General features: G+C 45.8%; 51 protein-coding genes (2 of these 51 running past the window's edge). 21 read left to right on the forward strand and 30 right to left on the reverse strand.

Annotated elements, in window-relative coordinates:
* The 3 genes from pncB to ATG66_RS01200 all read left to right on the forward strand — a co-directional run.
* Positions 1–1,101 carry the 3' portion of a nicotinate phosphoribosyltransferase gene (pncB, locus tag ATG66_RS01190; RefSeq protein WP_098413590.1) on the forward strand. 210 nt of this gene lie to the left of the window's left edge, so 1,101 of the gene's 1,311 nt are visible here — the last part of the coding sequence; its start codon lies off the left edge, out of view; it ends in the stop codon at positions 1,099–1,101.
* A gap of 167 nt (positions 1,102–1,268) precedes the next feature.
* Positions 1,269–1,628 (forward strand): acyl-CoA synthetase, encoded by a 360-nt coding sequence (locus ATG66_RS01195; protein ID WP_098413591.1) that lies wholly within the window; start codon positions 1,269–1,271, stop codon positions 1,626–1,628.
* Between the two features lie 292 nt (positions 1,629–1,920).
* On the forward strand, positions 1,921–2,439 hold the full coding sequence (locus tag ATG66_RS01200) for a glycine zipper 2TM domain-containing protein (protein ID WP_098413592.1): 519 nt from the start codon (positions 1,921–1,923) through the stop codon (positions 2,437–2,439).
* Between the two features lie 63 nt (positions 2,440–2,502).
* Here the strand turns inward: ATG66_RS01200 and ATG66_RS01205 are convergent, their stop codons facing one another.
* Positions 2,503–3,399 (reverse strand): DMT family transporter, encoded by an 897-nt coding sequence (locus ATG66_RS01205; protein WP_098413593.1) that lies wholly within the window; start codon positions 3,397–3,399, stop codon positions 2,503–2,505.
* A gap of 94 nt (positions 3,400–3,493) precedes the next feature.
* Here ATG66_RS01205 and ATG66_RS01210 point away from each other — a divergent pair, with 94 nt between their 5' ends.
* Complete coding sequence (locus ATG66_RS01210; protein ID WP_098413594.1) at positions 3,494–4,378, forward strand: LysR family transcriptional regulator; 885 nt, start codon at positions 3,494–3,496, stop codon at positions 4,376–4,378.
* Between the two features lie 203 nt (positions 4,379–4,581).
* On the opposite strand, the gene ATG66_RS01215 is transcribed toward ATG66_RS01210, so the two are convergent.
* The 4 genes from ATG66_RS01215 to ATG66_RS01230 form a co-directional block, all read right to left on the reverse strand.
* Complete coding sequence (locus tag ATG66_RS01215) at positions 4,582–5,082, reverse strand: copper resistance protein NlpE (protein WP_098413595.1); 501 nt, start codon at positions 5,080–5,082, stop codon at positions 4,582–4,584.
* A 248-nt stretch (positions 5,083–5,330) separates the two neighbouring features.
* Positions 5,331–6,554 (reverse strand): quaternary amine ABC transporter ATP-binding protein, encoded by a 1,224-nt coding sequence (locus ATG66_RS01220; protein ID WP_098413596.1) that lies wholly within the window; start codon positions 6,552–6,554, stop codon positions 5,331–5,333.
* Positions 6,547–7,446: an ABC transporter permease gene (locus ATG66_RS01225; protein WP_098413597.1), complete on the reverse strand. Its 900-nt coding sequence runs from the start codon at positions 7,444–7,446 to the stop codon at positions 6,547–6,549. The genes ATG66_RS01220 and ATG66_RS01225 overlap by 8 nt, the downstream gene beginning before the upstream one ends.
* A gap of 131 nt (positions 7,447–7,577) precedes the next feature.
* The gene (locus ATG66_RS01230; RefSeq protein WP_098413598.1) at positions 7,578–8,567 is read right to left on the reverse strand and encodes an ABC transporter substrate-binding protein; all 990 of its coding nucleotides are present in this window, start codon (positions 8,565–8,567) and stop codon (positions 7,578–7,580) included.
* A 358-nt stretch (positions 8,568–8,925) separates the two neighbouring features.
* On the opposite strand from ATG66_RS01230, the gene ATG66_RS01235 reads away from it, so the two are divergent.
* The 4 genes from ATG66_RS01235 to ATG66_RS01250 all read left to right on the forward strand — a co-directional run bounded on the left by ATG66_RS01235 (position 8,926) and on the right by ATG66_RS01250 (position 10,500).
* The gene (locus tag ATG66_RS01235; protein WP_098413599.1) at positions 8,926–9,216 is read left to right on the forward strand and encodes a DUF134 domain-containing protein; all 291 of its coding nucleotides are present in this window, start codon (positions 8,926–8,928) and stop codon (positions 9,214–9,216) included.
* Positions 9,213–9,713: a NifB/NifX family molybdenum-iron cluster-binding protein gene (locus ATG66_RS01240; protein WP_098413600.1), complete on the forward strand. Its 501-nt coding sequence runs from the start codon at positions 9,213–9,215 to the stop codon at positions 9,711–9,713. Before ATG66_RS01235 ends, ATG66_RS01240 begins: the two co-directional genes overlap by 4 nt.
* A 1-nt stretch (position 9,714) precedes the next feature.
* The gene (gene nqrM, locus ATG66_RS01245; protein ID WP_098413601.1) at positions 9,715–9,924 is read left to right on the forward strand and encodes a (Na+)-NQR maturation NqrM; all 210 of its coding nucleotides are present in this window, start codon (positions 9,715–9,717) and stop codon (positions 9,922–9,924) included.
* Between the two features lie 381 nt (positions 9,925–10,305).
* Positions 10,306–10,500, forward strand: coding sequence for a hypothetical protein (locus ATG66_RS01250; protein WP_098413602.1), 195 nt, complete (start codon positions 10,306–10,308; stop codon positions 10,498–10,500).
* Between the two features lie 79 nt (positions 10,501–10,579).
* Here ATG66_RS01250 and fusA read toward each other — a convergent pair whose 3' ends face one another.
* The 10 genes from fusA to ATG66_RS01310 form a co-directional block, all read right to left on the reverse strand.
* Positions 10,580–12,604 (reverse strand): elongation factor G, encoded by a 2,025-nt coding sequence (gene fusA, locus ATG66_RS01255; RefSeq protein ID WP_098413603.1) that lies wholly within the window; start codon positions 12,602–12,604, stop codon positions 10,580–10,582.
* 332 nt (positions 12,605–12,936) lie between these two features.
* Positions 12,937–13,929, reverse strand: a complete 993-nt coding sequence (gene dgcA, locus ATG66_RS01265; RefSeq protein WP_098413604.1) for an N-acetyl-D-Glu racemase DgcA — start codon at positions 13,927–13,929, stop codon at positions 12,937–12,939.
* Positions 13,930–13,943: 14 nt separating this feature from the next.
* Positions 13,944–14,948: an N-acetyltransferase DgcN gene (gene dgcN / locus ATG66_RS01270; RefSeq protein ID WP_098413605.1), complete on the reverse strand. Its 1,005-nt coding sequence runs from the start codon at positions 14,946–14,948 to the stop codon at positions 13,944–13,946.
* 88 nt (positions 14,949–15,036) lie between these two features.
* On the reverse strand, positions 15,037–15,930 hold the full coding sequence (locus ATG66_RS01275) for a LysR family transcriptional regulator (protein WP_098413606.1): 894 nt from the start codon (positions 15,928–15,930) through the stop codon (positions 15,037–15,039).
* A 104-nt stretch (positions 15,931–16,034) separates the two neighbouring features.
* Positions 16,035–16,430 (reverse strand): DUF2391 family protein, encoded by a 396-nt coding sequence (locus ATG66_RS01280; protein WP_098413607.1) that lies wholly within the window; start codon positions 16,428–16,430, stop codon positions 16,035–16,037.
* Between the two features lie 13 nt (positions 16,431–16,443).
* Positions 16,444–17,289 (reverse strand): tetratricopeptide repeat protein, encoded by an 846-nt coding sequence (locus ATG66_RS01285; protein ID WP_179885560.1) that lies wholly within the window; start codon positions 17,287–17,289, stop codon positions 16,444–16,446.
* Between the two features lie 817 nt (positions 17,290–18,106).
* A complete protein-coding gene (locus ATG66_RS01295; protein WP_098413608.1) occupies positions 18,107–21,208 on the reverse strand; it encodes an efflux RND transporter permease subunit in 3,102 nt (1,033 codons plus the stop codon).
* Positions 21,205–22,530, reverse strand: coding sequence for an efflux RND transporter periplasmic adaptor subunit (locus tag ATG66_RS01300; RefSeq protein ID WP_098413609.1), 1,326 nt, complete (start codon positions 22,528–22,530; stop codon positions 21,205–21,207). Before ATG66_RS01300 ends, ATG66_RS01295 begins: the two co-directional genes overlap by 4 nt.
* Entirely contained in the window at positions 22,520–23,170 is a 651-nt protein-coding gene (locus ATG66_RS01305) for a TetR/AcrR family transcriptional regulator (protein ID WP_098413610.1), read from the reverse strand. Before ATG66_RS01305 ends, ATG66_RS01300 begins: the two co-directional genes overlap by 11 nt.
* A gap of 214 nt (positions 23,171–23,384) precedes the next feature.
* The gene (locus ATG66_RS01310; protein WP_179885561.1) at positions 23,385–24,968 is read right to left on the reverse strand and encodes a BCCT family transporter; all 1,584 of its coding nucleotides are present in this window, start codon (positions 24,966–24,968) and stop codon (positions 23,385–23,387) included.
* A 303-nt stretch (positions 24,969–25,271) separates the two neighbouring features.
* Here ATG66_RS01310 and ATG66_RS01315 point away from each other — a divergent pair, with 303 nt between their 5' ends.
* On the forward strand, positions 25,272–27,686 hold the full coding sequence (locus ATG66_RS01315) for a beta-mannosidase (RefSeq protein ID WP_098413612.1): 2,415 nt from the start codon (positions 25,272–25,274) through the stop codon (positions 27,684–27,686).
* A 60-nt stretch (positions 27,687–27,746) separates the two neighbouring features.
* Here ATG66_RS01315 and ATG66_RS01320 read toward each other — a convergent pair whose 3' ends face one another.
* The gene (locus tag ATG66_RS01320) at positions 27,747–28,001 is read right to left on the reverse strand and encodes a hypothetical protein (RefSeq protein ID WP_098413613.1); all 255 of its coding nucleotides are present in this window, start codon (positions 27,999–28,001) and stop codon (positions 27,747–27,749) included.
* 150 nt (positions 28,002–28,151) lie between these two features.
* Between ATG66_RS01320 and ATG66_RS01325 the strand changes: the two genes are divergently transcribed.
* Positions 28,152–28,511, forward strand: a complete 360-nt coding sequence (locus ATG66_RS01325) for a DUF6559 family protein (RefSeq protein WP_098413614.1) — start codon at positions 28,152–28,154, stop codon at positions 28,509–28,511.
* Positions 28,512–28,580: 69 nt separating this feature from the next.
* On the opposite strand, the gene tyrS is transcribed toward ATG66_RS01325, so the two are convergent.
* The 4 genes from tyrS to ppsA form a co-directional block, all read right to left on the reverse strand.
* On the reverse strand, positions 28,581–29,834 hold the full coding sequence (gene tyrS, locus ATG66_RS01330) for a tyrosine--tRNA ligase (RefSeq protein WP_098413615.1): 1,254 nt from the start codon (positions 29,832–29,834) through the stop codon (positions 28,581–28,583).
* Positions 29,835–29,915: 81 nt separating this feature from the next.
* Positions 29,916–30,722, reverse strand: coding sequence for a helix-turn-helix domain-containing protein (locus ATG66_RS01335; protein ID WP_098413616.1), 807 nt, complete (start codon positions 30,720–30,722; stop codon positions 29,916–29,918).
* Positions 30,723–30,851: 129 nt separating this feature from the next.
* Positions 30,852–31,631, reverse strand: a complete 780-nt coding sequence (locus ATG66_RS01340) for a hypothetical protein (RefSeq protein ID WP_098413617.1) — start codon at positions 31,629–31,631, stop codon at positions 30,852–30,854.
* Positions 31,632–31,798: 167 nt separating this feature from the next.
* Positions 31,799–34,171 carry a phosphoenolpyruvate synthase gene (gene ppsA, locus ATG66_RS01345; protein ID WP_179885604.1) on the reverse strand — a complete coding sequence of 791 codons (2,373 nt, stop codon included), beginning with the start codon at positions 34,169–34,171 and terminating at the stop codon, positions 31,799–31,801.
* A 250-nt stretch (positions 34,172–34,421) separates the two neighbouring features.
* Here ppsA and ppsR point away from each other — a divergent pair, with 250 nt between their 5' ends.
* Positions 34,422–35,255, forward strand: coding sequence for a posphoenolpyruvate synthetase regulatory kinase/phosphorylase PpsR (gene ppsR, locus ATG66_RS01350; RefSeq protein WP_098413618.1), 834 nt, complete (start codon positions 34,422–34,424; stop codon positions 35,253–35,255).
* A 115-nt stretch (positions 35,256–35,370) separates the two neighbouring features.
* Here ppsR and ATG66_RS01355 read toward each other — a convergent pair whose 3' ends face one another.
* Positions 35,371–36,627: an adenylosuccinate synthase gene (locus ATG66_RS01355; RefSeq protein ID WP_098413619.1), complete on the reverse strand. Its 1,257-nt coding sequence runs from the start codon at positions 36,625–36,627 to the stop codon at positions 35,371–35,373.
* A 105-nt stretch (positions 36,628–36,732) separates the two neighbouring features.
* On the opposite strand from ATG66_RS01355, the gene ATG66_RS01360 reads away from it, so the two are divergent.
* From ATG66_RS01360 to ATG66_RS01370, 3 genes are all read left to right on the forward strand, one after another.
* Entirely contained in the window at positions 36,733–37,602 is an 870-nt protein-coding gene (locus tag ATG66_RS01360; protein WP_098413620.1) for a LysR family transcriptional regulator, read from the forward strand.
* 3 nt (positions 37,603–37,605) lie between these two features.
* Positions 37,606–37,998, forward strand: coding sequence for a ribosome recycling factor family protein (locus ATG66_RS01365; RefSeq protein WP_098413621.1), 393 nt, complete (start codon positions 37,606–37,608; stop codon positions 37,996–37,998).
* 82 nt (positions 37,999–38,080) lie between these two features.
* The gene (locus ATG66_RS01370) at positions 38,081–38,695 is read left to right on the forward strand and encodes a LysE family translocator (RefSeq protein ID WP_098413622.1); all 615 of its coding nucleotides are present in this window, start codon (positions 38,081–38,083) and stop codon (positions 38,693–38,695) included.
* Positions 38,696–38,779: 84 nt separating this feature from the next.
* Here the strand turns inward: ATG66_RS01370 and ATG66_RS01375 are convergent, their stop codons facing one another.
* From ATG66_RS01375 to ATG66_RS01410, 7 genes are all read right to left on the reverse strand, one after another.
* On the reverse strand, positions 38,780–39,301 hold the full coding sequence (locus ATG66_RS01375; RefSeq protein ID WP_098413623.1) for a DUF2058 domain-containing protein: 522 nt from the start codon (positions 39,299–39,301) through the stop codon (positions 38,780–38,782).
* A 354-nt stretch (positions 39,302–39,655) separates the two neighbouring features.
* Positions 39,656–41,062 carry an aspartate aminotransferase family protein gene (locus ATG66_RS01380; RefSeq protein ID WP_098413624.1) on the reverse strand — a complete coding sequence of 469 codons (1,407 nt, stop codon included), beginning with the start codon at positions 41,060–41,062 and terminating at the stop codon, positions 39,656–39,658.
* Between the two features lie 41 nt (positions 41,063–41,103).
* A complete protein-coding gene (locus ATG66_RS01385; protein WP_098413625.1) occupies positions 41,104–42,624 on the reverse strand; it encodes an NAD-dependent succinate-semialdehyde dehydrogenase in 1,521 nt (506 codons plus the stop codon).
* 155 nt (positions 42,625–42,779) lie between these two features.
* Positions 42,780–43,259, reverse strand: coding sequence for an Lrp/AsnC family transcriptional regulator (locus ATG66_RS01390; protein ID WP_098413626.1), 480 nt, complete (start codon positions 43,257–43,259; stop codon positions 42,780–42,782).
* A gap of 35 nt (positions 43,260–43,294) precedes the next feature.
* On the reverse strand, positions 43,295–44,311 hold the full coding sequence (gene doeB, locus ATG66_RS01395; protein WP_098413627.1) for a N(2)-acetyl-L-2,4-diaminobutanoate deacetylase DoeB: 1,017 nt from the start codon (positions 44,309–44,311) through the stop codon (positions 43,295–43,297).
* 23 nt (positions 44,312–44,334) lie between these two features.
* A complete protein-coding gene (gene doeA / locus ATG66_RS01400; RefSeq protein ID WP_098413628.1) occupies positions 44,335–45,522 on the reverse strand; it encodes an ectoine hydrolase DoeA in 1,188 nt (395 codons plus the stop codon).
* A 734-nt stretch (positions 45,523–46,256) separates the two neighbouring features.
* A complete protein-coding gene (locus ATG66_RS01410; RefSeq protein ID WP_098413629.1) occupies positions 46,257–47,765 on the reverse strand; it encodes a DEAD/DEAH box helicase in 1,509 nt (502 codons plus the stop codon).
* A 300-nt stretch (positions 47,766–48,065) separates the two neighbouring features.
* Here ATG66_RS01410 and ATG66_RS01415 point away from each other — a divergent pair, with 300 nt between their 5' ends.
* The 3 genes from ATG66_RS01415 to ATG66_RS01425 are packed head-to-tail and all read left to right on the forward strand — an operon-like array spanning position 48,066 to position 51,763.
* Complete coding sequence (locus tag ATG66_RS01415) at positions 48,066–49,421, forward strand: diguanylate cyclase domain-containing protein (RefSeq protein WP_179885562.1); 1,356 nt, start codon at positions 48,066–48,068, stop codon at positions 49,419–49,421.
* Entirely contained in the window at positions 49,408–50,724 is a 1,317-nt protein-coding gene (locus ATG66_RS01420) for a glycosyltransferase family 2 protein (protein ID WP_179885563.1), read from the forward strand. Before ATG66_RS01415 ends, ATG66_RS01420 begins: the two co-directional genes overlap by 14 nt.
* A 1-nt stretch (position 50,725) precedes the next feature.
* Entirely contained in the window at positions 50,726–51,763 is a 1,038-nt protein-coding gene (locus ATG66_RS01425) for an HlyD family secretion protein (protein ID WP_098413632.1), read from the forward strand.
* A gap of 58 nt (positions 51,764–51,821) precedes the next feature.
* On the opposite strand, the gene ATG66_RS01430 is transcribed toward ATG66_RS01425, so the two are convergent.
* The gene (locus tag ATG66_RS01430; RefSeq protein WP_098413633.1) at positions 51,822–52,532 is read right to left on the reverse strand and encodes a lipoate--protein ligase family protein; all 711 of its coding nucleotides are present in this window, start codon (positions 52,530–52,532) and stop codon (positions 51,822–51,824) included.
* A 340-nt stretch (positions 52,533–52,872) separates the two neighbouring features.
* Here ATG66_RS01430 and ATG66_RS01435 point away from each other — a divergent pair, with 340 nt between their 5' ends.
* From ATG66_RS01435 to pstB, 4 genes are all read left to right on the forward strand, one after another.
* Entirely contained in the window at positions 52,873–53,694 is an 822-nt protein-coding gene (locus tag ATG66_RS01435; protein WP_098413634.1) for a phosphate ABC transporter substrate-binding protein, read from the forward strand.
* A 100-nt stretch (positions 53,695–53,794) separates the two neighbouring features.
* Complete coding sequence (gene pstC, locus ATG66_RS01440; protein ID WP_098413635.1) at positions 53,795–54,721, forward strand: phosphate ABC transporter permease subunit PstC; 927 nt, start codon at positions 53,795–53,797, stop codon at positions 54,719–54,721.
* 22 nt (positions 54,722–54,743) lie between these two features.
* Complete coding sequence (gene pstA, locus ATG66_RS01445; protein WP_098413636.1) at positions 54,744–55,607, forward strand: phosphate ABC transporter permease PstA; 864 nt, start codon at positions 54,744–54,746, stop codon at positions 55,605–55,607.
* Between the two features lie 60 nt (positions 55,608–55,667).
* Positions 55,668–56,417, forward strand: a complete 750-nt coding sequence (pstB, locus tag ATG66_RS01450) for a phosphate ABC transporter ATP-binding protein PstB (RefSeq protein ID WP_098413637.1) — start codon at positions 55,668–55,670, stop codon at positions 56,415–56,417.
* A gap of 124 nt (positions 56,418–56,541) precedes the next feature.
* On the opposite strand, the gene ATG66_RS01455 is transcribed toward pstB, so the two are convergent.
* A protein-coding gene (locus tag ATG66_RS01455; protein ID WP_179885564.1) for a BatD family protein crosses the window boundary here: on the reverse strand, positions 56,542–57,671 show its 3' portion. Its footprint extends 517 nt past the window's final position; only the last 1,130 of its 1,647 coding nucleotides appear in the window; the start codon falls outside the window, past its right edge; it ends in the stop codon at positions 56,542–56,544.

Consider the following 57,671-nt stretch of genomic DNA (forward strand, 5'->3'; position numbering starts at 1 on the left):
GAAGAGATTGAGTACATCAAGCGTGTCGCGCCTTATCTCAATCCAAGTTTTGTCGACGCCTTACGCCATTTCCGTTTTAATCCTCAAAGTGATGTTTCTTTCCATAATAAAATCATGCCCGATGGCACCAGCCAATTGCGTATCACCATTCATGGTTTGTGGAGAGAGACAATTTTGTACGAAACCATCATCATGAGCATTGTGTCTGAAGTTCGCAGCCGTCAACGTTGGTCTGCGATCCCGTTCGAGCAATTTCAAACCGTGCTGGAAGACAAAGTTCGTTACCTGAAATCAGAGCTTAAACGGCGTAATATTACCAACTTTCGGTTTTCTGATATGTCGACACGGCGTCGTTTCTCTTTTCTAGCTCAGCGAACGATGTTGGAGTATTTATGCAAAGAAGTGCCGGAATGCTTAACGGGAACGAGTAACTATCACTTAGCACGCAAGTTGGATCTGACCCCAATCGGTACCGTGGCGCATGAATGGTTTATGGGACATCAAGCCCTCGTCAATGTGCGAGATTCGCAAAAAGTGGCATTGCAACGCTGGCAACAAATGTTTAATGGCGCGCTGGGTATTGCGCTTACCGACACGATTGGTATTGATGCGTTTCTCAAAGATTTTGATGAAGAGCTCAGTAACGCTTATCTTGGCGTGCGTCATGATAGCGGATGCCCTTACCGCTGGGGCGAGAAAATGATCGCACATTACCAGTCACTCAATATCGAACCATTGACGAAAACACTCGTATTTACTGACGGACTCAACTTTGAAGAAGCGTTAGATATTTGTGAGTATTTTCAAGGACGTATTCAAGTCAGCTTTGGTATTGGTACTTTTCTTGCCAACGACATGGGAGATTATGTCAACGACAAGGGGGAAGCTTATCAGCCGCTCTCTATTGTGATCAAAATGGTGACGTGCAATGGTTCACCGGTCGCTAAAATCAGTGATGAGCCTGAGAAAGCAATGTGTGAAGATATCTTCTTTTTGATGAATTTAAAGCGCCGTTTTGAACAACCACTTGATTTAAATGAGTGCCGCAAACTGATTGATCGCCTAGAAACGGAAGGCCAAGACTACCTCATCGACGCATGAGCGTACATTCCCACGCCTTGATAACCACCCTCTATCGTTACGATAAATTTATATAGCTAAACGTAGAGGGTGATTTGGTTATAGTAACACTAGGGTCTGTTTATCTATGTCTATCTGTTTTTTTATGACTTTGGGCTTCGCGTAGCAGTTTGAATCAGGAGTCAGAAATGAATTTAGTTGTGCATTTGCAAAAGCAAACGGTCAGAAAATACGGATATGAGATGGCGACGCGCCAAGCATGGAAATGCGGGATTAAGGCAAACCTTGTCAAACGAGTGGTGGGGTTGTTTAAAGGGCAAATCGTCTGTGTTGTCGAAGGTTGTCGAGCGGAGCTGTCTTCGCCGTTGAATAACCCACTTCATGACGATGAAAAGCAAGGACGATATGTGTTTGTCGGTGGCGTATGCTGGGAACCAAACCACATCATTGCCCCTGGCTTTCCAGACTTTATGTTTATGCATTTGCGTAACGTAACCCATCGGCATAAGTATTTAACAGATGATGAGTTATTTTTGAGCTTGGCTTAATAAACTCGACGTTAGAGTGATCCATGTATGGCTCACATGCACTAACTCGCTTTATTGGAGTGATGATCAAAGTGAGTTAGGCGCCATACTTTGATATATCGACTTTCAATAATAAACCCCAATGATGTGATTGTGGTTCAGTTGACATTCAACTGGGTTTCTTTTGACGGACTTCTTATAAAACACCGTTTCTTTACTCGCTAATGACAGAGGGTTGGTTTTCACCTGATGTGAATTTTGGTTCGCGATTTACTATAGCGCCAACGAAAGAGAATCATACTGGAACGTAAACATGAAGATAAAATCTATTGCTATTGCAGCGGCCGTTGTTGCGGTACTTGCTGGTTGTAAAGACAAGACACCGCCGCCGCCAACACATGCGAATATAACGTTGGTTGAAGCGGTAACAGAAACCGTCCAACAACCTCATCAAGTATGTAAAGATGTGGTTGTAACCCAACAAGCTGCGCCTAAGGATGACAACAAAATTATTGGTACTGTAGGTGGCGCAGCGGCAGGTGCAGCATTGGGTAATCAAATTGGTGGTGGTTCGGGTAAAGTGATTGCGACGGCTGCAGGCACAATTGCAGGTGCGCTAACGGGGCGGACGATCCAAGAAAACGTTCAAAAAGGTAATGTTGTTACCACGACGAAGAAACAGTGCCATACAGAATACACAGCATCGGACAAAGTCGTTGGTTACGATGTCACGTATGAGGTGGCTGGCGCGCCGACAACGGTTCGTTTAACGAGCAAACCAGCGACAAAAACATTCCCAATTCAAGAGGGTGAGGTCGTTTTACCACAATAATGGGATACTGAGTTGAGCAAAACCCTTTTATCCTTTGGATAAAAGGGTTTTTGTGTGCCAATATTAGGTCGCGTGCGCCTTCTGCTGTTCGCTTGCTTGTTGAGCTTGCAACTTTTTCTTGCGGCGTTCGCGTTTCGATAACCAAACCAATGGCACAACAATCATTATGGTACCGATCGCCATGAAAATATCGGGTACTTCTCCAAACCAAATTAACCCGACAAATACCGCCCCAATTAGGCCACTGTATTCTGCACTGGCGATTTTATTGCTGTCGATAGAGCGATAAGCCATTACACACGTTGCGGCATAAATCATGATGAACAAACTTGAACCAGCTGCGACAGGGAAGGCGCTCCAGTCCCATGGCTTGGCTTCGATCATGACAAGCAAAAAAGCCACCGGAATGCCGGTCAGGTTGGTCATGAGCAGTGTTTGTACCACTGACTGGTTTCTTGGCAGCTTACGGATCAATAAATTATTGATTGCCAAAGTAACTGCCACTACCAAAGCATAAATCGCAGCCCAATCGATTTGATCTGGGCGAATAATGACTAAGACACCCGCGAAGCCCATGATTGCAGCAGCAATGGATTGCTTTGACAGTTTCTCCCCGAGAAAAATAGCGGCTAAAGGGAGCATAATCAGTGGCGCAGCATAAAAAATGGCGTTCGCGGTTGCGAGCGGCAAAGATGAGATCGCTAAGACCATAAATATTGCGCCAAGCAACCATACGTGAGCACGGACGGCATGCCATTTAAACCCTTCAAGAAAGTTGGCTTGCTTGGTAAGCAAATACACAGGAAGTAAGAAAAGCACCGCTGAGACTTGTCGGAAAAAGACAAATTGAAAAATAGGCACTTCGTTACCGACACTTTTGATCAAAGAGTCTGACAGTACCGCAATGAGATTCCCAACAATTAATAGCAGCATAGCTGCGCCAACAGATGTCACTTTCACGTATTTTCTCTCCTCTCTCTTTGCCAAAGAATAGGTGATGTCATAGGATGAAGTGAAGTGATATTTATTAGTTTAGGTATGAGATTTTTAGATAATGAAATTACCACCACTAAGAGCAGTCCACTGCTTTGAATCTGTTGCTCGAAATGCAAGCTTTTCACTTGCGGCGGAAGAACTCAATGTGACGCAAAGTGCGGTCAGTCATCAAATACGATTATTGGAAGATTACTTAGGTGAGTCGCTATTTATTCGTCAAGGAAGAAAATTGTCATTGTCGGATACCGGCGCGCGTTATTTAGAAGATATTAGCCCCGCAATTAGCTCAATTGCGATAGCAAGCCAAAAGGTGCGAGAGGGAGATAAAGGCAGTATACGCTTAGCTATTTATAGCTCATTAGCCGTGAAATGGCTGATCCCACGTTTATCAGATTTTAAGCGTTTACATCCAGAAATCGACCTCACATTAAATATGGTTGTGGGGGATCCTGAGCAGACGGATAGTGTTGGAGACTGCTTTATTACGGTGCAAAAGCCCAAGCGCAACTATATGGCAGTGGATTTGTATGCCGAAACGCTGTACCCAGTATGTAGCCATAAGGTTTGGAAAGAGTTACAAGATCAGCCTATTCCTGAGGCGTTTTGGCGATATCCAATCTTGTCGACCGACTCTGTTTACCGTGACAGAGGGAAAGATTGGGCAGAGTGGTGCAAAGCAGGAGGGTACACTTTACCTAAGGATGTCGATGTCCAGCATTTCAGCCATATGTTATTAGCGATTGAGGCTGCACGCTACGATCAGGGGATCGCGTTTGCGAATGATTTTATGCTCAATGAGCGCGATAAGGCGCACGATTTAGTCTATATCCCTTCCCATGGGTTAGAAACTGGCGACAGTTTTTACTTTATTCATAAGAAAAGTCGAGCCAAACAAACGGAGATTATAAAACTCACTAACTGGTTGAAACAGCAGTGTTTGTGAAATAATTAAATTATCATGGCTAAGAAAGTGGCAAGATTATGTCTAAACATTTCATGTTTTATTGAGTTTTGATTCATTAAAATCAACGTGGTTTGGAAACCGAGTGAAATGGACTGCATGACGTGCTTAAGGATGGGCAAATAAAAAATCCGAGCTGGGGTGGCTCGGATTTAGATTATTTATCAGGTCTCGATACTAACTTATTATTGTTTCGTTAAGTTGTATAACGGTGCTAGGTCACCCGTTACTTTTTCACCGTTCATGTCTAATTTCATCAGTACGTTTTCACCAACGAAGTACTGATTTGGTACTTCTTCGTTTGCTAATGTAACGATGCTACCGTTTGCGTCCCAAGTAAACTGACCTTCAGATTTTGACTGACCATCTTCTTTGTCTTGGTAACTTTCTTCTAGCATATAAGTGCCGTCTTGATTGAGTATGAGTGTCGTATCAATACCTGAGCAATCTGCACATGGAAGCGTACCTTTATAAGTGCCATTCCAGTCCAATGCATTTTGAGCGTTATGTTCAGAGTCCATAAACGTTTCAGCAGTAATGACTTGCTCTTCTTCTACTGGCAACGCCTCTGTGGTGACTTCTGTTTCTGGGGGTACTTCAACAGCGCTTGTGTCGGTCGGTTTCTCATCTTGACAGCCTGTAAGAATGATGACTGCGCCTGTTAATGCCAATAATACTTTTTTCATTGTTATCCCTCTTTAAATAAAGATTTTGTATGAGAGTAATAATAGATATTTGTCGGAGAGTTACGTCATAAAAAAGCAATAGAATGATCTATCGATGTCAATAAAATCAAGGTTAAGTATAAAATTGTCAGGAAAATCAGAATAATGTAAACGTGAAGGAATTATAAAGAGTGAACTTAGCTGCGGCACTTTTTAGTCTGTCAAAAGTAAAACGGCCCACGTTAAAGTGGGCCGTTTGATTGAAAAGGCTAAGAGGCTTTGTCGATCTTTGAACGGACAGCACCTCGCTCGGTATCATCGGCAAATATACCAGCCACGGCATTGCGCTCCAATTCACCTTGTAAATGCCCATATTCATCAACAACCGGCAGCGAGTAGTTACAAGACATGGTTTCTGGTAATACTTTCTCAATCGCGGAGTTGGGAGAAATGATGGGCACCTCTTCATAGATGTCGTTATCCCACGTAGACGTTCGGTGTAGCTTGGTCGCGTCTAACAGACCTTGCTGAGTAATGACGCCTTGGTAGCCTTCCTCGGTGACGTGGTAAGCGTAATCACGTTTAACACGTTTCATTTCCGCTAGTGCTTCTTCAATCGTGGTGGCTGCAATTCGGTAAGACGGCGGCTGCATGACGGTCTCGACGGTCAGTGCTCGTGCTCGGTTTACGTCTTTTACAAACGCTTCCACGTACTCATCGGCAGGATGAAGTAAAATCTCGTCTGGCGAGCCTTGTTGTACCAGTTCACCATCTTTAAGAATCGCAATACGATCGCCAAGGCGTAGCGCCTCGTCTAAATCGTGAGTAATAAAGATGATCGTTTTGTGCAACTTTTCTTGGAGCTCAATTAATTGATCTTGCATTTCACTACGAATGAGTGGATCGAGCGCAGAGAATGCTTCATCCATAAGAAGAATTTCCGCATCGGTTGCTAGTGCTCGCGCCAAACCAACACGTTGTTGTTGGCCGCCAGAAAGCTGAGATGGGTATTGGTTCTCATATCCCGTCAAGCCAACAGCCTCTAGCCATTCATGGGCTTTTACTAAGCGAGTCTCTTTACTGATCCCTTGTACTTCTAAGCCATAAGCGACGTTATCTATGACAGTGCGATGAGGCAGCAAACCGAAACGTTGAAAGACCATCGACATTTTATGGCGGCGAAACTGCTCGAGTTCCTTGGTAGACAATTGCATGACATCCACACCTTCCACCAAAATCTGTCCCATGGTCGGGTCAATTAGGCGGTTGAAATGGCGGATCATAGTCGACTTACCAGAGCCGGACAGGCCCATAATGACAAATATTTCGCCTTCATTAATTTGAAGATTAATGTTTTTCAGGCCGACAGTATGGCCAGTTTCAGCCAGTACTTGATCTTTGCTTTGGCCTGATTTTACGCGTTCAATAACACTTTGGGGTTTAGGACCGAAGATTTTGTACAGACCGCTGATCTCAATAAGTGGGCTAGTCATGCTTTAAGTCTCCTAAATGGGCCTGAGTACGTTTTGCATAAGCTTGTGACGCACGGTCGAAGAGAATCGCCAAGGCAACAATGGCTAAACCATTCAACAGCCCGAGAGTGAAGTATTGATTCGTAATGGACTTTAAAACGGGTTGCCCTAAGCCTTTCACACCAATCATCGACGCGATCACCACCATCGAAAGTGCCATCATGATGGTTTGGTTAATCCCTGCCATGATGGTTGGCATCGCGAGCGGTAACTGGACACCAAAGAGGCGCTGATTGCTGCTTGCACCAAACGCGGTTGCGGCTTCCAGTACTTCTTTATCGACGAGTCGAATACCTAAATTGGTCAGACGAATCACAGGAGGAATCGCATAAATAACCACGGCAATCAGGCCCGGAATTTTTCCTATCCCCAATAGCATCACAACTGGGATAAGGTAAACAAACGCAGGCATGGTTTGCATCACGTCTAACAATGGCGTCACAACGGACTGAATACGATTAGAGCGTGCCATTACTATGCCGATAGGAATGCCGAGTGCTATTGCGAGCATAGTACAGACCGTAATGATGCTCAGTGTGCGCATGGTGTCTTCCCACATCCCGAAGTACCCAATCAAAATGAGCGAACCGAAACAAGCCACGGCGAGTTTCCAAGAGCGACTCGCGGCGTAAACCAGAACGGTACTCACACCCAGTATGATGAACCAAGGCGTGGAAATGAGAAGGTTTTCAAACCAAACAAGAAACGAAAGGAGAGGATCAAATAAGGATTCAATCAGTTCGCCATATTCTCGAGAAAAGTCTCGGTAGGCGCCATCTAAAGTTTTTCGAATCATCCTGAGATCTGAGCGATCCATTTCTGGGAATTCGCTCAGCCAGTTCGAGTCAGACATAGTTACTTCCTTTTTCTTGCCGAAGCGAGAGGTTACCTCGGCATACAACATTTGCTTATACCCAAAATGACGATTTCGTAGTCTGTGTGTTTGACTAGCATTGGGTCTGTTTGGGTATTAATGTCCAAAGCTTATAGCGCGCGCTGAACTTTGTCGGCGACATCTTGTGATACCCAGTGGGTCCAAATTTGCGGGTAGTTTTCTAAAAAGTAGAACATGGTCTCTTCACCGTCCGCTTGGTTATCTTCCATCCACGCCAACAGCTGGTTCATATCTGCATTAGTAAATCCGCGCTTAGTAAAGTATTGATAAGCTTGCGGTGCACGGTTTGCAAAAGCTTCGGTTGTAATGGTATGAACAGGTGATACAGGGTACATCGTTGGTTTTGGATCATCACAATAGGCGTGAGTGGTGCAGTTTACGAATTCGTCAAGGTTGACTCCGCTCCCAAAGTCGACTTTCACCATATCGTACTTTCCGAGTACTGCCGTCGGTGCCCAGTAATAACCAAACCAAGCTTCTTCACGCTCGTATGCTTTGGCAATCGAGCCTGATAGACCCGCGCTTGAACCAGGATCGATAATATCGAACCCTGCCTCATTCAGTTTCATTGCTCTATAGAGGTTGCCAGTACTGATTTGGCAGTTCCAGCCAGCAGGGCAGCTATAAAAGGCCGATTTGGAATCATCTTCTGGGTGAGAAAATAATTTCGCGTGTTTTTTCACGCCTTCAATGGTTTTGAGTTCTGGGTATTGTTTTACTAAGTAAGCAGGAACCCAAAAGCCTTCCTCGCCGCCGTCGGTTAATGATTTACCAGCAAAGCGTAGACGTTTTTCGGCAACGCCTTTTTCTAACGCATCTTTTAAGCTATTACTCCAAAGCTCAGGGGCGACATCTGGTTGCCCTTTTTCGATCATTGAGGTGCCGGTTGGCATGGTATCGCCTGGTATGAGCTCTGCATCGCAGCCGTATCCATGTTCAAGAATAAAGCGGTCGACATTCGCCATGAGTGTTGCTGAGTTCCAGTTCATATCGGCAATAGTGACGCGGCCACACTCGTCGGCATGTGCGTGGGTCGCTAGTGCGCTCATTATGATGAATAAAGAGGCTTTGTACTTCATATTGAGTTCCTTTCTCTAATGGCACTTTTTAATAAAATAATCATTCGTGTTCAAATTAATGAATTGTCTGGATTATAAGTTTCCTTATCCAAGCAAATGAATACATTAGCGCGTATTTGTATGAAAAGTCTGCGCAAATTAACACTTTTGTTATTTAAATGAGCAAAAATGTTTTTCTATTGGTTCGTTGACAAGACTGCTAAATCATTAGGTGTCTAATGAAATTCCCTTAGTCGCAGTTCGTAACAACGTGTATGACACGATTTTTGCAAACTTAGATTGTTAGCATATGCCAACAATATTATTGGCATATGCCATATTTGAGCGTAAGTTGACGTGATGTTTTAGAGGAATAATGATGGCAAGACCAAAGATAGAAAGACGAATATGCGGACGCGCTGCACACGATTGTTTCAAACCTAATGGGGTGCCATTCTACCAACTGGAACAAGTTGTCATATTACCAGAAGAGCTGGAAGCTTTGCGCTTGGCAGATTTAGAAGAACTTAGTCAACAACAAGCGGCAGATCAGATGGGGGTATCGAGACAAACTTTTGGTAATACAGTAAAAAGTGCGCGATTAAAAGTCGCAAAAAGCTTAGTTGAAGGTCATGCGTTAGTTTTTCCGAATGAGGAGTCAAACTTATGATTTATGCGGTTCCTAATGATGGTGAGCGAGTGGCAAACCATTTTGTTAAAGCGCCATACATTGCAATTTGTTCTGATACTGACGGAATATTAAAAAACTTAGTGAACATCGCTTCGATGCCACAATCTGGCTGCCACGCGAAGTCTCAGCTGATTCAGTCATTACAAGAGTACAATGTGGATGCCGTTTTAGTGCGTAATATTGGTGAACGAGCGCTGGAAAAACTGCTTCGTGATGGCACACAAGTATTCAGGCTGTTAACCCGTAGCTCGTTAGAAGATGTTCTCGGAGTATCAAGAGAGCGATTGACTGATCGATCTCAGGGCCGTCCTTCTACAAACCATAAGAAAAAGGGTGGATGTGATTCATGCCGCTGTGGTGGCAAAGCAACGAAGCCTTCACTGCTAGCTCGGCCAAAACAACTCGATACCGCGTTCACCATGAAATCTAGCCCAGCTATACTTAGTTTACGGGCTTCTGTTCATAAGGCAGATTAATATGGTGTGGTTATTTACTTTTATTGGTTTTCTCGCGATTATTTTGTTGATGTCACTTGGGGTGATCTTTCACAACAAACGTATTCAAGGCAGTTGTGGTGGCTTGAATCATGTAGGCGTTGATAAGGTGTGTAATTGCGAAACCTCTTGTGCAGAGTCAGAGCGTCGTTTATATCAAATTTCTGAGCCTAACTCGTCGCCTGAGCGTTAAACTTTTTCGCCCATTAAGATCATGCTTATATCAACGAAATATACCTACTGATTTGTGGGCTTTCTCCCGAGACCAGTAGGTTAACCACGTTTCTCCCAATCCATTTTGCTAAAGCGACTGTAGTCACAAACGTTTTCAGGTGGCTTTATCTTGCCTATTTCGTGGGGCTGCGCATTGCTAGGGGATTGCCTATCTTTAGTCATTCTTCAGTTGGCGTAGTGACGCGTGACAAGAATAAGAAGAATGAAGAGAACACCGAAACCCAAAAATGCAATCACAGGGTTAAAAATTGCCGTAAGGGTCTAAATTTTACACTGGTACTTTGGCCCATTATCAGTTCCGTTCTACGCTTAATATTCGATTTAAAAAAGGAGAATCAAGATGGCTGTCATTAAGCAGGATATTCCCAATCGTGTAACGGTTTACCATGACAATGTCGAGCAAGAACAAGAGCTGAAAAATGCGATGCTGCCGGAAAAACCGCGTTACTTTAACGGTGCTCCAACTTACAGAGCGAGCAGTGTCGAAGAATTTGAAAGTAAAATCAGTCAGATCGGCTTGTCTCTAGACAAGTAAATTTCCTTGGATACTTAAAGCGCCCTCATCTCATGAGGGCGCTTTTGTTTTACCTGCCAAGGATTGAGACTGAGGAAAGTCAGCTTTGCTGAGCACGACTTTGGCACACTTGTTGTTGAATGGCGGGTGGGGCTGGTTCGTAGTGACTCAAGGTCATACTAAAACTGCCTTCACCACCTGTGATGGAACGCAATCGTCGCGCGTAATCTTGCAGTTCGTTCACTGGGGATTTGGCTTTTAGGACGGTAAAGTGACTGTCAACCGGCTCTGTGCCCTCTATCAAACCACGATTACCAGACAAGTCACCGGTCACATCCCCAACATTGGCTGTAGGGATATGCAATTCCATCTGCACGATCGGTTCAAGTACGATTGGATCTGCATTGCTAATCGCCTCTAAGAAGGCTTTTTTACCTGCTATCACAAATGCAATTTCTTTTGAATCGACAGAGTGGTATTTGCCGTCGTAAACGGTGACTTCAATATCTTTGATGGGGTTACCAGAAATTGCACCTTCTTCTACTGCTTGCATGATGCCTTTTTCAACCGCAGGAATAAGCGCGGTCGGAATTGCACCACCGACAACTTTATTGATGAACTTAAAACCTGAACCACGCTCCAGTGGGCGCACTTTTAATTGAACTTCACCAAACTGACCCGCTCCGCCACTTTGTTTTTTGTGTCGATAACGACCTTCAGCTGGTTTGGTGATGGCTTCGAAATACTCGACGCTAGGCTGACAAGTTTCAACATCAAGCTTATAGATGTTGGCCATCTTTTCTAATGCCACTTTGAGGTGGAACTCTCCTTGACCGCTAATGATGGTTTCGTTGGTTCTGGCGCGATGCTCAATGCGCAAAGAGGGGTCTTCACTGGCAATCTTATTCAGCACATCACTCAGCTTTTGCTCATCGCCACGTTTAACGGGTTTTAAGCGCAGAGCGTACATGGAGTCTGGGAAGTTTAATGTTTTCAGTTCTACGCCGTCTTCTGCATGGGAGTCATGGACAATGGCATCAAATTCAAGATCATCGATTTTGGCTAACACACAGAAGTCGCCGGGCAGTGCGCGAGAAATTTCCATCCTGTCTTTGCCTTGGAGCTGGTATAGGTGCCCAACTTTAAATGCTTTGTTGTTCTCACCAAGGTAGAGTTGACTACCTGCGTTAATTTCGCCTTGATACACACGCAAGTAAGCAAGTTTCCCCATGTACGGATCAACACTGATTTTATATACGTGCGCAACGGTATGTTCTAACGTTTCACAGTTTACTTTGATTCTTTGACCGTTCTTCTCCAGCATTGGCGGGTTGCCTTCGTTTGGCATCGGCATGATTTCTGCTAACGTTCGCAGGAGTAAATCGACGCCTGCCCCGGTTTGTGCAGAGACAAAACAAATAGGGATAACGTGGCCAGTTCTCAGGGCTTCTTCAAATGGGTCATGCAGTTGCTCGGCAGTCAGTTCTGAGCCTTGTTCCAAATACAGGTCCATTAATTCTTCATCAACTTCAATGACTTGGTCAATTAAGGTTTCATGGGCTTCGTCGACTCCAGCCAATAAGGTGTCTTGCTCTAATTCAGGTTCAAAATAGCAATCGACAACCGACTGACCATCGGTAGACGGTAAGTTAATTGGTAGGCAGCTATCCCCAAAATGCTCAACAATACTTTCCATCAATTTTTCTAATTGATTACCGTGATTGTCGAGCTTATTGATGATGATCATCTGACACTTTTTTTGCTCGTTGGCAAAGGCGAATAACCGGTCGGAAGTTTGGTTGAGGGGCGTTTGTGGGTCGATGACAAGAGCCGAAGTTTCTACAGCAGGAAAAATACTGATCGTGCGGCCGAGTAATTCGTTTTGCCCCGGCGTATCGATAATATTAAGCCGATGTTTGTTCCAGCGAAGTGCGACTGGGGTGGCCTCGATACTGTGTTGATATTGAATGGATTGTGGGTCGAAATCAGTAACGGTATCGCCTTTTTCAACACTACCTAAATGACGTGTTGCATCGCAGGTATAAAGCAGTTTTTCTATCAGAGTGGTTTTACCGGTTCCCGTTTGACCGACAAAAGCGATATTGCGAATGTTATTAATAGGCATAGAGCCTCCTTGCAAGATGACGTGAAAAAAACCATGGGTTCTTAGACAAACGTTTATATCCGTCCTACCTGTCACTCCAAGTAGTTTGGGTATATCAGCTCACGAACTGCATTGGAGTCGGGCGGGATTACCGCCTGTTCGTCTTCCATGTCATTTTCCGGATGACTCTATACATATAACCACCTCAATGGAGAATTATAATATTAGCATGCCGTAATCACCGTATAATTTATGTGACTTATTTCATTATGCGGTGGATTGTTTCTTAATCGAGATCATAAACTTAGAGGTTCTGTCTAGTAGGTACAAGGTTCACTGAGTTTTTAGGTAGGTTAGTTGGAGAGAACGATTTCGCCCTCACGATAAACTAAGCTCGGTTCAACATCTTGACCCAGTAACACTGGACCATCGAGGTCGACCACACTGGCTTGTGCCGCGATCGGCAGTGCCGCGCGCATGGCAAGTGAGGTTCCGAGCATACAGCCTGACATGAGGTGAAAGCCGAGCTTTTGCGCCTCTTCAGCCAGTAGTAATGCTTCGGTTAGTCCCCCAGTTTTATCCAACTTGATGTTGACCATCTCATACTTGCCGACAAGTTCGTTTAATTGCTCTTTGGTGTGACAACTTTCATCGGCACACAGCGGAATGGGATGAGAAATGTTGGTTAACACATCATCACTGTCTTTCGGCAAAGGCTGCTCAATCATGGTGATATTTAATGGTGTGAGCTGAGTGAAAATGGCGGGTAAATCGAGGTGTTGCCAGGCTTCGTTTGCATCTAAAACGATGGTTGTTTGGGGAGACACGTTACGAACGGCGGTGACGCGTTCGATAATCTGCTCGCCATCGAGCTTCACTTTCAGCAGTTTAGCGCCTTTGAGCAAATAGGCTTGCGCCTGCCTTGCCATGGCTTGAGGTGTGTCGATGGAAACCGTCATGGCGGTCACAATAGACGTGGGTAGCTCAAATAAGTCATTAAGCTGTTGTCGGTGATTCAATTTGGCGAGTAGATGCCACAGCGCGCAATCCAACGCGTTTCTTGCTGCGCCGGCGGGTAATATTGATTGAAGTGTTGTTTTGATGGATGCTACATCGGCTTCTCCCTTAGGGGATAAAGCTTGTAGCTCGTGCGCAGCTTGAGAAATCGCTTTAATAACTGACTCAACCGACTCGCCATAACGAGAGTATGGCGTACATTCGCCTTGGGCGGTCACGCCTCTGTGCTCAATGGTTACACGGACGACGTGACATTCTGCCCGACTGCCGCGAGCGATGCGAAAGGGGGTCGTCAACGCAATCGTCACGGGCTCTACATGAATATTCATTTCACTGCTGTTCCTTAAATCGTAAGAATGTTGTCTGCCACAGTATCGACACCAAAACGAACTGGGTCGGTAACGGGGATACGATATTGTCCGCTCCAGTCTTGGCATAGCTGCCGCGCATCCTGTTCATCGATCGCCGACGTGTTTAAGCAAATCCCAACCAGCTGCGCTTGTGGGTTGGTGAGTCGTGCCGCTTGGAGGTTCGCTGCTATGGCCTGCTCGATGGTCGGCAGATTCGCATGTGGTAAGTTGCGAATGTGCGCACGACCAATCTCATGACACAGTACCAGTGCATCGGCTTGCGCACCGTGAAGTAAACCTAAACTTACGCCAGCAAAAGACGGGTTGAATAGTGACCCTTGCCCTTCAATAATGTCCCAATCGTGATTACTAAACGTCGGGCTAATCGCTTCTACCGCACCGGAAATGAAATCGGCGACCACAGCGTCGATGGAAATGCCGCTACCCGCGATGAGGATTCCGGTTTGACCCGTGGCTTGGAACTCGGCGCGGCAGTTTTTGCGGCGGAGTGCACTTTCTAATGCTAAAGCGGAGTACATTTTTCCTACGGAGCAATCTGTTCCTACCGTCAGTACTCGTTTGCCTAATCGTGCTTTACCATTACCGACTTTAAGCGGCGCATCATAGTGGCGCACATCATGCAGTTTGGTGAAACCGCGCTGTTCGAGTTGAGAAAGAGGCGCAAACTCAGTTAGACGTTGGTGCATCCCAGATGCGATTTCAAATCCCATTTCAGCCGCTTCGGTTAATGTGGCCTGCCAAGTTTTGGGGATCACGCCGCCAGGGTTTGTCGTACCAATGACAAGCGTTTTTGCACCTTGTTGCTGCGCTTGTTGCAACGTCATGTCTGTGAGACCAAGCGATACGGTTTCTGACGTTAAGCGGAGTTGGCCTAGGCAAATATCAGGACGCCATTGATGGATGCCACGTGCCGTTTTTGCTGCGAGAGGGTCGGTGACATCACCAAGAAAAAGTAAATAAGGTTGAGCAATTTGCATGAGAGTTCCTTTTATCATCTGCATTGCTCATTAAGCTAGCGGAGCTAACCAAAGAAACCGAATGCTTATTTGTTGCTTGGGTATAATGCTAAGTTATAGGCTGCTCAATGCGTTGTTTTAGCGAGGAGATAAATGCTTTGGTCGCGATTGATTGTGGTGTGTGTTCGGCAAACAATATCGAAACAGAGAACGAGATAGTCGGAGAGAGCGTGTACACCGAAATCGCATCATCAGCGCGATATTGCCGAGCGGTCCAAGGGTCAACGATGGCGAATCCTGCCTGATGCTTCACCAGTTCTGCCGCGGCTGAATAGCTGCGTACGGTAATGTCATGTTGAGGGTGTTCTTGACGGGCCGATAAGGTTTGATGCAAGAGCAATCCAAGTGGATCACGACTATCTAAGCCGATAATGGGCATATTGTGCGCGATGATAGTCTCTAAACTCATTGATGCAGGCGTCGTTTTCAGTACGCCTTGCGGTGCTAATAAAACTAACTGTGTTTTGAAGAGCGTATCACTCAAAATCGCTGGTGGTGTTTCTTCTCCAAAAGCGATGGCCACGTCCAGTTCGTGCTGGAGTAACCCCGCGCATAGCTCGTCTTGATTCGCAGTTAATAGATCAAATGAGATGCCTTGTTCTTTAGATAATAAGGCGATCGTTGGCGCAAGCAAGTGTGTGGCTAAGACGGGCGGTGCTCCGACTCTTAAGTGTTGTTTCCCCTGCTTAACTTTATTGGTGAGAGAGCGAAATTGTCCCAGTTGCTGGTAGACCTTTTCTGCTTCTGGCAATAATGTTTTAGCTTCATGGGTTGGTACTAATCGCCCTTTGACTCGTTCAAAAAGAGTCAGTTTGAGCTGCTGCTCAGTGTGAGCCAAGATGCGGGTAACATTAGGCTGAGAGACATGTAACAAGCGGGCTGCAGCGGAGACTGTCCCAGTTTGCATAATGGCGTAAAAGACTTCTAGTTGCCTCAAGTTCACGACGAGCTTCCTTCCCTTAATTTGAACTAAGTTAGGATACCCAAGCGATTACTTAAGTGGTAGTCGTAAAGTGTGTGATCAGCTTAGATAACGAAGCCAGCACTCTATTCTTTGTCGAAACTGTCTACCACAATCGCACCCATAGAAGCGGGCATTGTGATCACGATGATCCGTTTTATGGCGACCACAGGGTCAGTCATAAGCGGTAGTTTATCAAGGCAAAATAATACTAAAGCGACCACTACAGCGGTGATCAAGTAAGCGATGACGACGCGGAAAACAAAAATCCACACCCGGTTTTTGATATGGCTTTGAAAGACGCTTTGGTAAGCGAAAAAGCTAAGGAAAATGACAGAAAGGCTTAACAGCATGAGAAGGTTCACCATCGGTAAGCTTTCTCCTAGTCGCCACGCTTCTTCGGAAAAAGAAATCGGGACGGCAAGGGCGAAAGCACCAACCAAGACTTGGCTGGCGTCCTCTAGGTTAAAGTGGCTACTCATGCTGTTAATTCCATTATTCGTGACTTAGGTTTAACAGCTTCTCAAATCGCTCATTACCATGCAGTAACTCAAGGTCTCGCTCATCGGCGAGTAAGTCACGAATGGATGGGCTGTATTCAATCGCGCGTTCTAAATCTTCAATGGATTGCTCTTCGATACCGAGGCGAGAATAAGCACACGCACGTTGATAAAGCGCAGGGCCGTTGGTGTAATCCACTTCAAGTACGCGGTTACAGATACTCAGTGCCCAATGGTATTCGTTGATTTCCATCGCCGCATCAGCTTTATAGGTCAACGCTTCTAGGTCACCTGGGCGGATCAACAAGATTTCATCATAGATCTCGATACGTTGCTCCGGTGTTTGAGAGCTTTGCGCACGCAGCCACAAGTTATGTATCTCATTGATTTTTTCTATTTCTCTGTTGTTTTCACTAATAATACGAGTTTTGCGTTTCAAGTCTCGTTCAAGAGCGAGGAACTTTTTCTCGTATTCTTGGGCGATTTTTTCTAATCGCTTATCTGCCATCTCTTTCGTGTTGTGTTTAAACTCACGTAATGACTGCCAACCGACGAAGGCGATCAGAGAGGCAACCCCTGCAATGATGTAGAAGAAGTAGGTCACCGTCACATTGGCGTAGTTCAATGACTTATCCGCCACCGTGAGTTCGCGATCGGTGATCTCCGTGATCATTCGTTTTTCTAAGCTCTGATAGTCCTGACGCAGAGATTTAAGCTCATCTAAAATATAGCGTTCCACTAATGGTCTATCTAATAACTCCGACTCTGAATACTTTTCTTCCGATGCCATGGTAGGCAAAGCAAGTATCAGTGAGAAAAAAATACCAATAAATAAGCGCATAAAACGTCCTTTTGCGGGAAGAGTACAGATAGACCATGCAACAATAGCAAATAGCACAAACGTTTAGCAAAGTTATTACAAAAGAAATATTTATTACCAAATATCTTGTGGTTACTTAAGGATAGTGTTTGAAAAACAGACGCTATTTTCATTCTTGTCAGATTGTGATTTGAGAGGCTAGTGTTTATTCTTTTTGCAAATTCTACGGATTAAGAGTGAGCATGGACGCGAAAGTGAAAAAATCACTTAAACCAATACTTAGCGTTATTATCGCCGGATCAGAGGGCGGCAATACCATCGGTAAGTGTTGATGATTATGGTGCGGATGAGTATAACGTGAATGCATGTGCCGATTTTCCCTAATTAATATTCTTTTTTATCGTTAAGAAAAAAAAGCCCACAAAGCAATGTCTTTGCGGGCTAAAAAGGGCACCACAATGGGTGTGTATTCATTTTTGGAGATGGTCAAATGTCCATATTGAAACCGATACTAGGCTAGGTGAGGGGCTTAGCATCAGTGCGACCAACGAAGCTAAAGTTAGCATTGTTGTTTTGGTTGTTAAAATGTTAATTTTTCAATCAAAGGTTTCGTTATTGTTGCCTTTGGTTAATAAGTGTGTTGTTTGGGTGTGTTTAAACACGTTAGATTCTACATTAGAGCGTTCAATAAGTTTTGCATGAAGTATTGCATGCACCGTTAACGACTTTGATTTAGAACGGCTAGATCTTAAAATCGTTATCGCGTCTGCGAATCAAGTCCTGTTTGCGGAACCACGTATCTTAAGGTTACTTGGGTATCAGTCAGTTTATCGTGTAGCTAAATCTCTTCGTGCTTACGAACCAACCCGAAATCTGCCAAAATCGCATAAGCCGCTGGTATCATAAATAGCACCAATAAGGTAGAGGCAAAAATACCAAACACAATTGAGATAACCAGAGGTTGGATAACCTGCGCTTGCAAGCTGGTTTCTGTGAGCAGCGGCAGTAAGCCTGCTGCGGTTGTTATTGAAGTGAGGAATACGGCTCTAAAGCGCTCTCGACTGGCTTTCACCACTGAGTCATGTACGTCATCACCTTCATCAATGTGATGACGTATGTATTGCACCAGAAGAATCGAGTCATTGACTACGATGCCGGCTAATGAAACAAACCCCATCATACTTGGCATACTTAAAGAGTGATTCAGTAGAATATGTCCCCAAACCACGCCAATGAAAGCAAGTGGAATCGCTAACATCACAACCAGTGGCTCTAAATAGCTGCGAAATTGGTAACTGAGAATCGCAAATACGCCAAATAAACCAAGCATAAATCCTTTTGCCATAGACGATCCGGTTTCTGCCGTATCTTTCGCCTCTCCTTCAAAGTCGAAACGAAGCCCAGGGTACTTTTTCAGTAATTTAGGCGCTTCGTTTTGCTGGAATTGGCGAACGATTGCGGTGGAGTTGGCTTTGGTATTGTCGATGTCACCAAACACACTAATCGTGCGCATGCCATCAATACGTTGGATGCGTACATAATTACGTTGGAAGTCGAGTGTCGCGATGGTCGCGAGTGGGATCTGGCTGCCATTCGCTAAGATGATCGGAAAGTTAGCCAATTGCTGTAAATCGCCCGCTTGTTGCTTATCAAGTCGTACTTCTATCGAAATGTTTTCAACACCGACTTGAATTTCATCTGCGGTTTGACCAAAAAACGCGGCCCTAAGCTGATTTGCGATTAATTGCCCATTCACGCCGTATGTTTCAGCCCCTGGCCGAAGTTTTATTAATACCTCTTCTTTGCCCTTGCGCATATCATCAAGTACGCCGTGAACGCCAGAAAACTCATTAAGGTACTGTTGAATATCGATAGAAGCCGCTTTAAGTGCATCAAGGTCATTATGTTGAGCTCGGATTTCAATGGCACGGCCGCCCGGACCCATGGTCGGCTGCTTGAACACGAGTGAAATAGGATCGGCTAACTCACCGACATCTTCACGCCATGCTGCGATAAAATCATCGATCAGTGTGTTACGAGTTTCAGCCCCAAGTAAGTCCAGTCTAACCGTTGCAATATGAGGTCCAGACTCGTTGGCATCGGCATTGGCATTAAACTGGCTCGTGATATGTAATATCAGTGGATTGCCATTTTCAACTTGTTCTGTCCATGCTTTATCGAGTTTTTTCGCCGAAGCGATGATGTTCTCAACCACTACTTCCGTTTGAGTAAGTGACGCGCCCGGTGGGAGAATAATACGCGCTTCGACAACATCGCCGTCGAGCTCAGGGAAAGGTTGAAATTTCAGTAACCCGACGACTATCGTTGCTGCTGAGATAAGCAGTAGAGTAATCACACTGCCCATGAAAGCATAGCGATATTCAATCACTTTATTGACCGCGTTGACGAGCGTGGTATTGCGAAACTTCTCAAAGGATTTGAGCAATTTCTGTTTAAATTTAGGCGTAGATTTCTCTTCTTTTTGTTTATGCAGCGAGTGAGAAAGGTGATTAGGCAAAATTAAAAATGCCTCGATCAAACTTAAGCTCAGCACCAAGATGAGCACTTGCGGCACCGCTTTAAGCACCGCCCCCATTTGGCCTTGCAAAAAGAGTAGACTGCCAAAGATACACACTGTGGTAAGGAAAGATGAGACAACACCGGGCAGGACTTTCTTCACCCCCTTGATCACCGCATTATCTATTGTTTCTCCTCGATCAAGGTGTGCAGCAATAGATTCTGCTATCACGATCGCATCATCCATCATGATCCCAATTGCCATCAACAAGCCGACAAGAGACATGATATTAATGGACAGTCCAAGTTGCGCCATCAAAAACAAACCACCTAAGAAGGCGACAGGTAGACCAGCGGCAACCCAGAATGAATAACGAAAGCTAAAGAATAACCACATGGTGGCGAAGACTAAAGTGATGCCCTGCCAACCGTTTCTGACCATCATGGTAAGGCGATCCCATAATACCGATGAGAGGTCGTTGGTCATTTGCAGTGTCACGCCATCGGGCGCAATCGCTTGTTGATCTTTGACAAATTGAGCCACACGCTCTTTAATTCGCAACGCGTCGTCTTCTTTATTTTTGCTGATTTTCAACAGTGCAGAAGGATGGCCATCAAACAGAATTTTTTGTTCGTCCAGTTCAAAGCGATCAGTAATCGTGGCGATACTACCCAGACGAATGACGGACCCGTTAGGGGAAGCACCGATAACAATGGTGGCTAATTCTTCGGGTGTAATACGGCGTTCATCAAAACGAATGAGAAAGTTTTTATCGTCAGTTTCAATATTACCGCTAGGCAGTTTTACGTTTTGACGAGCAATTTGATTGGCAATATCACCCACGCTCAGCCCCAACTGACGAATCGCGAGCGTATCAAGTTCTACTCGGTATTGATGATCTGAAAAGCCAGTGATTTCAACTAAAGAGACATCGTAGTCAAGCTTTAAGGTGCGTTTGAGCTCTTCTGCATACGATTTTAACTCCGGCCAAGTGGTATCGGCAGTCAGGGCAACATCGACTACGGGCTCATTCCAATCAAGTTCTTGAACCATTGGTGATTCTATCTCTTGTGGGAAGTCGTTAATGGCGTTAATTTGGGTTTGAACATCCACTAACATACGGCCGATGTCAGCTTCTTCATTCAGCTTCAAAACGAGACGCGCAGAGCCTTCAATGGCCTCACACCGCGTCTCTTCGATATTTGCCAACCCATCTACCGCATCTTCCATGCGCACACAGAGGCTTTCTTCTACTTCTTGTGGTGAAGCACCGGGGTATATAACTCCGGCCAAAATATAAGGAGGAGCGAACTCAGGGAAGGTTTCGCGTTTAATGCTGGAAAGTGATGAGATACCTAAAATCAACAGGGTAAGCATCAGTAAGTTTGCAGCGGTCGGGTGTTTGGCGAAGAACCGGATCATGAATCAGGCTCCTCTGTGCTAACTGTTTCTTCCGATGCTTCCCGCAATAACATGCCGGGGATAGCCGGTAACAGATCATTAATGATCAGCTTTTGGCCTTGTGTGAGTTCTCCATCGATCACCACTTGGTTATCGCGACGGAAAAGAACGTCGACGGGAACGATTTTCAGGCGCTTATCGTCACCGAATAGATAGATTCTATCACCATGTAACGCCCGCTCCGGTATCACCCAGCTTGGGTTTTCTTGACCAGTTACCCGTGCACGGACAAACATACCGTTCACCAAAGATGGGTTAGTACTTGAGTTTAGCGCACGATAGTCCTGTGGAATTTCTAGAATGATGCCGGTGGTTGCTTGGTTAGGATCAACGCTTTCACTAATGCGCACCACTTTAGCTGGCCAACGCGCAAAAAGGTTACCGCTACTCAGTTCTATTGAAGCATGAATTGTATTCATATCCGGTTGTGGGATGCCAAAATCATCATGCACAAATTGACGGAAACTGGCGGCTAATGTTTGCATGTCATGAATCGACAGCTGGGCTTCAACTTCCATAACATCAATACCATGAGCGGTGATCATCGTTTGTTGAGGACTCACCACTTGGTTTTGTTCGATGTTGACGTTGGCAATGCGTAAATCGAAGGGCAAAGTGATGATGGTTTTATCCAGTGAGCGCTGTGCCTCATCAGCTTTTGATGCGTTAATTTTTATTTGGGCTTCGGCCATTTTCTTTTCATCTGGCATTAAGCCGATTTGGTTTTCGATCTCTTGGACTAATTTACGCTGAGCCAGAACACTTTGTTCTTGTTGCTCCACTTCTGATTGGGAGGTTAAGCCCTTTTGACGTAAGTTTTGCTTACGGGCGAGTTCTTTCTTGGCGATGAGGAGACGGTTTTTTTCTATTTTAAGGGTGTGATTGAGGTTTGTTTCTTCTTGATTCAGTTTAGCTAAAGTGGTTTGTGCAGACTTGAGACTGGCTTGAGCTTGAGCTAACTTCAGCTCGTAATCGAGCGGATCAATGCGTAAAACTTCCGCTCCGGCGGGTAGCACATTTCCTTTCTCCAACTGCGGATGGCGATAAACCACTTTACCAGTGACCTCGGCGATCGCTTGCCATTCCACTTTGGGAATGACGTTGCCAAAGCCAATCGCAACAGGGGCGATCGCTTTCAACTCTAGCGGGATTGTTTCTACTAGCCTGGCGCGATCGCTTGCTGGTTTTACTGGTAAGTCAGGCTTAAGACGAATGGCTAAAAATAAAATAATGATTCCAATAGCAAGGGCAGGGAAAAATAGCAGTTTTTTATTAATGTTCATATTGGTCGCCCGAATCGAGGAATCCATGTTTCATCAGTTGTATGTTGTGTTCGAGTAATCGATCTAAAAAGCTTTCTGAGAGTTCAATGCCGTGAACCGCAAGCATGGCTGGTGGTGCGATAAAAGGGAATACCATTAAGCTAATGTAGGAAACGCGGCATAACTGTGGGTCGGCGTCTTTTCGCAGTACCCCACTATTGACCAGTTTGTCGAAGATAATGCCTTGCATTGGTTTACTGATATCGGCGAATACTTTTTCTAGCAATTTTCGCTGAGTATCAGACGCTGGTATGTGCATGACCTGTGCGATCAAGCGCGGAAACTGCGGTACCTTAATCATTTCACGGTAGTAGGTACGCATTAAGTCTAAAAAGTTTTGCTCGTTACTATTGGATACCAATGCCTGCATTTGCCTTTGCATTGGTGCAAGCGTTTCACGAAGCATTGTTTCGAACAACCCTTCTTTGTTACCAAAATAGTAGCGGATCATCGCCACGTTCACGTTAGCCTTTTGCGCGACCAATCGCGTAGAGACCTTGTCGTAAGCCATGCTTGTGAAGAGTTCTCGCGCATGAAATATCAGCTTTTCACGTGCCGCTATGCTGTTCGTTGGCCGACCTACCCGTCGATGAGCTTCCATGACTATCGCTTCTGAAGATATTAAACACTTGATTAATTATAAGACGCTGATTTCTTATGCGATATGTAAAAAATTAATCAGTATCGAAACAAATGATTAATTTGTGAAGGGGAACATCGAAAAGGTGTAATGAGTACTGCGCTTTTTAGAGGGGGTACAAAAAGAGCCCAATGAAGGGCTCTTTTTAATTCTTATCAATGTTTATAGTCGGTACTTAAACTAAACCTTGCTCTTTCGCCATTGTGCTTGCAACGCGAGGTGCTTTCCAAATGCTTGGCAGCAAGATGAAAGAAACAGGCACCGCGGTAATGACGATGAAAGATTGCAGCGCAGAGATACCGCCAGAGCCCATCGAGATGAGTGCGATAGCAACGATACCCATGATCAACCCCCAGAACGAGCGAATAACCGCGTTTGGTTCTGTAGAGCCAGTCATAACCACACTGATGGTGTAAGTCATTGAGTCACCTGTCGTGACGATAAACGTTGTCGTTAAGATCAAGAACAGGACAGAAATGAGCATCGGGTAAGGCAGTTGACCAGTAATCGCGAGTAGTGCGGCTGGTAAGTTAAAGCCTTCAAATGCAGATGAAATTAAGCCTGGGTTATCAAGCTCAAATGCTAGACCACTACCACCTACAATGCTAAACCAGAAGCATGTGATAAGCGGTGCAGCAACACTAATAGCCATGATCAATTGGCGAATGGTGCGACCACGCGAGATGCGAGCAATAAAAATTGCCATCATCGGGCCGTAACCGATAAACCAACCCCAGAAGAATACTGTCCACCAGCTTAACCAATCAGTATCACCACGGTAAAGCGCCATTGGGAAGAAGTTATCTACCATGCGGCCAACGCCTTGAACGTATCCGTCAACAATAAAGCTCGTCGGACCGAAAACTAGGATGTAACCAATCAAAAGTACTGATAACACAATGTTGTAGCGACTGATGATTTGAATACCTTTACTCAAGCCACTGAGTGCTGAAAGGGTATACATTAGGATCGCTGCCATGACAACCATGCTTTGAGTAAAGAATGTATCTGGCAAGCCGAACAGAGAGTTCAATGCGTAGCTGATTTGCAGACCTAGGAATCCAATAGGGCCGATTGTACCAGCCGCGACAGCGACGATGCTACATGCGTCAGCGACATTACCAATCCAACCATTAATTGCTTTATCACCAAACACAGGGTAAAGCAGAGTACGTGGTTTAAGAGGCAGACCTTTATCGTAATGTAGATGCATCAGCACAATTGAAGAGAGACCACCAAGGATCGCCCAAGCTAAAAAGCCCCAGTGCATAAATGACTGCGATAGCGCATTGATTGCAGCCGTTTTTGGTGATGCTTCACCATATAGTGGCGGAGCCGAGACAAAGTGAGCGATAGGCTCAGCGGCTGCCCAGAATACCCCACCGCCTGCAAGTAGGGTGCAGAGTATGATTGATAACCACTTAAAGTTATCAATATCTGGTTTCGCTAAACCACCCAGACGCACATAACCTGTGCGACCAAACGCAAGAACCAAACCAATAAGGAAATTGAGAAGAAGCAATACTTGCCAGTAAGCTCCGAAATATTTAGTAGCAAAGCCGAAGCCGGTATTAACCATTGCGGTTAGAGAGTCGGTATTCGTTAGGGCAAGCAAAACGAATAGAGTGAGGAAGCTGCCACTTAACCAAAAAACAGGGTTAGTGAGTTCGAGGCGCTTGAATAAAGAAGGGGGATGGATCGCAGAATAGTCAGCATCCTGAATAGGAGCATGGGAGGCGGCATTCGTCATATTTGACATAATTACTTCGCTTTTTAGGGCCATGAAGCCGTGCATTTCCCCTCATAACGATTCTATGAAAAGTATGAAGGTGTTTAAAAAGCCAATGATATTAGCATATAGAAGCTGAAAATATAACCTTATATTTTTCTTGATTTTTGACGTTTTATCTAAGTCACTGATTTATTGGTAGAGATCGTCTCCATAATTTTCTGTGAAATGCATCGCATTTCGTATGTAAATGACACTTTCCGTATTCTTGTAAGGACTCCTCAGGATTACATTGAGACAACTTGTTTCTTATAAAAACCGAGGTTTCACTCAATGACTCACTTCGAACTGAATGGACAATGGCTACTTACCTCGCCACAACGTCCAGATATCGAAATTCCAATGTCTATCCCAGGGGATAACGTGTCTGCACTTTTACAGGCAGGGCGCATTCCGGATCCTTACTTTGCGGATAATGAAGACAAAGTTCGTTGGATTGAAGAGTGCGATTGGCATATCTCGCGTGAGTTTGATCTAGACGCGTTGGGACTGTCTGCTAAGCAAGTTTGGATGACGTTAACTCGTGTCGATACCTTGGCAACTTTCTACATTAACGGCGAGCTAGTATTAACTTGCAGTAACATGTTTGCCCGACAACGTGTTGATATTAAACCTTACTTAAAGCAAGGCACCAATACGATTCGTGTTGAGTTCGCGAGAGTCGATTTAGAAGGACTGGCGCGAGCAGAAAAACTGCCATTTCCGATCCCCTCTGCGATGGGGAATAACCAAATTCCACATATGAATCTGATCCGTAAAACGCAATGCCATTCGGGGTGGGACTGGGGCATTTGTTTGATGATCTCTGGCATTTATGACCCCATCCAAATTGACGAGGTGAACGAACTGTGGTTGAAAGGATTCTCAACAGATCAGCAATGGCAAGACGATGGTAGTGTTATTATTGATGTATTGGTGGAGGTAGAAACGGATTACCAGAGTCATGAAATCAGCGTTGAATTTAATGGCGAGATCCAAGCAATTCTCACTGAAGGAAGTGGTCTGTATCGCTACGCGTTCCATATGGATGAGCCTCAACTCTGGTGGCCTTCGGGTTATGGTGAAGCGCATCTTTATTTGATCACGGTTTTCAGCGGCGACCAACAATTATCTCGCAAGATAGGCTTACGTCAGCTGAGCCTCAATAATCAAGCGGATGAGCATGGTTCCGCGATGGAGTTTGTGGTCAACGGCACTCCCATTAATGCGAAAGGGGCTAACTGGATTCCGGTTGATGCGATGCCTGATCGCGAATGTGAAAGCCGTTACCGTAACTTGCTGCAAAGTGCCGTCGATGCCAACATGAACATGATTCGGGTCTGGGGGGGTGGTCAGTACGAGAGTGAAACCTTCTATCGTTTATGTGATGAGTTAGGGTTACTCGTTTGGCAAGACATGATGTTTGCTTGCTCGTTGTATCCTTCTAATGAGGACTTCGTAACAAGTGTCGAGGCGGAGCTTCGGTTTCAAATTCAGCGCCTGAAAGAGCACCCATCCATCGCTTTGTGGTGTGGGGATAATGAAGTGATCGGCGCAATTGGTTGGTATGACGAATCCAAACATAACAAAGTCAAATATACGGTGAACTACGATCGCTTGAATCGTGTGGTTGAGCAAGTGATTACCCAGCAGGACAATACACGTCACTTCTGGCCGAGTTCACCGTGTAATGGCGAGTTAGACTTTGGCGATGCATGGCACGATGACAGTAAAGGCGACATGCACTTTTGGGATGTATGGCATTCTGGCAAGTCGTTTAGTGCGTATCTCGACATTAACCCTCGTTTTTGCTCTGAGTTTGGTTTCCAATCTTGGCCATCATTTGCTGAGGTAAAGCAGTTTGTACCAGAGCAAGATTGGAACATCACGTCACCCACTTTCGAGCATCATCAAAAGAACCCAAGCGGCAATAGTATCATCACAGAAATGTTCACCCGCTATTTTCGTTTCCCGTCTGGTTTTGAGCAGATGTTGTATCTGAGCCAAGTGCAGCAAGCTATCGCCATCAAAACCGCTTGTGACCATTGGCGCGCGATTTCACCCGTGTGTCGTGGCATGCTGTATTGGCAGCTGAACGACAACTGGCCGGTGAGTTCATGGTCGAGTTTGGAATACAGTGGTCGCTGGAAGCAACTCCATTACCATGCGAAACGCTTTTTTGCGCCGCAGTATTTGGTGTTTTCTGAGCACACAGGCAAGTTGAGCCTGCATGTATTGAATGATGCGCAAGAGTCAGTCAGCGTACACGCACAGCTTAACTGGGTGAATTGGTTGGGCGAAGTCAAGCAAAGTTGGCAATTAGAACAAACCGTACCGAACGACAGCAATACCATTGTTTGGCAGTTGGATGACGAGTTTGATGCATCAGAGCTTAAGTCTGGATTCTTACATGTTGAGGCGCAAGTAGGTGAAGACCGAATCAGCAATACTTGGTTCAGCACCCATGAGTTAAAAACATTACCAATGGCACAAGCCAACATAAAAGTGGATATCGAAGGTAGCCGCATCTTGCTCACCGCAGACAAGCCAGCGTTTTTTGTTCATTTGGAAAGTGATGTGGATGGAAGGTTTAGTGATTCCAGCTTTACGATGTTAGCGAATACACCCGTTACCGTAGAGTATTTGGGAGAGGATATCTTCGGTATGAAGCAATCGTTACGCGTTTATCATCTCAACAGTGAAGACTAAGCATCTAAACAAGGAACGGTGTGCTTCTTTTTTATCGCTGTTTGGCGATTTGGATGATAACTACTTGAACTTTTGGTAAGTGCGATAGCTAGCGATAAACCCAATGTAAAATAGTGCGACGAGTGTGATAAACGCAGCAACGTGAGCGAGAATACTGTTTAGGCCCAAACCAAAGGCAAGAGTAAAAGCGAGTCCGTGAAAGGCTTCCGCCGGGATTTTATACCAAGCAGCATGGACGGAAGATCCAAATAAGATCAAGGTACTAAGTAAGACAATCGTGCCGCCCATAAAGCCGACCAATTTGCTGTTGTTCATGTTGCAGTCTCAGGTTTTAGCGAGGTAACGTAACAAAATGTTTCAGAGGTGTATTATACAACGGATGGTGGGTATGAGTACTAGAGAAATTTCAATCAATAAAAATGAGGTTCTCTAATTTGGTATAAACCCAAGAGAGGAGTGAGTGACGTGTTGATGTATCTACAAAGGCGTCGTATCAAAAAAGTCATTAAACGTCTTAATGTTAAATTAGTTTCTGGCTACGGGAGTCGAGAGTATTTCTCAGTAGGGCAAGTATTGACAAGTGCCAGTGAGTTGAATAAACGCCAACAGAAAATTGCCTTAGCACTGTATGTGAATCCTCAAGATCTGTGTGTTGAAAACCAGCCAGATTTAAAACTTATGCGCCTAGATATTGCCCATGAATTTTTTAACGGGGCTGAATACACAGCACAAGATGTACTCAATTTACTCGGTTCTGGCGGTTGGAAAGGGGGACGAATGGATGATGGTCTGTCCCATCACTTTGGTATGCACAGCCGATACTAGAACGAGCTAGCTTTGCATAACTGTAAAGCTAGCTCGCCATATTTTGTTACATGCGTTTTCGATACTTTGTTAAGCGATGCGCTTCACTAAGCAGAAATGCTTTTTACCGCGTTGAAGTAACCAATATTGATCAAACAGCGGGAAATTCAAACTCGGGTTCTCGCTAGATACTTTTTCGCCGTTGACGCTAATCGCGTTGTTGCGAATGTGCTCACGCGCCACACGCTTTGAATTTGCCAGACCCGATTCAATCAACAGCTCAACCAAATCTTGTTGCGAGCTTGCAATGTTTGGTAAGCCGTCTAATTCCAGTTGTTCTAATTCGCCTAAATTCAATTGCTGCACATTGCCGCTGAATAGTGCTTGAGTGATGCGCTCGGCACTTGCCAAACCGGCATCGCTGTGGACAAAACGTGTCATTTCTTCGGCGAGAATACGTTGTGCTTGTGGCTTGCCTTGGCTTGCTTGGTCTTGCGCTTCAATGTTGGCAATTTCTTCGCAGCTCAAGAACGTGTAGTAACGTAAAAAGTGGTAAACATCATCGTCTTCTGCGCCAAGCCAAAACTGGTAAAACGCGTAAGGCGACGTTTTGGTTGGGTCTAACCACACGGCTCCGCCTTCAGTTTTGCCAAACTTAGTGCCATCGGATTTAGTAATCAGCGGAAGCGTCAAACCAAACACTTGTTCACTGTTTTGGCGACGGGTCAGGTCGATACCGCTAACGATATTCCCCCATTGGTCATTGCCGCCAATTTGCAGGCGGCATCCATGTTGACGGTTTAGTTCGGCAAAATCGTACGATTGCAGCAGAGCGTAGCTAAATTCGGTAAAAGAGATGCCTTGATCCGGACGCTGTAATCGCTGTTTTACCGACTCACGATTAATCATGGTATTGATAGAAAAGTGCTTGCCGACATCGCGGAAGAAGTCGATCACGTTGATCTGCTGCATCCAATCTGCATTGTTGGCCATTATTATAGGTTTAGTCAGTTGATGAGCCATTAGCTGCTGGATTTGATGCGACAGATCGCTCACCCATCCAGAAACGGTCTCGGCGGAATTCAGGTTGCGCTCTGTTGCTTTAAAGCTGGGGTCACCGATCATTCCCGTTGCCCCACCAATCAACGCAATAGCTTGGTGCCCAGCATCTTGGAAGCGTTTAAGCATAATAAGTGGCACGAGATGGCCAATATGAAGGCTACCAGCCGTTGGATCAAAGCCGCAGTATACCGTTTGAGGCTCAGATAAAAGCGTTTGAATTTCTGCCAAATCACTGGCTTGTGCAATCAAACCACGCGCTTGTAAGTCTTGAATCAGTGTCATCGTTTTGCCTGTCTATGTTTTGGTTGGTTTCAGACTAAAACCTGACACCTTCAGCAGAAATATCCCATAAGGGATGGTTTTCTATTTTGAATGGGTGATGAGATGGTTGAGGAAAAGCTGAAAGAGCTCACTCAACGACGAAACGTTGAGCTGTGAGTAAATGCGCTTTCGATGGTTTTTTACTGTGCCTTGAACTAAATGGAGTCTGGCTGCAATTTCCTTAGTGTCAAAGCCTTGAGCGAGGAGTGACGCCACTTCTTGTTCACGCCGAGTTAACGTATCGGCGCCAAATGTTGTCAAAGCTTGTTCAATGGCTAATCGGATACTGCCTGAATATGAACTCGCAGTAATGACAGGTTCTGACAAGGTAAACTCAGTTTGCTTCCAGTGCTGCTGGCACAGCGATTGAATTAATGAGAAGTAGGGTTGCAACTGACGAGTTTGTTGTTGAGAGAAACGCTGACCTTCTTGCATATATCCGAAGTAAAGCATGACCCAGCGCCCCGGCTCGACTTCGATGAGCATACTCAGTTCGTCTTTCCATCCTGTTTGATGATAGAACTGTTCGCAGTAAGATTGGAAATCAACGCCTTTGCGAGCAACGTCTTTTAGCGTAAAAATACCTTGTTGTTTGCATTCATTTAGTTTGAGAAAAAACGGATCGTTTTGAAACGTATTCGTGAGGTAGCGTTGGAAAAGTAATTCTCGCTCGTTCTCAATCGAATCATAGAGGTAAATAGGATGTTTGCCTTCTCGATAACCTAAAATAACTGCGCAATCAAAATGAAAAAGAGTGCGAATGACACGCATAAGCTTAGGAGTAAAGTTAGGCGTATTTAACGCAGAAATGGCTTCTGCCAGCAGATTATTAAAGTTATTGTCAGGCATGGGGTACCGAGTTGAAGGTGGTTTTGGGCAAGCATAACGAAAACCAATGCAACGAGGAAGGGAAGTGATCGCCTTCTTGTCAGTCCCCCTTAAAAAGTTGCGCAGTAATGCCGTTTTTTATGACTCGCGCTACTGGGAGTTGGTGAGCTCTTCGTTAACCCAATATTTGGAGCCAGACACGTTGGCATCGATGAGCAAGCCTTTTGCATTCAACTGATAAATGGCGACGCCACTGTTAAATTGCTTTGAAAGTTGCTCTGAGTCTTCGCCAGCTACAGCAGAGGCTTCACTCGTGGCCTCCCATCCTTCATTGACGAAAGTGTCAAAGTCTTCTTTGCTCTCAAACAGAACCACTTGTTGGTAAAATTTGCCGCCAGCCCCAAGTGCGACGCCCAAACCAAACATATTCATATAAATGCGCTTTTCTGTTTCTTTATTTACTGCGACACCTGACCCTGAGTTGGTGTGAAACAACAAAGACAATTTACGAGAATCAAAGACCGCGTAGCCGTACGCGTTGTCGTAAATGGCTTTGGCCTCCGGCTTTTCATTAAACAACTTGAGCAAAGCACTATCCGCCATTAAGTCTACAGCTTGGCGAGCTTCTTCTGGCGTGTCGCCTTCCATCAGTTCATCAATTTTCTTGTCGGCTGCATCTATCCATTCTTTGCTTTTCTCGATACTGGCTTCTGTCCACTCGCCCGCGGTATTGATTGCTTCCTCGGACCAATTAGTGAAATCTTGCCACGCTTGTTTTGAAAAGGCTTTGGTATCGTCCCAAGCATCTTTAGCGGTGTCAGAAACCGCTTCGCCTAGCTCAGACATTTTGTTGGAAATATCATCCCAATCTGCGTAAGCGGGAGATGCGAGGAGCATCAATGTGGTAATGAGTGCGATAGACTTTTTCATCAAATTCTCTCTGGAGTTGTCGATACATCATTCATTCTAGGTCAACCTGCCCTAACAATAAAATTTACCGAGTGACGAGCTTGAGAGAGTGAGTGAATGATGAGAAATGATGTGCGAACAACAAAGCCCCCACACAGGGTGTGTGAGGGCTTAACCGTTAAGTAGAATTATTGATTATTAACGTTACCCAGCTTCAACCATGTATCGATAACCGTATCTGGGTTAAGTGATACCGAGTTGATGCCTTGTTCCATCAACCATTCTGCCAAGTCTTCATGGTCTGAAGGGCCTTGGCCACAAATACCGACGTACTTACCGGCTTTGGTTGCCGCGTCAATTGCCATTTTAAGCATTACCTTAACGGCTGGGTTACGCTCATCAAACAGGTGGGCGACGTCGCCAGAGTCGCGGTCCAACCCAAGCGTTAGCTGAGTCATGTCGTTTGAACCGATAGAGAAGCCATCGAAGTACTTCAAGAACTCGTCGGCAAGCACGGCGTTTGACGGCAATTCACACATCATGATGACTTTCAGACCTTGGTCGCCACGGCGCAGATCAAACTTCGCTAGCAAATCAATAACTGATGCAGCTTCGCTTGGCGTGCGCACGAATGGGATCATGAGCTCTACGTTCTTCAGGCCCATTTCGTTACGCACGCGTTTGATGGCTTGAGTTTCGAGTTCAAAACAGTCCTCAAACACAGGAGAGATGTAGCGAGACGCACCACGGAAACCGAGCATTGGATTCTCTTCGTGCGGTTCATACGCGCTTCCGCCAACTAAGTTACTGTACTCATTCGATTTGAAGTCAGACATGCGAACGATAACGCGTTTTGGCCAGAATGCCGCTGCAATCGTTGAAATACCTTCGGTAAGTTTGCTGACGTAAAAATCGATAGGATCGTTGTAACCGCGAATACGTTGAGTAATTTCTGCTTTCAGCTCATCGCTTTGCGCATCAAAATTCAGTAATGCTTTCGGGTGAATACCAATCATCTTGTTGATGATAAATTCGAGACGCGCAAGGCCAACACCTTCGTTCGGAATTTGAGCGAAATCGAACGCACGATCTGGGTTGCCCACGTTCATCATCACTTTGGTTGGTAGCAGCGGTAGTTCATTCACAGAAGAGCGTTTCACTTCAAACTCAAGTTCACCTTGGTAAACGTAACCGGTTTCCCCCTCAGCACAAGATGCCGTTACTGTTGCACCATCCGCGAGTTTGCTGGTTGCATCACCACAACCGACGATGGCTGGAATGCCTAATTCACGGGCAATGATGGCAGCGTGACAAGTACGACCACCACGGTTGGTGACAATCGCAGCCGCTTTCTTCATCACTGGCTCCCAGTCAGGATCCGTCATGTCTGTAACCAGTACGTCGCCATCTTGTACCAGTGACATTTGGTCTAAAGAATCCACTAAACGTACGGTCCCTTTGCCAATGCGTTGACCAATTGCACGACCTTCCACCAAAACGTCAGCTTTGTTGTTGAGCTCGTAACGTTCAATAATGTTTTGCTCGTTTTGTGAGCACACAGTCTCAGGACGAGCTTGAACAATGTAAAGTTTACCGTCGATACCATCTTTCGCCCATTCAATGTCCATTGGACGCTGGTAGTGCTTTTCGATGATCATCGCTTGTTTCGCCAGTTCTTTAATCTCTTGGTCGTTTAGCGAGAACGTGTTGCGTTCTTGTTCTGAAGTGTCAATGATATCAACTTGCTTACCGATCTCTTGGTTATCAGAGTAGATCATTTTGATCAGTTTAGAACCAAACGTTTTTTTGACGATAGGGTATTCACCTGCTTCAAGCATTGGTTTGTGCACGTAGAATTCATCGGGGTTAACCGCACCTTGCACCACCATTTCACCTAGGCCCCACGAAGAGGTGATGAAGACAACTTGGTCGAAACCAGATTCAGTGTCCAATGTGAACATTACGCCAGAAGACGCTTGGTCAGATCGAACCATGCGCTGGATACCCGCAGAGAGCGAGATACCACGATGGTTGAAGCCTTGGTGAACACGATAAGAGATCGCACGGTCGTTGAATAGAGAGGCGTAAACGTGTTTGGTTGCTTCTAGAACAGCATCAATGCCTTTCACGTTTAAGAACGTTTCTTGCTGACCCGCAAAAGAGGCATCAGGTAGGTCTTCTGCCGTCGCAGATGAGCGAACAGCAACAGAAATCTCAGGATGGTTGTCTGTTAGTTCTTGGTAGTTTTCACGGATTTCTTGTTCAAGGTCCGCAGGGAAAGGGGCCTCTAATACCCATTGACGGATGGTGGCGCCTGTCTTGCGCAGAGCTTCCACATCCTCAACATCTAGTTGATCAAGTCGTTGGTGAATACGCTCATCCAAACTTTCGTGATCAAGAAATTGGTTAAACGCGTATGAGGTTGTCGCAAAACCATTGGGTACAGAAACGCCAGCATTCGCAAGGTTAGAAACCATTTCACCAAGTGACGCATTTTTACCGCCGACTTTGTCGACATCATGCATGGATAGGCCATTGAACCAGAGGGTGTTCTTTTGCATGTCTTTCTCCAGAAACATTGCAGCATTAGTAGGGGACTTCATCAAACTAAACAAATGCAGGATCGTTGTGGTCATACAGTTACCGACCATTTGTTCATTTAGGTTGATATCAAAGGCAAACGATTACGTTCTGGCTGAAAAAAATTCGAACGAATTTCCAAAGCTGTGGTGAACCTAACTGAAAGCCAAATTGATTTATTAATATTATGTTTACTATCCTACTCAAAATATTTTGAAAAATTAAACAGAAATGCAAATAAATAACCCAAGTCGTGATGTATTCTATGTTTCTGATGGTACGGCCATAACATGTGAGACATTAGGGCATGTTGTTCTCGGTCAATTTCCGTTCATTCCTAACGAAAAAACCTTTCCGTTCGTAGAAAGCCAGGACAAAGTTGCTGACGTTGTAAAAGAAATTGAAACTTCCTACCAACGCAATGGCGTCAAACCTCTGGTGTTTTTCTCAATTGTCGTTCCAGAAGTACGTGAAATGCTGCTTGAAGCGCCGGCATACAGTTACGATGTGTTGGAGAGTATTGTGCAGAAAGTGCAAGACGACATTCAGATGGCACCAAAGCCTAAGTTGCAGCGTTCTCGCAGCGTGGGTAAAGACTCCGATAGTTATTTTGATCGCATTGCTGCTATTGAATACACATTGGCGCATGATGATGGCATCACGCTAAAAGGCTTGGAGCAAGCGGACATCATTCTGCTTGGGGTATCGCGCAGTGGTAAAACGCCAACCAGTTTGTACATGGCCATGCAGTTTGGTTTGCGTGTTGTGAACTATCCGTTTATCGCGGAAGATGTGAAAGTGATGCGCTTAATGCCGGAGTTTGAGGTTTATCGTCATAAGCTGTTTGGTCTTACGATTGACCCTGAACGTTTGACTGAAATCCGTGAGAGTCGTTTATCCGGAAGTGATTACGCCAGTAGTGAGCAATGTAAGCTGGAGTTGGATACGGTGGAAGCATTATTTAGAAGGGAAGCGATTCCTTACATCAATACCTCGTCTTTATCCGTAGAAGAGATCACTACGCGTATTTTAGAGAAGGCAGGAATGAAGCGTCGGTTGCTCTAGTCCGTACGGCTTTCTTTCTGATCTTTAAGCAAAAAAAGCGGCTCTACCCCGGAACAGATAAGAGCCGCTTGCCAATGGTGTGTGATACCAATCAGAGTTGGTGTCGATTCACACTTTAGCGCATAATCATTTGTTCACGGCCAGGACCTACAGACACCATTTTCACTGGCACGCCCATCAGTTCTTCAATGCGTAGAACGTATTGCTGGGCGGCTGCTGGTAGCTCTTCAAACTTACGGCAACCTGTGATGTCCTCACTCCAGCTTTCCATTGTTTCGTAGATTGGCGTTAGTGCGGCCGTTTGAGGCCAGATTGGGTTCTCATTGTGATCGCCTTCGTAGCCAACACAGATTTTTAGATCGTTAAGGCCTGTGAGACAGTCCACTTTCGTTAACGCAATTTCAGTTGCGGCTTGCAGTTCAACGCCGTTTTTCGTCGCAACGGCATCGAAGTAACCCATGTCACGTGGACGACCCGTGGTTGCGCCGAATTCACCGGCTAGTTCACGGAACGCGTCTTGCTCTTCCATTGCCGTGATCAGCGTACCCGTACCCACAGACGAGCTGAACGCTTTAGCAACCGCAATAACGCGCTCTGGACGAAGTGCAGGAAGGCCACTGCCGATACCCGCGTACATAGACACAACGTTAGAAGAGGTTGTCCAAGGGTACTCACCGTAAACCAGATCACGACCCGCGCCAAGCTGCGCTTCGAATAAAAGCGTTTTGTTCTCTGCCTGTAGTGCTTTTAGAGGAAGCGTCACGTTACAAATAGCATCGCGCCAAGGAGCAGACACTTCAAGCAACCAGTTCGCCAACTCTTCAGCCGTTTGTTCAAACTCGAAGGTAGGGTAAAGCGCACGCAGCTGAGGCAATTTCCAATCCATCATAAATTGCAGGCGTTCCACCAATACGTCCGGCTGCTTCAACCAACCAACTAAGATGCCTTTCTTCATTACGCGGTCACCGTACGCAGGGGCAATACCTTGACGAGTTGAACCGTATGCTTTGTCGCCTAAACGCTGTTCTTCTAGCGTATCTTCTAGTGCGTGTAGTGGTAGACACAGTGTTGCGCGATCAGAGATGCACATATTCACTTTTACGCCCGCTTCTTCAACTTCCGTAATCTCCTGAGACAGTAACGCAGGGCTGATGACCATACCCGGACCTAACACTGCTAAACAGTCTGGGTTGAATACACCACTTGGTAGCTGGTGCAGCTTGAACGTACCTAGGTCGTTAACCACGGTGTGACCCGCGTTGTTACCCCCTTGGAAACGAATGCTCGCAGAAGCCTGCTCTGCCAAAAAGTCAACGATGCGGCCTTTGCCTTCATCACCCCAGTTTGCACCCACAACAACGATAGACGACATAATTTAATCTCCCAAAACAGATGCAAAAATCTTAAGACGTTCGACCCAATAAGAGAAATTAATTATACTCATTAGCTTGATAATAATCTCATATCGGAATGGGCAATGTTAGATTTGAATTGGTTGCGAACCTTCGCCACGCTGGCAGAAGTCAAACATTTCGGCAAAACCGCGACAGAACTGCACATGACGCAGCCGAACGTAAGCTTGCATATCAAGCAGCTTGAGCAAGCCACGCGCACTAAATTAATTGAACGTAATCCCGTGCAACTGACCCAAGCGGGCAAGCGTTTATTCGCTACGGCGCAGCGGATGCTTAATGAGCTGCAAATTTGTCAGTCCGATCTCAATGCCATTAACGATCTTACACAGGGTTCACTTTCTATTGCGGCGAGCGACATTGTTTCGCGCTTACTGCTTATCAAACCTTTCCAACAATTCAAAAGTGAATATCCGGGCATCGACTTAGCGCTGTTCAACACCACGTCTTCGCAAGCGGTGGCGTTGGTGAAAAGTGCGCGCGCTGATATTGGTTTCGTGATCGCACAAAAAGAGAGCCAGCCACTGCACTTTACCTCGTTGACCCAAATCCATTGGTGTGCGTTTGGTGACAATATTTTTGAGTGGCAAGAAAATAAGAAAGAAAGCCAGACATTGATTTTGCTCGGGCACGATACACGAACTCGTGAATTGATTGATGCATCGTTACCAGAATTGACCCTACCAAAACATCGAGTGATGGAAGTGGGCAGCGTAGAGGCTCAAATTGATTGGGCCGAGGCGGGCTTTGGTACCGCCATCGTGCCAGATTTCTCTCTTGACCCAAGGTTGAAAATATCTCGAAAAATAACGCCTCTACCTAGCTTCCCCAATACTGATTTTGGCTATATTGTGCGCCAAAATCAGGTGTTATCTAAAGCCGCTAAACAGTTACTGAATTGGGTTGGGGAAAATGTGTCGGCGGTAGGGGAGTAACGGATGAATGATCATAACATCACGGTTTCGCTTCCATCTCTGATTCATCGCATTGGCGGTGAGAATGCTAAACGCATTAAAGTCATGGTGGAAGATTGCGGGTGTGAAGTTAAGCGAGTCAGGCGCTCTCGTCATTGGCAAGTTTCGGGGGAGGCCTTGAACTTAAAAGCGCTTCTTGAGCAGCTAAAAGCAGGACAATGTGAAGAGCTAAGATTTGTGATGAATAAGTTGGAGAATGGATTATCCGCTCATCAAGATAAATTAGAATCGCTAGAAGACAAACTGATTCGTTTGGTGGGGCAAAACCCGAATATCACGTTGGCAGAGTTGATGGCAGAAACTAACTGTCCGATAGCGCAGGCGAGAACGGCGCGATTTGAAGCGGAAATACTCTAGAGCTGAACGTTTTTATTTACTCATTCTAACGGCCAATGTTACGGTGCGGGCTATTACTAAAAATTAAGGCCATTTCCTTATCATGGACATTTGGAAGCTCCTCCTTTTTATTCCCGCTTGTTTTGCTCTGAATATGACTCCAGGCCCCAACAACTTACTGGCAATGAATAATGCACGTTGTTATGGGTTTCGCGCGGCTTTTGTTGCAAGTTTAGGTCGGATCACCGCTTTTTCTGGCATGATCGCTTTATCTGCTTCGGGGCTAGCTGTGATTTTATATACGTCAGAAATGCTGTTTTTAGCGTTAAAGTTGGTGGGTGCGTTGTATCTATTGTGGATTGCATTCAACCTTTGGCGTTCGGAATCGAGCCCGATCTCTGAGTTAACTAATTCACGTAACTATGCAGGGCTTGCGAAACAAGAGTTTACGCTTGCCGCCGGTAACCCGAAGGCGATTCTTATTTTTACTGCATTTTTGCCCCAGTTTGTCGATGTGACGGCGAATATTAATGAGCAGTTTTTTGCCCTTGGCTCCACGTTTTTGATTTTAGAAATGGTCGCCATTTCAATTTATGCGATTTTTGGTTTGTACCTTCGACACTGGTTTTCAAATCCAAAAATGGCGAAACGTTTCAATCGCGGATGTGCACTGTTCTTAGCGGCATCTGGTGCCAACTTGCTCCTAAGTAAGCAGTAGAAACCACGGTAAATCGAACAAAAAGAGCCGCCTGATACGAGATCAGCGGCTCTTTTTGTTGGGTTAGCTGAAGGTGGTCGGTGTTTACCACATCAAATCATCAGGTACGACAAAATCTGCGTATGGGTCGTCTTCATCTGGAGTATCTGATTCCGGCTCTTTCTGGTCGATAATGACAGATTCATCTCGTTGCGCGATTTTGTTCGCCACTGAACGTGGGATAACAACGTAGCTTCCATCTACCACAGCGATCGCTAAAATGCCGGCGCTCAATTGCTTGCGAATCATTGAGTCGACATAAAGCGACTTCACTAGAGTACCATCAGTAAAGTTGTATTTGATGTCGCCATCTTTCAAGTCAATCTTATTCATCTCGATCAACTGGTTGATTTGCGCCTTAATTTCTTTACTTAATCGTTCTGCTTTTTGCTTCTCGTTGAGCTGTTGATCGTGCTCTAACTGCTGACGTTTATTCTCTTCAACCGCCTCTTTTACTTCACGTGCTTGAACGCGTGATTTTTTAGAGCCTTTTTTCGCTTTTTTCAGTTTTTTCTCATTAACCAAGCCAGCTTTCAGCATTTGTTCTTGAAGGGTTAGTTTTGCCATGTTTCATCCAGTCAGTGCGTAATTTCGTACATTTTACCCAGTCCTTATCAGCAAAGAAAGGGTGATGAGGATGGGTTGAGCAAATTATCGGACTCTAGCAAGTGTATGCATTCCAGAGCGGCTGGCCATTTAAAGCACCAATGGCGAGAGGGGCGGGTGCTGACCAAACTTCATCTTGATATGGTTGCGATTAAATCGGGAATAGTGGAATGTCACTTCTCATCCCGTTGGGTTTTCGTGGATAGTTTTCACGGCAAAAATTGTTTGTGTTTGTGCTTGGGTGTATTTCCTCTCTTTGCATCGCCCCTCCCGTTTTGGAGAGAGGCGATAATCGTAGAGTGGTGTGAGTCGCGGCTATTTTGGCTGCCACTGTTTAGAGGTGACGAGGGTATCCATCACTTTGTTTATCGCTTGGTGCGCTTTGTCGACAATAGTGTCGATGTCATTACGGTTGGCGATAAGCGGTGGCGCAAAGCCAAGGATGTCACCATGTGGCATGGCGCGAGCGATTAACCCTTGCTCTAAACAGGCTGCCGCGATTTGCGGACCCACTTTCAAGTTTGGATCAAAGTGTGCTCGGCGGAGTTTGTCTGAAGAAAACTCCAACGCATGCAACAAGCCAACGCCACGAGTATCACCGACCAATGGGTGGTCGTTAAACGTCTCCGCCATGCGTTGCTGCAAGTAAGCGCCGACGTCGGCTGCGTTTTGCACCAAGCCTTCACGTTCAATGATATCGAGGTTGCAGTTCGCGGCTGCCGCTCCCATTGGGTGACCGGAGTAGGTGTAGCCGTGTCCGATAGCGCCCCATTGGTCGGTGCCGTTTTCTAGCACACTCCAAACGCGCTCACCGACGATCACGCCAGACAGCGGTTGATACGCCGAAGTTAACCCTTTCGCTACCGTGATGAGATCCGGTTTCATGTCGTAGTGCAGCGAGCCAAAATCGGAGCCGAGACGACCAAAGCCACACACCACTTCATCCGCAATCAAGAGTACATCGTATTTGTCGAGCACTTTGCGAATCGCCTGCCAGTACCCTTCTGGTGGTGGCACAATACCGCCAGTACCGAGCACTGGTTCTGCAATCATCGCTGCGACTGTTTCTGGGCCTTCTTCCAAGATCATCGCCTCGAGTTGATCCGCGCAATATTGAGAGAATTCAAGCTCAGACATGTTGTCGTCTTCACGGCGATAGTAATACGGCGCCATGGTGTGCTTGATGCGCTCAAGGGGTAAATCAAAATGCGCGTGGAACAGAGGCAGCCCTGTCATTGAACCCGAAGCGATACTTGAACCATGGTAGCCGCGGTCACGGGAGATGATCTTTTTCTTCTCTGGTAGACCACGGGCATTGTTGTAGTACCACACCAACTTAAGTTGCGTTTCGTTTGCATCACTGCCGGACATGCCGTAGTAGACTTTGCTCATGCCTTCAGGCGCCATTTTGATGATGCGATCTGACAGTGTCACTAGTGCTTCGTTCGTATGGCCGACGTAAGTGTGATAATACGCCAGCTGTTTGGCTTGTTCATAAATAGCCTCGGCCATTTCAGTCCTGCCATAGCCAATGTTCACACAATACAACCCGGCAAAGCCGTCTATCAGCTCGATGCCTTCTGAATCGGTGATGCGTATTCCGTTTCCGCTCGAGATAATTCTTCCCGAAAGCTCCCCAGCCGCATACTGCTTCAGGTGGGTTGAGGCATGAAATACTCTCTGACGATCGATCTCTAAAAGTTGTTGGGTTTTATTGCTCATGATCCTTCTCCTCGAATAATTGGATATCCATATTTTGTGCCTTAACTGCCACTGACGGTTGGTAAAGCGCCTAAGCAGCAGTATTTGATTTCACTGTATTCTTCAAAGCCGTGGCGACTGCCTTCTCGTCCAAGCCCTGACTGTTTCACGCCGCCGAATGGGATAGGGTGACCAGTCATCTTGACCGAGTTCACGCTCACCATGCCAAATTCCAAACCACGCATGCAGCGCCAAATTTGGTGAATATCGTGACCATAAACATAGGCAGCTAAGCCGTACTCAGTGTCGTTGCTCATTTCAATCACGGTATCTAAGTCTTGGTAAGGCAATACGCCTGCCACAGGACAAAAATTCTCTTCGCGATACACCGCCATGTCTGGGGTGACATCGGCCAGCAATGTCGGCGCGAAGAAGTTTTCGCTTGGTACGGGCTGGTGGTATCCCGCGACCAATCGCGCGCCTTTGTCGAGTGCGTCACGCACCAAATCATGCGCTTTATCCACCGCAGCGCGATTGATCAGCGGCCCCATGGTGGTTTTTTCATCTAAACCATTGCCTAAAACGATGTGGTTCATTTCTTTGGCAAACGCTTCCAAAAACGCTTCGTACTTATCGTCAGGGACGAAGATACGGTTTGCGGCCAAGCAGTCTTGTCCTGCGGTTTGAAACTTGGCATCCACGGCGGCTTTGGCTGCTTGCTCGACATCCATATCTGGCAGCACGATGAAAGGGGCATTACCGCCGAGCTCCATGCTGCACTTCTTCACGGTTTGTGCCGCGTCGCGCAGCAGCAACTTACCCACCCGAGTTGAGCCTGTGAACGAGAGTGCTTTGACTTTATCGGAGTGACACAAGGTTTGTGACACCATCACCGCATCACCAGTGATCACGTTAAATACACCCGGCGGAAAGCCAGCTCGGTCTGCTAATTCTGCCAAGGCTAATGCGGAAAAGGGCGTTTCACTGGCGGGTTTGATGAGCACCGGACAGCCTATCGCTAATGCTGCGGCGGCTTTGCGGGTGACCATCGCATTAGGAAAATTCCATGGGGTAATCAGTGCTGCGACACCAATCGGTTCGCGCACCGTCGACAGCTGCGCATTCGGAATGTGACTTGGGATGGTTTCGCCATAGCTGCGGCGTGCTTCCTCTGCAAACCAACGAACAAAAGAGGCGCCGTAGTCTATTTCACCCAAAGCATCAGCTAATGTTTTGCCTTGCTCCATAACCATCAAACGAGCAAGATCTTGTTGTGATTCTAAAATCAGATCGTACCAACGCATGAGAATTTCAGCGCGTTCTTCTGCTTGCATTTTTCGCCATTGACGAAAGGCTTGATCAGCTTCATCAATCGCTTGATAGAGTTGCTGCTGAGATAGCTTGGTAATGTAGCCGATGACCGTACCATCCGCCGGATTATTCACCGGATGAAATTGTTCACCACTTACCCATTTGCCGTTGACGTACGCTAAACCTCTCACCAAACGTATGTCTTTCATTATCGCCATCATGTCGTGCGAGGCTTTTAATTCCTCAGCATGTAAGCTGTGCAGTGCTGTCATGAGTCCTTCTCCCAGCGTCGTTGTCCATAGTTAAACTGTAATGGAGAAGTGACCGAAATAATTTCTGATGCCGAGGTTTAAACCATCAAAACTTTCTTTTCCACACCGTTAGATATGGTGATTTTTCTGGTCGTCTTTTAAGCGTGTTTTCCCTTTTAGAACAAGGCGTTTTGGTTCACTCCTAATGTGCCGGCATCACGTTTGATTGTTTTCGTCACGATGTAAGTAAAGTAGCGCTCAATACCCACTTCTGACTCTAACCAGTTGTCGATAAGCCGTTGGTATTGATCTATATCTTCCGACTGAATTTTGAGGATGTAATCGACACCGCCGCCTGTGGCATAACAATCCGTGACTTCTGGTGAATGTTGAACCAGTTGCTCGAAACGCTTGAACGCTTGGGCACTGTGTTCTTTGAGCGTTACTTCAACCATGACCGACGTTCGTTTGAACAAAACATCGGTATTTACTTTTGCCCCGTAGCCTTCAATGATGCCTGCTTGTTCCAGTTTTTTGACACGCTCCCAGCAAGGGCTCACAGATAGGTTAATGGCCTCGGCAAGGTGAGATTTGGTAATACGGCCATTGTCATGCAGTATTTGTAGAATTTTTACGTCGTAGCGATCGAGGCGCATGATGCTTCTCCTTTTAAACGATAAAATAATTCGTCTTATCCATTATCTTCATCAGACTCGATGTTGTTCGCAATGACGGCGACGGTATCACCCATATTTACCATGGCAGGAAAACGGCGTGCAGCAAAAATACCATTGCGTTGCGCTTTATATTCGGTAGGAGGCGTCCCCGTACGTTCGATTGGGTAAATTCTCACCATCACATCGCCTTGTTTGACATGATCGCCAAGCTCAAATAAGTATTCAGTGATGCCGTGGTGCTGGCTTTGCACATAACAACTTGCATCTGGCATATCTAGCAACTTGGTTGGCTGTGCTGGTTTTTCGTACTCACCGGGTAAATTACCTGAAAAACGTAAGAAGTTACGGATACCGCGATCGGCGTAAGCAATGGTTTGTGGCGTACTGGTTCCACCGCCTCCGAGCTCTGTGGTGACAAAGATTTTACCTTGAGACTCCACTGTTGTGTCATACAGGCTGGTGGCATCCATTTCGAGCAATATCATGGTATAAGGCGCACCAAACAGGGTTGCACCTAGGATGCATGATTCTTCTTGAACGGGGTTGCCTAAGCGGTGAGCGGCGGCGAAAGGCACAATGTCTAATGTTTTACCGCCAGAGTGAATATCCAGCGCAAAATCACACATTGGGACAAGATAACGGGTGAAGTAATCCGCAATTTTCTCGGTGACTGTACCAGCGGGGTTACCGGGAAAGCTGCGGTTCAAGTTGCCTTTATCGATAGAAGAAGTACGAGAAGCATTTTGTACCGCGGGTAAATTCATCATGGGTACAATAATAACGCGACCTTGTATTTGTTCTGTTTGAAGCGAGTTTGCCAATTTGAGCAAGCTCGTAATCCCCTCATATTCATCACCGTGATTCCCACCAGTGAGCAGGGCCGTTGGTCCTTCTCCATTTTTAATCACGGTTATTGGGATCATGATGCTTCCCCAAGCGGAGTCATCATGGGAGTACGGCAGGGTTAAAAATCCGTGCTGCATACCTTCTCGGTCAAAGTCGACGGTGGCTGTGATCGAGCTATTTTGCATAGCCAGTCCTTTTGGTTTCAAGCTCAGTGTTTGATAAATAAATGGCGCGGGAAATCACACAGTGTTTTTGCGCCATCACGGGTAATGACGATGCTTTCCGTGGTTTCTAGGCCCCAATCCTCGAACCATAATCCAGGCATAAAATGGAATGTCATGCCTTCTTTCAGCACGGTTTTATCGGTATCACGCAAGCTCATGGTTCGCTCGCCCCAATCTGGCGGGTAACTCAGACCGATAGGGTAACCACAACGCGCGCCCTCACGCGAGAAACCGGCTTTATCGAGAACTTTGTTTAGTGCATTGGCGATGTCAGCGCAGGTATTGCCTGGTCTCGCAGCTTCTAAGCCGACTTCCAGACCAAGCGTGAGCGCTTCATCTGCACGTTTGAATTTATCATCGGGCTCACCAAGAAAAATGGTGCGAGAAAGAGGGCAGTGGTAGCGACGATGGGCCCCCGCAATTTCGAAAAAGGTGCCTTCGCCTTTTTTGAATGGTTTGTCATCCCAAGTTAGGTGTGGCGCGGAGGCATCCGATCCCGATGGTAAAAGCGGTACGATTGCGGTGTAATCGCCAAAGTGGTCTTCATGACCAAGTACGGCTTGGCGGTTAATCTCTGCAACTAAATGATGTTTAGGCAAACCGGGTTCAATCATATCGAAGGCGACACGGTGCATGTTTTCTACAATGCGTGCGGCGCGGTACATGTAAGCCAGTTCTTGATCCGATTTGACGGCGCGGCACCAGTTGACAAGGCCAGTGGCATCCAGCAATTGAGCATTGGGTAAGTGTGTAGTGAGTGATTCGTACGCGGTGGCACTGAAGTAGTAGTTGTCTTTTTCTACGCCGATACGACCACGGTCCCAAAGGCGAGGGGTGAGTATGGCTTCGACGAGAAAATCCATGGGATGCAACGGTGGGTTCATCACATAGTGATCGGGGTAATAAGTGATGTTTTCTGCCGCCATGTAGGCGGTTCTGTATGCGCCATTTGCATCTTGGCAACGGCCAAACCAAACGGGTTCTCCAGATGATCCCACCACAACGCATTGCGGCACGTAAAACGACCAACCGTCATAGCCTGTCAGCCACGCCATGTTAGAAGGATCATGAATGATGAGCATATCTAATTGCTGTTCTTCCATCGACTGGCGAACTTTTGTTAACCGATCCTGGAATTCATCCAGTGTAAAATGCAAAACAATGCCTCTCATATGCTCTCCTTGCTAAAAATCCGACGCCTTATCGGCCTTCGGAGACGTTGAGGTATTGTTACCTTCTATCAGGTCAGTCAGACCTGCGTTTACCGCTCTTGCACTCACTATTGCGGCTGTATTTTGGGTTAAACGATGACATCTAACCGGCTTGTGGGATCTCTGTTTCTCATGGCAATTATTACAATTGTGGCTCATTTTTGTGCATTACACCGCATTTGGTAGCTAATAAGTCATCAATTGTTAAGTTTAGGTTACAGGTGGTGCTGGGGGAAGCCATTAAAATACGGTGTCATGACAATTTTTCTGAAGCCGATCATCCTTTCAAGCACTGTCAAGTACATCGCTATCGGTGATTGTCTTGTTGAATGTGTGTTGTGTAGTGGCTATTTAAAATCAGGCACTCGACTGCTCACGCATCGTGAATTGGGCGCAAGTGTTCAAACCATGAGGCATGCTTATGGTTATGCAGAGAAAAAAAGGGAGGGGGCAGAGACAAACGAGGTTATATTCAGCATGATCTATCTGTGATTGCAGAAATCCTTGATACAACCCGCCAACTTGCCACTTTCTGGTCTGAGCCGGACGCTCAGACCGATTTTCTGCGAAAAGGGCAAGTTGAGAAGGTCTTTCTGTTCACTTGATGGTCATGAAAAGAGTGCCTTTTATTCATATCGTGGTTCAGTCAGAGTCAGTATGATGAAAGAGACCCGTAATTAAACCATTGAGTCCGCTTAATTAGCGACTTTCGCACGGCGCTGGGCAGATGGTTTATTTCCTGCAGGTTTCGTGCTGTTCGGCTTGCGGTTACCAGACGGTTTAGCACTGCTGTTATTCTGATTGCCAGTTGGCTTGCTGGTGTTTGGTTTGCGACCGTCAGGTTGACTGTTTGCGCGACCTTGACCTTCGCGATTACCTTTAGGCTTACCAGCGGCGCCTTGGTTTGCCCCATTTTTGTTACCGTTGAAGCGACGCTTAGGTTTGTTCGCGCCATTTGATTCTTTAGCGTCTGTAGATTGTGCGTTTCCACCGTCGGCTTTTTGCGTTTGGGGTTTTTTAGGCTTCTTCGGTTTAATTGGACGCGTATCCAGTTTTGATTCTGGCACTGCATTGGTTGGTGCGAAGCCTGCAAGCTCTTTGCGTGGCAGTAGCTGTTTAATTAAGCGTTCAATGGCGAAGAGCTCTGGTGCTTCAATGGCACATACTAGAGAAATCGCTTTACCCACCTCACCCGCACGTCCAGTACGGCCAATACGGTGAACATAATCTTCAGCCACTTTTGGCAACTCAAAGTTCACGACTTGAGGCAACTGAGGAATGTCGATACCGCGCGCCGCGATGTCCGTTGCTACCAAGACTCGAATCCCACCCGATTTAAAATCGGCCAATGCTTTGGTGCGCGCGGCTTGGCTTTTGTTGCCATGGATCGCGGCTGCAGGCAAACCTTGCTCGATCAAGAATTTCGCCAAACGGTTAGCACCGTGTTTGGTACGCATGAACACGAGGACTTGTTGCCAATCACCATCGTTAATCAATTTTACCAACATGGGCGCTTTTTTCTTAGCATCTGCTGGGTAAATGCTCTGTTCTACCGTTCTTGCTGTAGAGTTCGCCGGGCTAACCGAAATCTCAACAGGGTTGTTGACCAAGCCTTTGGCTAGATCGCGAATCTCGTTAGAGAACGTTGCTGAGAACAGAAGATTCTGGCGCTGTTTTGGTAGTAAATTAAGAATCTTACGAATATCGCGGATAAAGCCCATGTCCAACATGCGATCTGCTTCATCTAGGACTAAAACTTCGAGTTGGTCAAACTTAACTGCATTTTGATTGAAAAGATCCATCAAGCGACCCGGCGTCGCCACTAATACATCGGCACCTTTACGTAGACGTTGCATTTGCGGGTTGATCTTCACACCACCAAACACGACCGCACTTGTTAGAGGAAGATGGCGACCGTACATGGACACGCTTTCTTGAACTTGAGCGGCAAGTTCACGTGTGGGTGTCAGGATCAAAGTGCGCACTTGATTGCTACGAACGCGAGGGCCGTTAGATAAGCGTTCAAGAATGGGCAATGTAAAGCCTGCCGTTTTACCCGTACCAGTCTGTGCTGCCGCCATGACGTCTTTCCCTTCCAAAATCGCTGGAATTGCTTGAGCCTGAATTGGGGAGGGGGTGTCGTAGCCTTTTTCCTGAATTGCTTTAAGGATTGGAGCAGATAGACCTAACGAGGTAAAACCCATATATATGATTCTCAATTGTCGAGTTGGATAACAACGCATGAATTTAGATTCTATGCGAAAAGTCCGACATTCTGAGGCTTTTACGTGTTTGCTTCAACTAATTCCGTATTTGATCTTGATCTCATTTTATCCGTACATACATATTTACGGTGATAATAAGCGTTAAGTCAAATTAACTGATTGTTTTTTATAATATTTAACTTGCGAGAGGTGATGCTAGTTCGGTTGTGACGTTTTTCTCTTTTCAGTTGTATATTTTTAATGTGATGAACAACATTTATGGTTTTGAGAGTTCATAAAATGCCCTTAAAAAATAATTATTTCTATTGGGTCGGTGACCGACTCCCAGAGCGCTCGTTTGAGACTCTAATTAATGTCAACAGTGTGGAGGAAATACCTACAGGGCTTGGAGGGATGGTGTGCATTGCCGAGCAAAACGCTCGGCAAATTGATGAGGCGCTATCCGCCTTTTATCAGCAGCCGGGGAGATGGTCATGGGCGGTGTATGTCACGCAAGAAACGGCGTACTCAAGATGTGTTACGGATGGTTTATTCGACGAAGAAAGGTCGATCAATGCATGGCAAGCGATTCAGCGCAAGCTTGATACGATGGATGAACTTGAATGGCTAGACCCAATGATTGGTTGGCTCGGAGTGAATCGGCAACGTAGAGTGAAGGCAATGAAAAGCCTTGAATCAACACCGATATATTCATATCCGATTATCGATGTTCTGTTTCCTGATATTTATTCGACGTACAGATATGTGCTGTCAGAACAAAGTCGTGGAGTATTAGAGGCAGAAGAGCTGGTTGATAGAATTCGCGTGTGCTCACAGTGCAATAGTGGCCACCTCAATTATGTCGAAGTTTGCCCAGATTGCAGTAGCATTGACATTGATACTCAAAGCTCTTTGCATTGCTTCACTTGCGGTCATGTTGGCGACCAACAAAGTTTTCAACGCCGCGGTAAGTTAGAGTGCCCTAAGTGCTTAACGCAGTTGCGTCACATCGGGGTCGATTATGATCGCCCGCTGGAAAACTATGTGTGTAACCGTTGCACTGGCTTATTTGTCGAAGCAGCAACGAGCTGCCATTGTTTAAGTTGTGATGCGAAGATGAAGGTTGAAGAACTGGTGGTCCGTAAAATTCATCAGTATCGACTTGGTGACGTTGGCGAGTACATTTACCAGCATGGCAAATCAATTCAGGCCCCTGAACTCTCGATAAAAGGAAAAGTAGAAATTAGCTTTTTCCAAAACTTACTTACTTGGCTGAATAAGGTGGCATTGAGACATCAAGAGCACCATTTGTTGCTGGGGTTACATTTACCTACGCTCAATGAATATGGTCAGCAGTATGGTGATGCAAAATTGTTCTCGTTAATGGACCAGTTGACACGCCGGTTGAGCGGAATGTTCCGTGATACCGATATTTGCTGTCAGTATAAACAAGACGTGCTGCTCGTACTCATGCCCAACACAACAAACAAGAGTTTGACGGTTCTGCAAGAGAAGCTATCTAAACTTGGAGAGCTTATCGAAGACAAAGAATTTGAGTTGAATGTCTTTGCTTGGGAGCTACCCAACCCAATTATAGAAGACGGGGTGTCCGGCTGGATTGAGTCACTAATAGGTGAGATCTATGTTGCAAGATAGCTTGGTGCTGCTCGACTATCTTGGTGGGATGTTACTGCATAACGAAGATCTGTGGCTGCTGGTATTCCCGGTCATGATCGTCATCGAACTGCCATTGTATTTGCTGGTATTAACCGGGATTTTTCGTTGGGCGTATGTCCCTGAAGAGCAAGCCCTGACTTATTTCCCATCGGTGAGTATTATCATTACTTGTTACGGTGAAGGTGAAGCGATAGGCCTTACCATCGATACGCTGGTTGAGCAGGTGTATCCGGGGCAGATCGAAATCTTGGTGGTGGTGGATGGGGCCGTGCAAAACCAAGAGACCTACCAAGCCGCGCTAAATGGCGAAAAAAGGCATGCGAGGGTACGTAACCGCAAAGTGCGTGTTTTACCTAAGTGGCAGCGTGGTGGGCGAGTTTCTACGCTCAATGCTGGTTTGTCGGAGGCTCGCGGCGAGATAGTGATCAATGTGGATGGAGACACTTCGTTTGATAACGATATGGTTTTCACCATGATGCAACAGTTTGCCAACAAAGAGGTTGTTGCCAGCGGAGGGGCATTGAGAGTTCGAAATCATAATGCGAACTTACTCACGAAGATGCAATCGCTCGAATACATGCTCTCCATGCAAGCAGGTAAGACAGGAATGGCAAAGTGGGGAGTGCTGAATAATATTTCAGGGGCATTTGGCGCGTTTCGGAAAAATCTATTGAAGCAAGTGGGGGGGTGGGATACGCATACCGCAGAGGACCTAGACTTAACCATGCGTTTAAAGCAATACAAGCGGCGCTATCCGAATAATAAATTAGCGTTTGCCAATAATGCAATTGGGCACACAGATGTCCCCGATACCCTCAAAGGCTTGGTATTACAACGACTGCGTTGGGATGGAGACCTGCTGTTTTTGTTTTTACGAAAACACAATGAGGGCTTATCTCCGACGCTCTTAGGGTGGGGAAACTTCTTGTTCACTTTAGTTTATGGGGTGATACAGAACGTTTTATTGCCACTGCTTGTCGTACTATTTTGCGTATATATGGTCATTGTATATCCAATTAAGTTTGTCCTAGCTCTGATGTTGATGCTCTACCTTGTTTATCTCTTTTTGTCGGCTTTGCTCTTTGTTGTGTATATCGGTTTGGTATCAGAGAGAAAAAAAGAAGATTTAAAGTCAGTGAAATGGTTATTTTTTTATCCAGTGTACCAATTCTTTATGCGCTTAATTACCGCCTTCTCCATGGTTAACGAAGTGGTAAGGCGAAGTCATGAAGAATCGAGTATGGCGCCTTGGTGGGTATTGAAGCGAGGTAAAAAGTTTTAATATGAAAGTTAACTTTTACTTAGATAAAAGGCATAAACCGCAGTCGGAGAGCGGCATGAAAGTCGTCTACGGGCAAGCAAAGCGCGGTGGTTACCGGCTTCGTTGGTATCTGATTTTAGCCATTGTTATTAGCCCTCTTGTATTGATGGCTTACTACTTGTTTAAAACTCAAATTTTAGTCACCGCTCCGGGAGTGATTACCTCTTATCCATTGGTCGTGACAGCAACGCGAGCTGCCACTGTGGGACCCGTTCCCGTGGATATCGGCTCTGTCGTGGCGAAGGAGCAATCACTGATATTGTTACAAGATAATGCGTTAAATAAAGAAATTGATTTTATTCAAGACGAGCTCGTTGAGCTTTCTAAAAAGCAGGTGCAAAACACGGATGAGCTATACAAAAGCGCGATTGAAAGCTCTGAAGCGGGGTTGAAAAAAGTCGAAGAAATTCAGAAAAAATACGATGTATACAGAGAGAAAGGGCAAGTTTCTGAAGTGGATTATGCAGCCATTGTCAGTGTTAATAACACTCTGAGCTATCAGTTGAACAGCCAGAGAATCGCTTATATGGATGCGATGCGCGACCTTGAAGAGTTAGAGCTCGCGGGCCCTGTAGCGCAAGAATACCGAGCATTAATGCGCGAGCTGGTGGTGAAGCGTGCTCAACAAGAAAGCCTGACCTTGCGCTCTCCGATAAATGGGCGTGTGCTGGATATTCACGTACATGAGGGGCAAAATGTGGCAAAAAATACACCTATGCTTACGATTGCTCGTAATGTGACACCAGAAATCATCGCTTTTCTTAATCCGAAGCATCTTGAATACAGTCAAATAGATAAGAAAGCGAAAGTGGTGTTTCCCGATGGCCGAAAGTTTGCAGCGACCGTATCTCAGCCAGTTGAAGTGGTGAATAAATTACCTCCTGAACTGCAAAGTCCTTTTGAAGGCCAACCTGCTTATTTAAAAGTGACACTAAGTTTTGATGAGCCGTTAGAAAAAAGCCGCTGGATTGAAGGGGTAACCATCGAAGTTCGCTTTTAACGTCAAAAAAATAGATGGGGAGCGGATAGCGCCTCGTCTTTTGGCTTCGTAAATAAAGTTATATGCTCTTCGCATGCTCTAAAAACGCAGTGGTCAGCTTTTGAAACAGGGTGTCAACCGACGGCCTTGCTTTGATATGCTTAAACAACGAAGTGTGGACATCGCCTCTAATGTCATCGTCATGACCGCATAGTTGATTGCATAGTTGGACTGGTTCTACAATCTCATTAACCTTGGCGTCTATCAGAATACAGGCTTGGGATAAAATGACTTGGCCACCCCCCTTCTTAAGCAAAACACGTTGCGCGGTTCCGACCACTTTTTGTCCTGCGATGTTTAGATTGTATTCGCCATCGCAGTATGAATAAGGCGTTGCATGCACATCAACGTTGACCCCGAGTTGCTCGAAAAACACTGTCAGTATTGAACACAAATCAAGGTAGGCTTTTTTAATATCGTAAGGTTTATCTTCTGGCCAGTGATAGATGTGGGACAGATTAATAATGCCAGGAACTTGAGGCACTGGCGCACCGCCCGTTTTGCGTGAAAACAACTTCCACCCTAACTTATCGAGCGTTAGTTTTAATTGCTCTGAGACGAGCCATTTCTTGCCTGCTGGTAACACCAAGGTTGGACTTTTTACTTGCCAAAGCAACAGTACTTGCGACAGTTGATTTGATTGGACTTGTTTCATTAATTCACTTTCTTTTTCAAAGACATCAGCCACTTCCGTTGCAACATAGCGAATTAGCTTATTTGTAGAAACCAAACTCTATTCCTCGTACGCTTTTTATCGCTTCATTTGTAGCTCAGATATTGCGGCATTGCTAGATGCATGATCACTCTTTAGATTTTTAGCTAAATCGATAACGGTAACGTTGCTCGCCTATTCGTTGCACGATGAGCTTGGTACAACAGTGCGCGAGAAGCGCGTCCATTAGGTAAAAGCCGCAAATTGCCAGTCACTTCAGTTGCGCCATTAAGACACAAAAATGACAACGTGTCATAGAGGGTTCAACGAAGTGAAACACAATTGTCATATTCGGATTCTAAAGTGAGCATCGTTCGAGTGAAACACAACGGCAATAACGCCACTTAAGGAAATTGTGATGAAAAAGACAGTAATCGGTGCAATCGCACTTCTAGGCGCAATGGCAGTAACTCCTGTTTCTGCTAAAGAAACTATCTCTGCAGTGGGTTCTAGCAGCGTAACGCCACTGATGGAAGTTTTCTCTGAAACATACATGAAGAAGAACCCTAACGTATATATTGAGGTGCAAGGACCGGGCTCTTCCGCTGGTGTGAAAGCCGCAAAAAATGGGTCAGCAGACCTTGGTATGTCTTCTCGTAACCTAAAAGACTCTGAAAAAGAATCAACACTAATCGAAGAAGTGGTTGCACGTGACGGTATCGCAGTGGTTGTTAACCCACAAAACAAACTGCCTGGCCTAACCGCAGAACAAGTGACGGCTATCTATAAAGGCGAAGTTTCAAACTGGAAAGAAGTCGGTGGTGCAGACAAGCCAATTGTGGCTATCACGCGTGATACGGCTTCTGGTACTCGCGGTGCATTCGAAGACATCATGTCGTTAAAAATGAAAATTTCAGGTAAGAAAGTGTCGGCTATCTCTCAACGTGCTCAAGTTGCAAACGGTAATGGTGCACTTAAAACAATGGTTGCTTCTAACCCATATGCAATCGGTTATATCTCGCTAGGCACAGTAGACAACACGGTTAACGCACTGGCAATCGACGGTGTGGATGCGACGGTGGCGAATGTTAAGAGTGGTTCTTACAAGGTCGCTCGTCCATTCCTTGTTCTTTACAAAGAAGGCAAGCCATCAACAGAAACTCAAAAATTCCTAGACTGGATGTTAACTGAAGATGCGCAAAAGCTTGTTGACCAAAACGGTTACATCTCAGTGAATTAATTTTATTGGACTCTTAAGTTTGCTCAGTCCGCCATTTAGGGCTGAGCCTTTTCTATTCATCGTGTTCATCGGCAAAAACCAGAACCGTGAGATATTTTAAATGACCATCGCAACAAATAGTGAAAAGCTTATGAATACTAAAGCTATCAGCAAGCCCGGCCTACGCGAGAAACGTCGTGTAGATTGGAGAGAGCGGATCTTTCACGGCTTGTTCCTGACCAGTGCCGTGATCGGCATCGTATCCTTAGCCGTTATCGCCTATTTTATTGTTCGAGAAAGTATCCCAGCGTTCCAAGAAGTTGGCGTATCGGGCATTATCTTTGGCCAAAACTGGCTACCACCGGCGTTATACGGTGTTGCGACTATGATTGTTGCTTCTGTTGTATCAACTATTGGCGCGGTTATTGTTGGTGTGCCTATAGGGGTTTTGACTGCAATTTTTATCGCAGAAATCGCACCGAAGCGTCTTGCGAATCTTATTCGTCCTGCGGTTGAGCTGTTAGCGGGTATTCCTTCCGTCGTTTACGGTTTCTTTGGTTTGGTTATCATCGTACCGTTGATTCAAAAAATCTTTGATGTTCCTGCTGGTAATACCATTTTGGCGGGTATCATCGTGCTCGGTGTGATGATTCTACCAACCGTTATTACGGTATCTGAAACGTCAATTCGTGCGGTGCCACGTGCCTATAAAGAAGGCTCCTTGGCATTGGGCGCATCTAAAATCTACACCATTTTTAAATTACTCGTTCCAGCGGCTCGTTCAGGCATCATGACTGGTGTGATTCTGGGTATTGGTCGTGCACTCGGTGAGACAATGGCCATTATTATGGTGATGGGGAATGCGCCTGCGATGCCAGAAGGCATTTTAGACTCTGCGCGTACGCTGACCGCCAACATTGCTATCGAAATGTCTTACGCCAGTGGTATCCACGCGAATGCTCTCTACGCGACTGGTGTGGTGCTTCTGGCCTTCATCATGTCGTTGAACGCAGTATTGCTTTACCTCAATCGAGAAAAAGCGAAGTAATCGCTCGTTAAAGGTGACTATTATGGATCGCGCAAAACTAAAACAAGCTCGCCAGTTCAAAGATAACGTCTTTAACGTTTTCGTTTGGATTTCGGCGGGATTAACGGTAGGTTTTTTGTTCTGGATTATCTGGTACATCCTATCAAACGGTCTACAACATGTAGATTGGGATTTTATTACTGATGACTATACCCGTACTGGTGAAGAGCACGGCATTTTCCCAATGATCGTGTCGACCATCTATATGGTTATTGCATCTATCGCAGTGGCCGCGCCGCTGGGGATTATGACGGCAATCTACTTAACCGAGTACGCGAAAGTCGGCAGCCGTTTGGTGAAAATTATCCGATTCTGTACCGAGTCGCTGGCGGGGATCCCGTCAATCATTTTCGGCCTATTCGGTATGACTTTTTTCGTCGCCATTCTTGGTCTTGGTTTCTCGATTCTGTCGGGGGCACTAACACTGAGTATTCTGATTTTGCCGGTGATCATCCGTACCACAGAAGAAGCGTTAATGGCAGTGCCACAAACGTATCGCGAAGGCTCTTATGGTCTTGGCGCATCAAAAATCTACACTATCTGGCGTTTGATCCTTCCGAGTGCAATGCCAGGCATCTTAACCTCGATCATTCTAAGTATTGGTCGTGTCATTGGTGAGTCGGCTCCGGTATTTTTGACCGCAGGTATGGTGGCGCGTATTCCGGATTCTTTGTTGGACTCTGGTCGGACGCTAACCGTTCACCTCTACAAACTGACGACCGAACTGTTTACTGTTGAAGAATGGAATCAGGCTTACGGTACCGCAACCGTGCTTATCGTTGTTGTTCTTTTGATCAACATGGTGACTAAACTGATTGCACGACGTTTTAATACGGCAACTTACTAACAATACGAATTAAAAACGCACGTTTAAAAACACGAATTCAAGATTTAAGAGATTAAGAGCATGAACAAGTTTGACATTGAAAACCTCGATCTATTTTACGGTGATAACCAAGCACTGAAATCGATCAATTTGCCAATTCCAGTACGCCAAGTTACGGCATTGATTGGCCCGTCGGGCTGTGGTAAGTCAACGTTGCTACGTTGTTTGAACCGTATGAATGATCTTATCGAAGGGGTAAAAATCACCGGTAAACTGGCAATGGACGGCGAAGATATTTACGGCAATATTGACGTTGCAGACCTTCGTATCAAAGTGGGTATGGTATTCCAAAAACCAAACCCATTCCCAATGAGCATCTATGAAAACGTGGCATATGGTCTGCGTGCTCAGGGAATCAAAGACAAGAAGCATATTGATGAAGTGGTTGAGCGTTCACTACGTAGTGCCGCCTTGTGGGATGAGGTAAAAGATCGTCTTAAATCGCACGCGTTTGGTTTGTCTGGTGGTCAGCAACAGCGGTTATGTATCGCACGTACCATTGCAATGGAGCCGGATGTGATCTTGATGGATGAACCTACCTCAGCACTTGACCCGATTGCAACGCACAAAATTGAAGAATTGATGGAAGAGCTGAAAAAAAACTACACCATCGTTATCGTCACTCACTCAATGCAGCAGGCACGCCGTATCTCCGACCGCACGGCGTTCTTTCTGATGGGCGAGTTGGTTGAGCATAACGACACCCAAGTGATCTTTAGTAATCCGCAAGACGACCGAACTCAAGGCTACGTAAATGGCGACTTCGGTTAATCCATCATATTTATTAGCATAACCAAATAACTATAAGCGATGGTAATTTTGCCCCTCTACACGAGGGGCTTTTTTTCTCGTACACGCTTTTCTATCGATATCACTTCAGCTGTGAGTCTGCTGTTTATAGTTTTTCTAGCTGGTGATTAGGTTTTATTATTTTTGCTTGGCCAAGTTTTTGAATGTTAGCCAGTAGCGAGTCTGGGCTCCACGGCTGTGGGGTCACACTAAAGCGTGCTTGGTTCATCACATTGAGCTCTTGTTTTACTGCTTGCACATCCGCGGGATTTAACCTTTCTCCGTGCGTATTTAAGAATTCATTTATAGAACGTTCAATTTTAGCGGCGTCACCTTCTTTAATGATGTTCTTTAATGTCTCGACACCGCGTGGGTTTTCGGCTTGTATGGTTTGCTCTAGTGCGGTTGTTGGGCGGTTTTTCCAAATTAAAAACGCAAGGACTAACGTTACCACCCATAGTCCAGCGAAAACAAAGGTTAAGGTTTGCCATATCTCATTCACGCCATTTTGTCGCGTTGGACTGGTACTTTGCGCGGGTGGTGCTGGCTGGGGGGATTCCGGTAACGTGAACAATCCAGTGTCACTTTGCTCGACTTCTAGATTCAGCTCAGGCAACGTCGCTTGCTTTGTCGTGTCTCGTTGACTGTCCCACCAGTTCAGAGTATACCCCGGTAAAATATATGAGCCTTCTTCGGTTGGGATGAGAACTTGCTTCATGGTCATGATAACCGTGCCATCTTTCGCGCTGTCGAACTGAGGCTGTTCTGGGTAGACCCGCAGCGAACTTGGATAATCAATACTCACTCGTGGCAAATATTCGGCTTGTGTTCCGCGAGCTTTAATTTGAATGGTTCGAGTGAGTGAAGCGCCCTGTTTGACAGTGTTGAGCGCATTAACCGACATTGGATTACCTTGATCGTCTTGCCAGCTCTGCGTCATTTCTAACGCTGAAGCTGGAAGCCATTCACCTTCAAATTCGCTTGGGATTGGTTTTACTTCGATAGAGATTTGCTCAGCTTTGGTGTTGATTGGCATGATCTTGGTTGAGCCCGTCAAGCTGTCGCCATAAATGTAAGAGCCTTTCAGTTTAGGACCGATCAAGGTGTAAGTGCCCGGCTGATTCGCTGTTAAGCGAAACGACTGTTCAATGACCGCTACTTCTAATCCATTTAAGATCTTCTGTCCCTGTTGTAAGCCACCAAGTGCTTCAAGCTTCATGCCTTCAATCTGTGGAG

This window comes from Vibrio sp. ES.051, from assembly GCF_002563795.1.
Taxonomy (GTDB): Bacteria; Pseudomonadota; Gammaproteobacteria; order Enterobacterales; family Vibrionaceae; genus Vibrio.

Bases quoted from the DNA above. Each gene is read 5' to 3' on its own strand.
- pstA (WP_098413636.1), top strand. From the start codon at position 54,744: ATGGATCGCGCAAAACTAAAACAAGCTCGCCAGTTCAAAGATAACGTC.
- ATG66_RS01220 (WP_098413596.1), bottom strand. From the start codon at position 6,554: ATGACTAGCCCACTTATTGAGATCAGCGGTCTGTACAAAATCTTCGGT.
- ATG66_RS01315 (WP_098413612.1), top strand. From the start codon at position 25,272: ATGACTCACTTCGAACTGAATGGACAATGGCTACTTACCTCGCCACAA.
- ATG66_RS01195 (WP_098413591.1), top strand. From the start codon at position 1,269: ATGAATTTAGTTGTGCATTTGCAAAAGCAAACGGTCAGAAAATACGGA.
- ATG66_RS01360 (WP_098413620.1), top strand. From the start codon at position 36,733: ATGTTAGATTTGAATTGGTTGCGAACCTTCGCCACGCTGGCAGAAGTC.
- ATG66_RS01355 (WP_098413619.1), bottom strand. From the start codon at position 36,627: ATGTCGTCTATCGTTGTTGTGGGTGCAAACTGGGGTGATGAAGGCAAA.
- ATG66_RS01425 (WP_098413632.1), top strand. From the start codon at position 50,726: ATGAAAGTTAACTTTTACTTAGATAAAAGGCATAAACCGCAGTCGGAG.
- ATG66_RS01240 (WP_098413600.1), top strand. From the start codon at position 9,213: ATGATTTATGCGGTTCCTAATGATGGTGAGCGAGTGGCAAACCATTTT.
- ATG66_RS01210 (WP_098413594.1), top strand. From the start codon at position 3,494: ATGAAATTACCACCACTAAGAGCAGTCCACTGCTTTGAATCTGTTGCT.
- tyrS (WP_098413615.1), bottom strand. From the start codon at position 29,834: ATGACACTGATTCAAGACTTACAAGCGCGTGGTTTGATTGCACAAGCC.
- ATG66_RS01370 (WP_098413622.1), top strand. From the start codon at position 38,081: ATGGACATTTGGAAGCTCCTCCTTTTTATTCCCGCTTGTTTTGCTCTG.
- ATG66_RS01230 (WP_098413598.1), bottom strand. From the start codon at position 8,567: ATGAAGTACAAAGCCTCTTTATTCATCATAATGAGCGCACTAGCGACC.
- ATG66_RS01305 (WP_098413610.1), bottom strand. From the start codon at position 23,170: ATGGAAGCTCATCGACGGGTAGGTCGGCCAACGAACAGCATAGCGGCA.
- ATG66_RS01225 (WP_098413597.1), bottom strand. From the start codon at position 7,446: ATGTCTGACTCGAACTGGCTGAGCGAATTCCCAGAAATGGATCGCTCA.
- ATG66_RS01435 (WP_098413634.1), top strand. From the start codon at position 52,873: ATGAAAAAGACAGTAATCGGTGCAATCGCACTTCTAGGCGCAATGGCA.
- ATG66_RS01375 (WP_098413623.1), bottom strand. From the start codon at position 39,301: ATGGCAAAACTAACCCTTCAAGAACAAATGCTGAAAGCTGGCTTGGTT.
- ATG66_RS01390 (WP_098413626.1), bottom strand. From the start codon at position 43,259: ATGCGCCTCGATCGCTACGACGTAAAAATTCTACAAATACTGCATGAC.
- ATG66_RS01295 (WP_098413608.1), bottom strand. From the start codon at position 21,208: ATGATCCGGTTCTTCGCCAAACACCCGACCGCTGCAAACTTACTGATG.
- ATG66_RS01380 (WP_098413624.1), bottom strand. From the start codon at position 41,062: ATGAGCAATAAAACCCAACAACTTTTAGAGATCGATCGTCAGAGAGTA.
- doeB (WP_098413627.1), bottom strand. From the start codon at position 44,311: ATGCAAAATAGCTCGATCACAGCCACCGTCGACTTTGACCGAGAAGGT.
- ATG66_RS01365 (WP_098413621.1), top strand. From the start codon at position 37,606: ATGAATGATCATAACATCACGGTTTCGCTTCCATCTCTGATTCATCGC.
- ATG66_RS01285 (WP_179885560.1), bottom strand. From the start codon at position 17,289: ATGCGCTTATTTATTGGTATTTTTTTCTCACTGATACTTGCTTTGCCT.
- dgcA (WP_098413604.1), bottom strand. From the start codon at position 13,929: ATGAATATTCATGTAGAGCCCGTGACGATTGCGTTGACGACCCCCTTT.
- ATG66_RS01310 (WP_179885561.1), bottom strand. From the start codon at position 24,968: ATGTCAAATATGACGAATGCCGCCTCCCATGCTCCTATTCAGGATGCT.
- ATG66_RS01335 (WP_098413616.1), bottom strand. From the start codon at position 30,722: ATGCCTGACAATAACTTTAATAATCTGCTGGCAGAAGCCATTTCTGCG.
- ppsR (WP_098413618.1), top strand. From the start codon at position 34,422: ATGCAAATAAATAACCCAAGTCGTGATGTATTCTATGTTTCTGATGGT.
- ATG66_RS01340 (WP_098413617.1), bottom strand. From the start codon at position 31,631: ATGAAAAAGTCTATCGCACTCATTACCACATTGATGCTCCTCGCATCT.
- pstC (WP_098413635.1), top strand. From the start codon at position 53,795: ATGACCATCGCAACAAATAGTGAAAAGCTTATGAATACTAAAGCTATC.
- ATG66_RS01200 (WP_098413592.1), top strand. From the start codon at position 1,921: ATGAAGATAAAATCTATTGCTATTGCAGCGGCCGTTGTTGCGGTACTT.
- ATG66_RS01320 (WP_098413613.1), bottom strand. From the start codon at position 28,001: ATGAACAACAGCAAATTGGTCGGCTTTATGGGCGGCACGATTGTCTTA.
- ATG66_RS01385 (WP_098413625.1), bottom strand. From the start codon at position 42,624: ATGACAGCACTGCACAGCTTACATGCTGAGGAATTAAAAGCCTCGCAC.
- ATG66_RS01415 (WP_179885562.1), top strand. From the start codon at position 48,066: ATGCCCTTAAAAAATAATTATTTCTATTGGGTCGGTGACCGACTCCCA.
- ATG66_RS01250 (WP_098413602.1), top strand. From the start codon at position 10,306: ATGGCTGTCATTAAGCAGGATATTCCCAATCGTGTAACGGTTTACCAT.
- ATG66_RS01280 (WP_098413607.1), bottom strand. From the start codon at position 16,430: ATGAGTAGCCACTTTAACCTAGAGGACGCCAGCCAAGTCTTGGTTGGT.
- ppsA (WP_179885604.1), bottom strand. From the start codon at position 34,171: ATGCAAAAGAACACCCTCTGGTTCAATGGCCTATCCATGCATGATGTC.
- nqrM (WP_098413601.1), top strand. From the start codon at position 9,715: ATGGTGTGGTTATTTACTTTTATTGGTTTTCTCGCGATTATTTTGTTG.
- dgcN (WP_098413605.1), bottom strand. From the start codon at position 14,948: ATGCAAATTGCTCAACCTTATTTACTTTTTCTTGGTGATGTCACCGAC.
- ATG66_RS01300 (WP_098413609.1), bottom strand. From the start codon at position 22,530: ATGAACATTAATAAAAAACTGCTATTTTTCCCTGCCCTTGCTATTGGA.
- ATG66_RS01215 (WP_098413595.1), bottom strand. From the start codon at position 5,082: ATGAAAAAAGTATTATTGGCATTAACAGGCGCAGTCATCATTCTTACA.
- ATG66_RS01235 (WP_098413599.1), top strand. From the start codon at position 8,926: ATGGCAAGACCAAAGATAGAAAGACGAATATGCGGACGCGCTGCACAC.
- ATG66_RS01410 (WP_098413629.1), bottom strand. From the start codon at position 47,765: ATGGGTTTTACCTCGTTAGGTCTATCTGCTCCAATCCTTAAAGCAATT.
- fusA (WP_098413603.1), bottom strand. From the start codon at position 12,604: ATGCCTATTAATAACATTCGCAATATCGCTTTTGTCGGTCAAACGGGA.
- ATG66_RS01420 (WP_179885563.1), top strand. From the start codon at position 49,408: ATGTTGCAAGATAGCTTGGTGCTGCTCGACTATCTTGGTGGGATGTTA.
- doeA (WP_098413628.1), bottom strand. From the start codon at position 45,522: ATGAGAGGCATTGTTTTGCATTTTACACTGGATGAATTCCAGGATCGG.
- pstB (WP_098413637.1), top strand. From the start codon at position 55,668: ATGAACAAGTTTGACATTGAAAACCTCGATCTATTTTACGGTGATAAC.